General features: G+C 54.3%; 54 protein-coding genes and 5 tRNA genes (1 of these 59 only partly in view). 44 read left to right on the top strand and 15 right to left on the bottom strand.

The window, feature by feature from the left end:
* Positions 1-46 precede the first annotated feature (46 nt).
* From C6362_RS02785 to C6362_RS02765, 4 genes are all read right to left on the bottom strand, one after another.
* Complete coding sequence (locus C6362_RS02785; protein WP_014015242.1) at positions 47-412, bottom strand: P-II family nitrogen regulator; 366 nt, start codon at positions 410-412, stop codon at positions 47-49.
* A gap of 11 nt (positions 413-423) precedes the next feature.
* Positions 424-1833 carry an ammonium transporter gene (locus C6362_RS02780; protein ID WP_014015241.1) on the bottom strand — a complete coding sequence of 470 codons (1410 nt, stop codon included), beginning with the start codon at positions 1831-1833 and terminating at the stop codon, positions 424-426.
* 280 nt (positions 1834-2113) lie between these two features.
* Positions 2114-3088 carry an AEC family transporter gene (locus C6362_RS02770; protein WP_014015240.1) on the bottom strand — a complete coding sequence of 325 codons (975 nt, stop codon included), beginning with the start codon at positions 3086-3088 and terminating at the stop codon, positions 2114-2116.
* Between the two features lie 75 nt (positions 3089-3163).
* Entirely contained in the window at positions 3164-4354 is a 1191-nt protein-coding gene (locus C6362_RS02765; protein ID WP_014015239.1) for a M20 metallopeptidase family protein, read from the bottom strand.
* A 204-nt stretch (positions 4355-4558) separates the two neighbouring features.
* Here C6362_RS02765 and C6362_RS02760 point away from each other — a divergent pair, with 204 nt between their 5' ends.
* The 11 genes from C6362_RS02760 (at position 4559) to nifJ (ending at position 17927) form a co-directional block, all read left to right on the top strand.
* Entirely contained in the window at positions 4559-6133 is a 1575-nt protein-coding gene (locus tag C6362_RS02760) for a ClC family H(+)/Cl(-) exchange transporter (RefSeq protein WP_014015238.1), read from the top strand.
* Positions 6134-6380: 247 nt separating this feature from the next.
* Positions 6381-6947: a peptidoglycan-binding protein gene (locus C6362_RS02755; RefSeq protein ID WP_255411307.1), complete on the top strand. Its 567-nt coding sequence runs from the start codon at positions 6381-6383 to the stop codon at positions 6945-6947.
* 118 nt (positions 6948-7065) lie between these two features.
* A complete protein-coding gene (glmU, locus tag C6362_RS02750) occupies positions 7066-8439 on the top strand; it encodes a bifunctional UDP-N-acetylglucosamine diphosphorylase/glucosamine-1-phosphate N-acetyltransferase GlmU (protein ID WP_014015236.1) in 1374 nt (457 codons plus the stop codon).
* 32 nt (positions 8440-8471) lie between these two features.
* Positions 8472-9437: a ribose-phosphate diphosphokinase gene (locus C6362_RS02745; protein WP_014015235.1), complete on the top strand. Its 966-nt coding sequence runs from the start codon at positions 8472-8474 to the stop codon at positions 9435-9437.
* Between the two features lie 17 nt (positions 9438-9454).
* Positions 9455-10018 (top strand): aminoacyl-tRNA hydrolase, encoded by a 564-nt coding sequence (gene pth / locus C6362_RS02740; RefSeq protein WP_036220477.1) that lies wholly within the window; start codon positions 9455-9457, stop codon positions 10016-10018.
* A gap of 148 nt (positions 10019-10166) precedes the next feature.
* Entirely contained in the window at positions 10167-11153 is a 987-nt protein-coding gene (locus C6362_RS02735) for an MBL fold metallo-hydrolase (RefSeq protein ID WP_014015233.1), read from the top strand.
* 37 nt (positions 11154-11190) lie between these two features.
* Positions 11191-12345, top strand: coding sequence for an autotransporter outer membrane beta-barrel domain-containing protein (locus C6362_RS02730; RefSeq protein ID WP_014015232.1), 1155 nt, complete (start codon positions 11191-11193; stop codon positions 12343-12345).
* Between the two features lie 147 nt (positions 12346-12492).
* Entirely contained in the window at positions 12493-12945 is a 453-nt protein-coding gene (locus C6362_RS02725) for a desulfoferrodoxin family protein (protein ID WP_014015231.1), read from the top strand.
* 18 nt (positions 12946-12963) lie between these two features.
* Positions 12964-13515 carry a glutathione peroxidase gene (locus tag C6362_RS02720; RefSeq protein ID WP_014015230.1) on the top strand — a complete coding sequence of 184 codons (552 nt, stop codon included), beginning with the start codon at positions 12964-12966 and terminating at the stop codon, positions 13513-13515.
* Between the two features lie 110 nt (positions 13516-13625).
* Positions 13626-14057 carry a YbjN domain-containing protein gene (locus C6362_RS02715; protein WP_014015229.1) on the top strand — a complete coding sequence of 144 codons (432 nt, stop codon included), beginning with the start codon at positions 13626-13628 and terminating at the stop codon, positions 14055-14057.
* 357 nt (positions 14058-14414) lie between these two features.
* Positions 14415-17927, top strand: coding sequence for a pyruvate:ferredoxin (flavodoxin) oxidoreductase (gene nifJ, locus C6362_RS02710; protein ID WP_014015228.1), 3513 nt, complete (start codon positions 14415-14417; stop codon positions 17925-17927).
* A gap of 159 nt (positions 17928-18086) precedes the next feature.
* Here nifJ and C6362_RS02705 read toward each other — a convergent pair whose 3' ends face one another.
* Positions 18087-19016 (bottom strand): LysR family transcriptional regulator, encoded by a 930-nt coding sequence (locus C6362_RS02705; protein ID WP_014015227.1) that lies wholly within the window; start codon positions 19014-19016, stop codon positions 18087-18089.
* A 597-nt stretch (positions 19017-19613) separates the two neighbouring features.
* Between C6362_RS02705 and C6362_RS02700 the strand changes: the two genes are divergently transcribed.
* The 8 genes from C6362_RS02700 to trpA all read left to right on the top strand — a co-directional run bounded on the left by C6362_RS02700 (position 19614) and on the right by trpA (position 27865).
* Positions 19614-20909, top strand: coding sequence for an SLC5/6 family protein (locus C6362_RS02700; protein WP_014015226.1), 1296 nt, complete (start codon positions 19614-19616; stop codon positions 20907-20909).
* 509 nt (positions 20910-21418) lie between these two features.
* Positions 21419-22888: an anthranilate synthase component I gene (locus C6362_RS02695; RefSeq protein ID WP_014015225.1), complete on the top strand. Its 1470-nt coding sequence runs from the start codon at positions 21419-21421 to the stop codon at positions 22886-22888.
* Positions 22885-23451 carry an anthranilate synthase component II gene (locus C6362_RS02690; RefSeq protein WP_014015224.1) on the top strand — a complete coding sequence of 189 codons (567 nt, stop codon included), beginning with the start codon at positions 22885-22887 and terminating at the stop codon, positions 23449-23451. The genes C6362_RS02695 and C6362_RS02690 overlap by 4 nt, the downstream gene beginning before the upstream one ends.
* Positions 23452-23489: 38 nt before the next feature.
* A complete protein-coding gene (gene trpD, locus C6362_RS02685) occupies positions 23490-24512 on the top strand; it encodes an anthranilate phosphoribosyltransferase (protein WP_014015223.1) in 1023 nt (340 codons plus the stop codon).
* A gap of 11 nt (positions 24513-24523) precedes the next feature.
* Positions 24524-25312 (top strand): indole-3-glycerol phosphate synthase TrpC, encoded by a 789-nt coding sequence (gene trpC, locus C6362_RS02680; RefSeq protein WP_014015222.1) that lies wholly within the window; start codon positions 24524-24526, stop codon positions 25310-25312.
* Entirely contained in the window at positions 25305-25907 is a 603-nt protein-coding gene (locus tag C6362_RS02675; protein WP_014015221.1) for a phosphoribosylanthranilate isomerase, read from the top strand. The genes trpC and C6362_RS02675 overlap by 8 nt, the downstream gene beginning before the upstream one ends.
* A gap of 4 nt (positions 25908-25911) precedes the next feature.
* Positions 25912-27096 (top strand): tryptophan synthase subunit beta, encoded by a 1185-nt coding sequence (gene trpB / locus C6362_RS02670; RefSeq protein WP_014015220.1) that lies wholly within the window; start codon positions 25912-25914, stop codon positions 27094-27096.
* Complete coding sequence (trpA, locus tag C6362_RS02665) at positions 27089-27865, top strand: tryptophan synthase subunit alpha (RefSeq protein WP_014015219.1); 777 nt, start codon at positions 27089-27091, stop codon at positions 27863-27865. Before trpB ends, trpA begins: the two co-directional genes overlap by 8 nt.
* Positions 27866-28062: 197 nt before the next feature.
* Here the strand turns inward: trpA and C6362_RS02660 are convergent, their stop codons facing one another.
* The 6 genes from C6362_RS02660 to C6362_RS02635 form a co-directional block, all read right to left on the bottom strand.
* A complete protein-coding gene (locus C6362_RS02660) occupies positions 28063-29367 on the bottom strand; it encodes a dicarboxylate/amino acid:cation symporter (protein ID WP_014015218.1) in 1305 nt (434 codons plus the stop codon).
* Between the two features lie 375 nt (positions 29368-29742).
* The gene (locus C6362_RS02655; RefSeq protein WP_014015217.1) at positions 29743-30069 is read right to left on the bottom strand and encodes a cupin domain-containing protein; all 327 of its coding nucleotides are present in this window, start codon (positions 30067-30069) and stop codon (positions 29743-29745) included.
* A 433-nt stretch (positions 30070-30502) separates the two neighbouring features.
* Complete coding sequence (gene larAH10, locus C6362_RS02650) at positions 30503-31810, bottom strand: NPN-dependent 2-hydroxyacid racemase, LarAH10 family (protein ID WP_014015216.1); 1308 nt, start codon at positions 31808-31810, stop codon at positions 30503-30505.
* Between the two features lie 116 nt (positions 31811-31926).
* On the bottom strand, positions 31927-32778 hold the full coding sequence (gene amrS / locus C6362_RS02645; protein WP_014015215.1) for an AmmeMemoRadiSam system radical SAM enzyme: 852 nt from the start codon (positions 32776-32778) through the stop codon (positions 31927-31929).
* Positions 32779-32786: 8 nt separating this feature from the next.
* Positions 32787-34148: an AmmeMemoRadiSam system protein A gene (gene amrA / locus C6362_RS02640; protein WP_014015214.1), complete on the bottom strand. Its 1362-nt coding sequence runs from the start codon at positions 34146-34148 to the stop codon at positions 32787-32789.
* A gap of 162 nt (positions 34149-34310) precedes the next feature.
* The gene (locus tag C6362_RS02635; protein WP_014015213.1) at positions 34311-36131 is read right to left on the bottom strand and encodes a phosphoethanolamine transferase; all 1821 of its coding nucleotides are present in this window, start codon (positions 36129-36131) and stop codon (positions 34311-34313) included.
* A 206-nt stretch (positions 36132-36337) separates the two neighbouring features.
* Between C6362_RS02635 and C6362_RS02630 the strand changes: the two genes are divergently transcribed.
* From C6362_RS02630 to C6362_RS02580, 10 genes are all read left to right on the top strand, one after another.
* Positions 36338-36414: transfer RNA gene (locus C6362_RS02630), tRNA-Asp, on the top strand.
* A gap of 7 nt (positions 36415-36421) precedes the next feature.
* Positions 36422-36497: transfer RNA gene (locus C6362_RS02625), tRNA-Phe, on the top strand.
* An 18-nt stretch (positions 36498-36515) separates the two neighbouring features.
* Positions 36516-36601: transfer RNA gene (locus C6362_RS02620), tRNA-Leu, on the top strand.
* A 33-nt stretch (positions 36602-36634) separates the two neighbouring features.
* A tRNA-Asp gene (locus C6362_RS02615) sits at positions 36635-36711 on the top strand.
* Positions 36712-36736: 25 nt separating this feature from the next.
* Positions 36737-36822, top strand: a tRNA-Leu gene (locus tag C6362_RS02610).
* 322 nt (positions 36823-37144) lie between these two features.
* Positions 37145-38062 (top strand): metal-sensing transcriptional repressor, encoded by a 918-nt coding sequence (locus C6362_RS02605; RefSeq protein WP_014015212.1) that lies wholly within the window; start codon positions 37145-37147, stop codon positions 38060-38062.
* Between the two features lie 45 nt (positions 38063-38107).
* A complete protein-coding gene (locus C6362_RS02600) occupies positions 38108-38854 on the top strand; it encodes a macro domain-containing protein (RefSeq protein WP_014015211.1) in 747 nt (248 codons plus the stop codon).
* Positions 38855-38857: 3 nt separating this feature from the next.
* Positions 38858-39658, top strand: coding sequence for a CpXC domain-containing protein (locus tag C6362_RS02595; protein ID WP_014015210.1), 801 nt, complete (start codon positions 38858-38860; stop codon positions 39656-39658).
* 589 nt (positions 39659-40247) lie between these two features.
* Positions 40248-41090, top strand: coding sequence for a D-alanyl-D-alanine carboxypeptidase family protein (locus C6362_RS02585; RefSeq protein ID WP_014015209.1), 843 nt, complete (start codon positions 40248-40250; stop codon positions 41088-41090).
* Positions 41091-41122: 32 nt separating this feature from the next.
* Positions 41123-41830, top strand: a complete 708-nt coding sequence (locus tag C6362_RS02580) for a response regulator transcription factor (protein WP_014015208.1) — start codon at positions 41123-41125, stop codon at positions 41828-41830.
* A 170-nt stretch (positions 41831-42000) separates the two neighbouring features.
* On the opposite strand, the gene rbr is transcribed toward C6362_RS02580, so the two are convergent.
* From rbr to C6362_RS02560, 4 genes are all read right to left on the bottom strand, one after another.
* A complete protein-coding gene (gene rbr / locus C6362_RS02575; protein WP_014015207.1) occupies positions 42001-42540 on the bottom strand; it encodes a rubrerythrin in 540 nt (179 codons plus the stop codon).
* 127 nt (positions 42541-42667) lie between these two features.
* Positions 42668-43153, bottom strand: a complete 486-nt coding sequence (locus C6362_RS02570; RefSeq protein WP_014015206.1) for a hypothetical protein — start codon at positions 43151-43153, stop codon at positions 42668-42670.
* Complete coding sequence (locus tag C6362_RS02565; protein WP_071821834.1) at positions 43154-43870, bottom strand: HAAS domain-containing protein; 717 nt, start codon at positions 43868-43870, stop codon at positions 43154-43156.
* A complete protein-coding gene (locus tag C6362_RS02560; protein ID WP_014015204.1) occupies positions 43857-44165 on the bottom strand; it encodes a hypothetical protein in 309 nt (102 codons plus the stop codon). The genes C6362_RS02565 and C6362_RS02560 overlap by 14 nt, the downstream gene beginning before the upstream one ends.
* 147 nt (positions 44166-44312) lie before the next feature.
* Here C6362_RS02560 and C6362_RS02555 point away from each other — a divergent pair, with 147 nt between their 5' ends.
* The 15 genes from C6362_RS02555 to uraA all read left to right on the top strand — a co-directional run.
* Positions 44313-44528, top strand: a complete 216-nt coding sequence (locus tag C6362_RS02555) for a DUF951 domain-containing protein (RefSeq protein WP_014015203.1) — start codon at positions 44313-44315, stop codon at positions 44526-44528.
* Positions 44529-44637: 109 nt separating this feature from the next.
* A complete protein-coding gene (locus C6362_RS02550) occupies positions 44638-45855 on the top strand; it encodes an ATP phosphoribosyltransferase regulatory subunit (protein ID WP_014015202.1) in 1218 nt (405 codons plus the stop codon).
* A 1-nt stretch (position 45856) separates the two neighbouring features.
* Positions 45857-46492, top strand: a complete 636-nt coding sequence (gene hisG / locus C6362_RS02545) for an ATP phosphoribosyltransferase (RefSeq protein WP_014015201.1) — start codon at positions 45857-45859, stop codon at positions 46490-46492.
* Between the two features lie 16 nt (positions 46493-46508).
* Positions 46509-47798: a histidinol dehydrogenase gene (gene hisD, locus C6362_RS02540; RefSeq protein WP_014015200.1), complete on the top strand. Its 1290-nt coding sequence runs from the start codon at positions 46509-46511 to the stop codon at positions 47796-47798.
* Positions 47791-48867 (top strand): histidinol-phosphate transaminase, encoded by a 1077-nt coding sequence (gene hisC, locus C6362_RS02535; RefSeq protein WP_014015199.1) that lies wholly within the window; start codon positions 47791-47793, stop codon positions 48865-48867. Before hisD ends, hisC begins: the two co-directional genes overlap by 8 nt.
* Positions 48860-49444 (top strand): imidazoleglycerol-phosphate dehydratase HisB, encoded by a 585-nt coding sequence (hisB, locus tag C6362_RS02530; protein ID WP_014015198.1) that lies wholly within the window; start codon positions 48860-48862, stop codon positions 49442-49444. Before hisC ends, hisB begins: the two co-directional genes overlap by 8 nt.
* Positions 49441-50061 (top strand): imidazole glycerol phosphate synthase subunit HisH, encoded by a 621-nt coding sequence (gene hisH / locus C6362_RS02525; RefSeq protein WP_014015197.1) that lies wholly within the window; start codon positions 49441-49443, stop codon positions 50059-50061. Before hisB ends, hisH begins: the two co-directional genes overlap by 4 nt.
* A 4-nt stretch (positions 50062-50065) precedes the next feature.
* Complete coding sequence (gene hisA / locus C6362_RS02520) at positions 50066-50782, top strand: 1-(5-phosphoribosyl)-5-[(5-phosphoribosylamino)methylideneamino]imidazole-4-carboxamide isomerase (protein WP_014015196.1); 717 nt, start codon at positions 50066-50068, stop codon at positions 50780-50782.
* A 1-nt stretch (position 50783) separates the two neighbouring features.
* On the top strand, positions 50784-51548 hold the full coding sequence (hisF, locus tag C6362_RS02515) for an imidazole glycerol phosphate synthase subunit HisF (RefSeq protein WP_014015195.1): 765 nt from the start codon (positions 50784-50786) through the stop codon (positions 51546-51548).
* 15 nt (positions 51549-51563) lie between these two features.
* Positions 51564-52262, top strand: coding sequence for a bifunctional phosphoribosyl-AMP cyclohydrolase/phosphoribosyl-ATP diphosphatase HisIE (gene hisIE, locus C6362_RS02510; protein WP_014015194.1), 699 nt, complete (start codon positions 51564-51566; stop codon positions 52260-52262).
* Between the two features lie 18 nt (positions 52263-52280).
* Entirely contained in the window at positions 52281-53399 is a 1119-nt protein-coding gene (locus C6362_RS02505; RefSeq protein ID WP_014015193.1) for an HAD family hydrolase, read from the top strand.
* 8 nt (positions 53400-53407) lie between these two features.
* Positions 53408-54502 carry a mandelate racemase/muconate lactonizing enzyme family protein gene (locus tag C6362_RS02500; protein WP_014015192.1) on the top strand — a complete coding sequence of 365 codons (1095 nt, stop codon included), beginning with the start codon at positions 53408-53410 and terminating at the stop codon, positions 54500-54502.
* Positions 54503-54624: 122 nt separating this feature from the next.
* Complete coding sequence (gene trmB / locus C6362_RS02495; protein WP_014015191.1) at positions 54625-55329, top strand: tRNA (guanosine(46)-N7)-methyltransferase TrmB; 705 nt, start codon at positions 54625-54627, stop codon at positions 55327-55329.
* Positions 55283-56575, top strand: coding sequence for an FtsW/RodA/SpoVE family cell cycle protein (locus C6362_RS02490; RefSeq protein ID WP_014015190.1), 1293 nt, complete (start codon positions 55283-55285; stop codon positions 56573-56575). The genes trmB and C6362_RS02490 overlap by 47 nt, the downstream gene beginning before the upstream one ends.
* A 16-nt stretch (positions 56576-56591) precedes the next feature.
* On the top strand, positions 56592-57671 hold the 5' portion of the coding sequence (gene uraA, locus C6362_RS02485) for a uracil permease (RefSeq protein ID WP_014015189.1). It continues 186 nt past the right edge of the window; the window shows 1080 of its 1266 coding nt (coding positions 1-1080); the start codon lies at positions 56592-56594; its stop codon lies off the right edge, out of view.

The following is a 57671-nucleotide window of genomic DNA, read 5'->3' as shown; positions in this document are numbered from 1 at the left end:
ATTCGCATGAAACCTTATATCATCATGCGAATCCCCTTTTATACACTTACTTTTCGTCCATAATGGCCACAGGGCCACGGTCACCAGTACGGATGCGGACGGCATCGTCCAGGCGGTAGATGAAAATCTTGCCGTCGCCGGGTTTTCCTGTTTTGCAGATTTTTTCAGCGACTTCGACGACCTTGTCGACCGGGACTTCGCAGACGACCGTTTCGACTTTGATGCCCGGCAGGAGGTTGATGTTATACCGCTGGCCGCGGTAGACTTCGACGTAGCCTTTCTGGAGGCCGCAGCCGAAGACCTGGCTGACCGTCATGCCCATGACGCCGATGTTGTTCAGGGCTTCTTTGAGCTCTTCCAATTTACTGGGACGAGTGATGATTTCTACTTTTGTAATCGGATGTTCTTCCATTCGTATCACCTCTATAAGTTACGACCGTTAATGCCTGCGCTGTTGACGGCGGCATTGTCTAAAGCTGCATTGCCAAAGGGCGTCGTCGGCGTTTCTCCGAAGGGGCTGCCGGACATGATAGCATAATTATAACCCCGTTCGCCGTGTTCGCCAATATCGAGACCTGTGATTTCTTCGTTCTTATCGGTGCGGACAGTCATGAAGAAGCTGATGATCTTGAAGAGGATGAATGTGCCGACAATAGCCAAAGCATAAGCGACGACGGTCGAAATGATCTGAGCGACGAGCAGGTCGGAGCTGCCGTAGAATAAGCCGTCAGCACCGGCCGGGTTGACTTCTGTCGTAGCCCAGATGCCGGTAGCGATGGAACCCCAGGTACCGCCGATGCCGTGGATACCGAAGGCGTCGAGGGAATCGTCGTAACCGAGTTTGGCTTTGACGACAGCGACGGCGAAGTAGCAGATGACGCCGCCAATCGCGCCGATGATCAAGGCTGGAAGGGGAGCGACGAAGCCAGCTGCCGGTGTGATGGCAACTAATCCGGCGATGCAGCCCGAAGCGGCACCGAGGATGGTCGGTTTACCCTGGACAATCCATTCGACGGCAACCCAGGTGACGGTAGCTGCCGCAGCGGCAGCCTGCGAAGCGATGAAGGCGCTGGCAGCCAGAGCGTTGGCGCCGAGCGCACTGCCGGCATTGAAACCGAACCAGCCGAACCAGAGGAGAGCCGCACCGAGGACGGTCATGGGCAGGTTATGCGGAACCATGGGGATTTTCCCATAGCCATAGCGTTTGCCCAGGAGGACGCAGAGTGTCAGGCCAGAGACACCGGAGAGGATGTGGATGACCAGGCCGCCGGCAAAGTCCAGGGCGCCGAGTTTAGCCAGGAAGCCGCCGCCCCAGACCCAGTGTGCCATGGGGTTGTAAATGAAGATGGCCCAGAGCAGGATGAAGACGACGAAAGCGTGGAACTTCATGCGTTCCGCAAAGGCCCCTGTAATCAGGGCCGGAGTAATGACGGCGAACATGCACTGGAAAGCGACGAAAGCCATTTCCGGAATGGTCCCGTTTTCCAGAACGGACATGCCGACACCGGCCAGGCCGACTTTATCAAGAGAACCGATGAAACCATTAATATCTGTGCCGAATGTCATGGCGTAGCCGATGAGGATCCATTCTACGGAAATCATGGCGACGATGAAGAAACTCTGCATGATCGTCGTCAAGACGTTCTTATTGCGGACCATGCCGCCATAGAAGAAGCCCAGGCCCGGTGTCATGATGAATACCAGGGCGGCGCTGATGAGGACCCAGGCCGTATCGCCTGTATCGATCGTCCCCGGATCGGAAGCGAAGGCTGCCGGCGCTGCCATGAGCAGACACGGGAGCAGCACTCCTAAACGTGACCATAATTTTTTCATATTCCCAAACCTCCTGACAAAGAAAAAAGATGCCTTTCCTGATGGAAATCACCAGGAAAAAGACATCATTGTCTACTGTCATATTTTATTATCGCCAGAATATACGAAAAGCCCAGGAAGACAGGGGTACTGTCCTCTTGGGCTCCTTTGCCGTCATTATTCTGTTGATGGGAATATTATATAAGAAAAATCGCATTGTGTCAATAACTTTTTTTGTAATTCTTTCGATAAAAGTTAGAATATGTTGATTTTCTTAACGATTAGGTAAAAAGCATATCATCTAGACGAAAAGAATGTGTCCCAGGAAAATATAGAAGGTCAGGGATACGGCGCTGAGGGCCGTCGTATTCATGACGACCTGCGTGGCATAATCGGGATTGTTGTCGAATTCGATGGCGAACAAGGCTGTATTGACGGCTGTCGGGATGGCGCAGTAGATGAGGAAGACCGTAGCGCTGACGGCGGTGAACGTGCCGGGCCGGAAGGCGTTGGCGATATAGATCATGGCCAGGCCGATGAGGGGCAGGGCCGTCATCTTGAGGATGCTGACAATCCAGACATCCTTGTCGAGCCAATGGATCTTCGTCTGCGATAACTGGGCGCCGATGCTGACCATGGCCAGGGGCAGGAGGGCCTTGCTGGCCATTTCCATGATGGGCCATAAGAAGAAGTCCTTCGCATCCCAGCCGATGTAACGGGCAATCAGGGCGGCGGCTAGGACATAGAGCAGGGGCATGTGGAACATGACGGCCAGTGTATCCCGGGCCGTCAGGCGACCTCGGCCGGCCTGGTAAAGACCGAGTGTGTTAAGGGAAATGCTCTGGATCATGAAGATGATGATCTGGACGACCATGGCTTCGGCCAGATACGGCGTCTGGCCGTTGACGACGAAGGGGTCATGGGAAAAGACGAGGATGATCAAGGCGACGCCCAGATTGCCTGTGTTGTTGAACATGAAGGCGTTGCGGCACGATTCCAGCATGGCTGCGTCATAATGGCGGATACGGGCTACGATATTGGCGATGATGAAGCAGATGAACATGAAGATGGCAATGGCGGCGATGATATTGATACTTGTCGCCGGGAATTGCGTCGTATAGATGTTGGTGAAGATGAAACTGGGGATGACCAGGAAGAACATGAGCTTTGACAAGGTCTTGACGTCGAGATGAAATTTTTTATCGAGGAAATAGCCGAGGACGACGAGAAAGAAAATGGGAAGCATTGTGTGTTCGATAATGAACCAGAAAACCATGAGGGGTATCACTCCTTTTCGAGATGGATACCCCTCATTATACGCTCAATATGAAATTAGACAACTCGTGATTTATCAATAGCTTTCAAAGTAATAGACGATGTTGAGCATCGTTTCGCACATATACTTCAAGGCATTGCTGTCCCAATGGAATTCCGGCGAATGGCCAATGACCGGTGCGTCGCTGTAGACGCCGACGTAGTAGAATGAGCTGGGCACGGCGGCACTGAAGTAGGCAAAGTCTTCTGAACCAGAACCGCGTTTCAAAGGAATGAGGTCGACTCGATTGGCACAGTGGTCTTGTAAAATGTGGACGACCCGGTCGGTGACGCCATCGTCATTGACGCAGACTGGCGAGAAAGGTACGACGTTCAAATCGAAAGTGCCGCCATAAGTGGTGGTGACGTTTTTCAGAATAGCCTGGATGGCGTCGAGGATGCGTTTTCGTTTTTCTTCATTATACGTCCGCAAGGTCCCTTTCAGTTCGGCCGTTTCCGGGATGACGTTCGGGTTGTGGCCGGCCTGGAACTGGCCAAAGGTAAGGACGACGCCGTCGCCGTCAGCGTGGCAGTTGTAGACGAAGTTCTGAATGGACTGGATGATATCGATGCCCATCTGAATCGGGCTGATGCATAAGGACGGCTGGGATCCGTGGCCGCCGCGGCCGTGGAGGGTGATCGTGAAGTCGTCACAAGATGCCGAGATTTCACCGCGGCCGATGCCGACGTAGCCCTTTGGCAGACTGCCAGCGACGTGCAGGCCCAGGGCATAATCGACGCGGGGATTGTTGAGGATGCCGGCGTCAATCATGCGGGCTGCGCCGCCGTTGCCTTCTTCAGCCGGCTGAAAAGCCAGGCGGATCGTGCCGCGCAGGCAGTCCTTGTGCTTGTTAAGGATTTTGGCGACCCCCAGGAGATTGGCTGCATGGCCGTCATGGCCGCAGGCGTGCATGACGCCGTCGACGAGGGACGAATAGGGGCAGTCGAATTTTTCCGTCAGCGGCAAGGCGTCGATATCGGCCCGCAAGAGGATGACCGGACCGGGCAGGGCGCCGTGGATCAGGCCGGTGACGCCCGTACCGGCGATGATCTTGACGTCTTCAATGCCCATGAGGGACAGTTCCTGGAAAATTGTCTTGCACGTATCAAATTCCTTTTCGCTCAATTCCGGATGGGCATGGAAATACTCGCGCATTTCCATCATATACGGCAAGGTCTTGCGCACTGCTTCGTGAATATTAAATGTCGGTGTGTATCTATCGTTCATAGGACAGTCCCCCTTTATTGAGCCGGATGCATTTTCTATATATGTATATATTATTCTATAATAAAACAAAAAATCCTGCCACCGACAGCGGATTTTTTTCTATATTACTATAATAAGACCTGGGGAAGGCCTTCGAGGGCCTGCTAAAGCCGCAGTACTTGTGGTATAATTTTGGTCATACGAATAGAAAGGATTGTGAAAGATATGCATGTCGATACACAGTTAGAAGCGGCTCTGCGGGCTCTGGACCATTGGCCGCGGTTCCGGCTGCGCCTTTTTTTTGAAGGCATTTTAGTCGGAATATTATCGGGAACCGTTATCAGCTTTTTTCGCTGGGGCCTGGAAATGGGGACAGTTTGGCGCCAATGGATCTATGCCAATGTCCTGGCCAGCGGCGGCATACTCCTGAACCTGGGCTGGTTCGCTGTCTTACTGGCCGCGGCCCTGCTCTTATGGCGTCTGGGCGTGTATGAACCCAATGCCGGCGGCAGCGGCATCCCACAGGTAAAAGGCGTCATCTTAGGGGCCATCCGCATGCGCTGGCTGCGCATCCTCTGGGTCAAGCTCGTCGGCGGCATCGTCGGCATCGGCCTGGGCCTGTCCCTGGGCCGCGAAGGACCGTCCATCCAGATCGGTGCCGTCACCGCCCAGGGCTTGAGCCGGGCTTTCGGCCGGACGCGGATGGAAGAACGCTATCTCATCACGGCCGGTGCCAGCGCCGGCCTGGCGGCGGCTTTCAATGCGCCACTGGCAGGCGTCATGTTTGCCCTGGAGGAACTGCACCGCAATTTTTCCGGTGTCGTCCTGGCACCGTCCATGGCAGCGGCCCTATTGGCTACCATGGTCAGCCGTTACGTCTTTGGCCGGGCGCCGGTCTTCCATTTCGGCATGCTGCCGCCCTTTCCTCTCCGGTACATGTGGATTGTAGTTATTTTGGGAATTATTATCGGTTTTGCGGGCGTTATTTTCAATAAAGGCTTGCTGAATATTCATTATTTTTATGACTTACCCGTTTTTCGCAATCAATATATGCGCATTGCCTTTGCCTTATGCATGGCCGGCGTACTGGGCTATGTCTTCCCCGAAGTCCTTGGCGGCGGCAACGACCTGGTCAACAGTCTTTATACGCTGCCCTTGTCGCTGAAACTCTTTGCCGGCCTGCTCATCGGGAAGTTCCTCTTTACCCTGGTCAGCTATGGCTGCGGCGTTCCTGGCGGCTTCTTCCTGCCCATGCTGGTCCTGGGGGCTTTGACGGGCGGCATTACGGGCATCGTCTTCGTGCAGCTGGGCCTCATCTCTTCGTATTACTTATCTAACATCGTCGTCATCTCCATGGCTGCTTTTTTTGCGGCCTCGGTACAATCACCGGTTACGGGAACGATTCTCATCATGGAAATGACCAGCTCTTATGAACACCTGCTCGTCCTCTGTACGGCGTCACTGGTCGCTTTGGTCGTAGCCCAGCTCTGTCAGGGCGAACCGATTTACGAAGCCCTGCTGCAACGGAACTTGGCCAAGAATAAGCCTGTCTTATCGTCGGAAGAACGGCGGAATCTCTTGGAATTGACCGTATCCAGCGGCAGTCAGGCTGATGGGAAATATATCGGCCGTATCGCCTGGCCGGCTCATACGGTCATCGTCGATGTCAAGCGCGGCAGTGGTGACATCATCCCCGATGACGATACGTGTCTGCGCGCAGGGGACTACCTTTATGTCCTTACGGATTCTGTCGAAGGGGCCGAATCCATAAGAAATATTGTGGAGAAGACAAAGTCTTGAAATAGGTAAAAATGCATAATAATTATAAAAAACTAGCACCAGGTACTAAAAAATACAACTCAAAGTTGAGCATTAACGGCCATATACTGATTGGATAACGTGCAGAATAGGGTATAAAATCATCGAAAATGAATTATAATTATCAATTTTTTTGACTTATGGTGGGAAGTTTGCTATAATTCAGGACGTACTTGATATTGTGTTCGTTCAAAGAGGTGGTTTTTTGAGAAATCGTATACTGATATTAATGACAACAATCTGCATATTTGCGTTTACATCCCTGGCCTGTGCCAGCGTTCAAATGGGTATGAGTGGCTCTGTCGTACAGAGCGTTCAATATATGCTTCAGGACACGGGCTATCTGTCCGGCAGTGCTGATGGCGATTTTGGTCCTTCGACAGAAGCTGCTGTCGAACAGTTCCAGGCTGACCACGGCCTTACGGCAGACGGTGTCGTCGGCTCCCAGACCATGGAAGCTTTGTCGGAAGCCAGCGGCCGTCCGATTCCTGAAGAATCGTCTTCGACAGAAGGCTATCAGCGTCGTCTTGTCATGGAAGCTACGGCTTATACGGCTGCCGATGGCGGCGGTGATGGCTACACGGCAACGGGCCAGTACCTCCAGCGCGGCATGGTCGCTGTCGACCCCGATGTCATCCCTCTCGGCTCGCAGCTCTACATTGAAGGCTATGGCTATGCCGTAGCTGCCGATACGGGCGGAGCCATCGTTGGCGACCGCATCGACCTGGCCATGGATTCGACCAGCGAAGCCCTGGACTTCGGCCGTCGCGATGTCGTTGTCTATGTATTAGGTTAATACGAGCTATTGGATAAAAGAGGCGTCTTTATGGGACTGCCTCTTTTTTTTCGCCCCGTTTTGTGTTATCCTTAAAAGGACATTATATAGTTATGGAATTCAGGGAGGCTATAACTGGATGAAAAATACTATTGCACTTATCCTCGCTGCCGGCAAGGGGACGCGTATGAAGTCGAAGTTCCCCAAGGTTTTGCACAAAGTCGGCGGTGTCCCGATGGTCGAACAGGTACTGCGGGCTGTCAAAGCAGCCGGGACACAGCGCCAGGTCGTCGTCGTCGGTTTTGGCGGTGAAACGGTCCGGGATTACCTCGGTGACCAGGCCGAAACGGTCATGCAGAAAGAACAGCTCGGCACAGGCCACGCTGTCCTGCAGGCCGAACCGCTGCTCCAGGGTGAAGCTGGCACCCTCCTTGTCACCTGTGGCGATACGCCGCTGGTCACGAAGGAAACGTTTACAGCCCTTATCCACTGTCATGAACAGAGCGGCGCAGCTGCGACGGTCCTGACGGCGCACATGCCGGATCCGACGGGATACGGCCGCGTCATCCGTGATGAAAAAGGGCAGGTCGTCAAAATCGTCGAACAGAAAGACGGTACGCCGGAAGAACTGGCTGTAGACGAAGTAAACGCCGGCATTTACTGTTTTGATATGTCTCTCTTGTGGGATATGCTTCACAACGTCACCAATGACAATGCCCAAGGTGAATATTATCTGACCGATATCATCGGCATGCTCGTATCGGCAGGCAAGGTCGTCAGTGCCTTTGCTGCACCGTCCTATGCGGAAACGCTCGGTGTAAACTCGCGTCAGCAGATGGCCGAAGCCGAACGGGTCCTGCGCCAGCGTAAACTGGATGAACTCATGACCGATGGCGTCTCCATCATTGACCCCAATAATACCTATGTAGACACGACGGTTACCGTCGGCCGCGACACCGTCCTCTATCCGGGGACGATCCTCGAAGGCGATACAATCATCGGCGAAGGCTGCCAGGTCGGTCCGTATGTCCGCATGACTAACGTCAAGATGGGCGACGACGACCATGTCCAGTTCATGTATGCTCATGACTGCGAAATCAAGAACGGCTGCGAAATCGGCCCGTTCGTCCATTTCCGGCCCAATACGGTCATTGGTAATCAGGTCAAGGTCGGCAACTACATGGAAGTCAAGAACTCCATTGTCGGCGACGGCACGAAATTGCCGCATCTCAGCTACATCGGCGACAGCGATGTCGGCAGCGGTGTCAATATCGGCTGCGGCACGATCACTGTCAATTACGACGGCAAGATCAAGCACCGCACAACCATTGGCGACCATGCCTTCGTAGGCTGCAACAGCAACCTGGTCGCACCGGTCAAAGTCGGCGATTACGCCTATGTCGGCGCCGGCTCGACCATTACCAAAGATATTCCGGCCAAAGCCTTATCCGTTGCCCGGGCACGGCAGCGCAACATTGAAGGCTGGGTCAAGGAAGATACATATAAAAAATAATATTAATCACTACTTACACAGGGAGGCTCACTATGAGTTACGAAGACGGGAAAAAGCTGAAGATTTTTACGGGGAATGCCAATCCGGAATTGGCTAAGGAAATTGCCGATTACCTCGGTTTGGAACTGGGCAAAGCCTTTGTTGGCAAATTCAACAACGGCGAAATCCAGGTCATGATCGACGAAAGTGTCCGCGGTAAGGACGTATTCGTCATCCAGCCGACATGCCAGCCGGCCAACGATACCCTCATGGAACTGCTCATCATGGCAGATGCCCTCAAACGCGCTTCGGCTAAACACATTACCGCCGTTGTTCCGTATTATGGTTATGCACGTCAGGACCGCAAGACCCGCGGCCGTGAACCGATTACATCCAAACTGGTTGCTGATTTGATGACGACCTCCGGCATCACCCGCGTCGTTACCATGGACTTGCATGCCGGCCAGATCCAGGGTTTCTTCGACATCCCTGTCGATCACCTCGGCTCGGCTTCCATCATTGCCAAATACATCAATCAGAAGAAAGAAGAAACGGATATGGGCGACATCGTCGTCGTATCTCCTGACCTCGGTGGCGTAACGCGTGCCCGCGATCTGGCTGACCGCGTCAATGCACCGATCGCCATCATTGAAAAACGCCGTCCCCGTCCGGGCGTTGCTGAAGTCATGAACATCATTGGCGACATCAAAGGCAAGACCTGCATCCTCGTCGACGACATCGTCGATACGGCTGGTTCCTTGTGCGGTGGCGCCAAAGCCCTGAAAGAAATGGGCGCTTCCCGTGTCTTTGCTGCCTGCGCTCATGCCGTCCTCACCGATCCGGCTGTCGAACGCATCCAGAAATCGGTCATTTCCGAACTGATCATCACCAACACCATCCCCTTGCCGCCGGAAAAACAGATCGATAAGATCAAAGTCCTTTCGGTTGCGCCGCTCCTCGGTGAAGCTATCATGCGCATCTTCCACGACGTTTCCGTAAGCCGTCTCTTCGACAAATAAGGAAATCCATCGTGCATATGATCGTTGGCCTGGGCAATCCGGGCCGTCAATATGAAGAATCGAAACACAACACGGGTTTCCGTGTCGTCGATGAATTAGCCAAGCGCTGGAATGTGACCTTGTGGCAGGATAAGATGGACGCCCTCGTAGCCCAGACTACCGTGAACGGTGAAAAAATCATCCTGGTCAAGCCGCAGACTTACATGAATGAAAGCGGCCGCGCCGTCGGCCCGCTTATGCGCTGGTATAAGATCGACCAGCCTGATGTCTACGTCGCGTATGACGATATGGACCTGGCCGTCGGCCGCCTGCGGATCCGCAAGAACGGCAGCGATGGCGGACATAACGGTATCAAGAGCCTTTTCGCCAACGGCTGTACAGATTTTACCCGTTTCCGCGTCGGCATTGGCCGGCCCTTGCCGCACCATGACGTCGTCGACCATGTCCTGACTCCTTTCCCGGAAGAACTCCGCGAAGCCTACCAGCAGGGCATCGAAGACGCGGCCACAGCCATCGAAGGCTGCCTGAGCCTCGGCGTCGACAAAGGCATGAATCGCTATAACCCAAAGAAGAAGAAATAAGAAAAGGGCTTGTCGCATGTGCGACAAGCCCTTTTAAGTGGTTAGCAGCTAGTGGTTAGCGGTTAGCAAATGGTTTTAAATTTAAAGGCCTTTATCCGTAGGGGCCGTCCCAGAGGGCGGCCCGCCTGATTCCTTAAAAGGAGGTCCTATGATTCAGCAAGTCTATTCTCATCCCGATATTTACCGTATCCGCGTCGATCTGCCCGACAACCCCTTGCAATATCTCAATGCTTATGTCATCAAAGGGCCGTCTGGCAATCTGGTCATCGACACGGGTTTCAACCGCCCTGAATGTAAACGGGCCTTGGGCCGGGGTTTACAAGAATTGGGTATCCGTTTACAATCCGATACGGCCCTGTTCATCACCCATCTCCACGCCGACCACAGCGGCCTTGTCGGCCTTTTTGCCGCTGCCGGCTGCCCTGTTTACATGCATCCCGTCGATTACCAGTATCTCGTCGATTCTGAGGACGGCTCGACATGGAAGGCGGCTGAAGACAATTTCATGCGCGAAGGCATGCCACCGGAAGAAATCAGGACCCAGTTCTCCAACCAGGCCCGGACCTTTTCGCCGGACCCTCATTTCCCGGTGACGACCGTCCAGGACGGAGACCACCTTCATCTGGCCGGCTGCGATTTACAGGTCATTCACGCGCCGGGCCATACGCCGGGGCTGTGCTGCCTGTACCTGGCGAAAGAGCAGGTTTTCTTTACGAGTGACCACATCCTCTTCGACATTACGCCGAACATCCAGGTCTGGTATCACATGAAACACGCGTTGCAGCGTTATCTCGAAAGTTTACAGAAGGTCCGCGACCTGCCCATCCGGCTGGCCCTGCCGGGGCATCGCGAAGGCGATACGTCTATTGTCGGCCGCATTGATGAAATCATGGCCCATCACGACCGCCGCCTGGCCGAAATATGCCATCTGGTAAAGTGCTATCCGCACAGCACGGCTTACGAAATCGCCCCGCATATGACCTGGTCCATGCGCGGCAAGAAGTGGAAGGATTTCCCGCCGACGCAGAAGTGGTTCGCCCTGGGCGAAACGCTGGCCCATATCGAATACCTCGTCGATCACGGTACCTTGCGCTGCTGTGAAGAACAGGGCTGCCGCCGCTATGATTTGATTTAACGAGAAAGAAACTATAAATCCTCTCGGGAGGTTTGTCATGAAATTCAGTCTGCCCAGGTTGCGTAACTGTATAATCGTCTTTATGGCCCTGACTTATCTGGCGGGAGCAGATGCCGTACAGGGCGCGGACTGGCAGTCTGCCGGCCGGTCCCTGGCGGCGACACAGGCCGGGACGGCGACGTTTTATCAGATGGCGTCGGATCTTCTCTGGCGCCGGTCTGATGACAACCGTTTCACGGCCTACAAGGACCTGCTGGAACCATCTGATGACACGGGCTGGTGGGTCAAGACCGATTACCGCAGCTATACCTTCCCGGATTATGGCAGCCTGTCTTACAGCCAGGACTATAGTGCGACCCTCATCGGCTACGAATCGCCGCACAACATGGCCCGCTGGGGCGGGATCCTCCACCAGGGGGCTTTTTATACGATGAGCACGTCCAATGTCTATACCGACGGGAAAAACGGCAGCCAGCCCTATGGCAGCGGGTCGGACTCGATGAAAGAATATGGCGGCGGCTTTGCCGTGGAATGGGGCGATAAACGCGACCGCCATGGCGATGCCGTCATCCGCCTGTCGCAGCTGCAGCATACCGTGTCCTACAGCGATACTGACGGGAACAGCGACTTGGTCAACTATCGGACCTGGCTGTTAGGCGCGGGCATCCGTTATTATGAAACACGGCTCCTGCCCAAGCAGTTCTTCTGGGAACCCCAGGCCGGCCTGTCCCTGGGCTATGTCTTTCCTTATACGATCAGCGGCGATGCCGTGACTTACCGATCCGGGAATAAGCCCTATGTAAGCGGCCGCCTGGGCATCATGGCCGGGAAAGCCTATTCGGTCAACGGCCATGCCGGCCTGCTCTACGGTCGCTTCGGCGTCCAGCGGGCTCTGGACGGCACGACGACAGGGACCCTGGACCAGGGAAATACAGCATCTATTTCTGGCGATGTCGGGTCCAAGACGTATACCTGGTACGATATGACTTTCGGCTCTTCTTTGTCGCTGGGACAGGGAAATTCTGTCTGGGGCGAATTGACGCGGCGGTCCGGCTCCAATATGACGCCGACATGGAGCGTCAACGGCGGCCTGGTCCTCAAGTGGGGCGGTGCCAGCCGGACGACGAGGGAACGGATGAAAGCCCTGAAAAAAGACCCGCACAGCCTCGATTTGGATATTAAGAAAAAATAATAAAAAATAATCGTTCTCCGTTATTGACAAGTGTACCGATTTAGTCTATAATGAGCACATAAAGAAAAACAATTATTAATTAAGAAATAACTTCTCATATATAGATTGTACCTTAGTTAGGGGCCAGGCCCCAAAGGAGGAACCCATATGAAACACGTAGAATTTTACCGTAACGATAAAGATGGCAGCGTTTTAGTATCTGTAGGCACGCAAGTACCGGAAAAACTCATCTATGCCGGCCAGGAATTGACTCATCTCGTCGCCGACACTGTCGACGCAGCTAAAGAAAAACACGTACCGGCTATCCAGAAAATCGATGGCCACTTGGAAGTCCATGTCGGTTCGGTGACACACCCGATGGAAGAAAAGCATTACATCGAATGGATTGCCCTCGTCGATGACAACGGCGTCGACATCCGCTACCTGAAACCCGGTGAAGAACCGAAGGCTGAATTTGAAACGGGCGATGCCGGTGAAGTCTATGCATATTGCAATCTCCACGGCCTGTGGAAAGAATCATTCGCCGTCAAAGAAGCTCCGTCCCTCGATGGCGCTACTTGCTCGCCAGAATTTGGCGGCTGCGTCATCCACGAATTATAAGTCCGAAGGAGGCCCGTCATGAACGTATACGATTTCACGGTCAAAGATATCCAGGGACACGATGTATCCCTGAGCCAGTATAAAGATAAGGTCCTGCTCATCGTCAATACAGCCAGCAAATGTGGCTTCACGCCGCAATACGACGGCCTGGAAGCCTTATATCAGAAATATAAGGATAAAGGCCTGGTCATCCTCGGCTTCCCGTGCAACCAGTTCCTGGAACAGGATCCGGAAGACAACCAGCACATCGAACAGTTCTGCCGCCTCAACCACGGCGTCACCTTCCCGCTCTTCGCCAAGATCGACGTCCGCGGTGACCAGGCAGCACCTTTGTACCAATACCTTACAGAAGCCGCACCCTTCAAAGGCTACGAAACGGATAAAGAAAGCGGCCAGCTCATCCAGAAGGTCGTTTCCGAACACTATCCGGACAATGCCCAGGGCAACGGCATCAAATGGAATTTCACTAAATTCCTCATCAACCGGGACGGCAGTCAGGTCCAGCGCTTTGAACCCAGCACGACACCGGAAGAATTAGACCCGATCCTCGAAAAACTACTCCTCTCCTAATAAGAAAAAGGCTTGCTGCATAGCGGCGAGCCTTTTTCTTATGACAAACGTTATAAAAATGGGGTATAATAAAATCGAAGCGTTATTTGTAAAAAAAGGAGTGTTTTCCAATGAACAAGAAAGCTGAAAACTTTAAAAAATATCTCGACGAAAAAGAAATCAAAGCCTTTACGGTCGATGAAATCAAAGATGACCAGTTCCAGACGGTCGTCTTCCGGTCGGCTGCTGACATCAACGGCAACCGCCTGCCCCTCATCGTCATCCTCGATACCAGCATTTACGGCATGATCCGCGTCCTGGTAGCACCGAAGGTCCTGCACGATGACAATGAAGCGGCTGTCCTCAAGCTGCTCAACACGTACAATAAGCAGTACAAATCCTTTAAATACTACATCGACGATGAAGGCAACCTCATCCTCGACACGTGCGTCCTCCTTAAAGACGATGAAGTCGATGGTGATTTGATTTACGCCATGTTCGACGTCATCATCCGCCACCTCGGCGAATCGTACAAAGAGCTCATGAAATCCATCTGGGCGTAAGGGCTCGATGTTTGAAGCGACGATTTTTAAATTTAAAAACGGATTACATCAAACATCAAACTTTTAACTTCAAACTTAAAAAGGCGTTGTCTCTTGCAGACAGCGCCTTTTTTTATGACTCTTTTTCATGAATATTCACGCTTTTAGACAAAATCGGCATAAGATGAACGTTTTACTAGAAAGGCCTTGCATAAATTTTTTCGAAATAGTACAATGAAGATAACAAATAGTCATCTAGAAAATACCTTAGTCACATAGTGGAAAATGATGATTTTATCTGCGCAATCTATCAGATGACTCCTAAGTGTACACGGATTCTTTCATTTATCAGGTTTTACAGAAAGGGGAACAAGTACTATGGCAAAGAAAATTTTCAAGACAATGGACGGCAACGAAGCTGCGGCTTATATTGCCTACGCCTTTACCGAACTGGCTTCCATCTTCCCGATAACGCCGTCGTCGCCGATGGCGGAACACGTCGATGAATGGGCCGCCCATGGCCGTAAGAACTTATTCGGTACGACTGTCCAGGTTCAGGAAATGCAGTCTGAAAAAGGGGCTGCCGGTGCCATGCACGGTGCTTTGAACACTGGCGCCTTGACGACGACCTTTACATCTTCCCAGGGCATGATGATCATGCTCAGCAACATGTTCAAGATTTCTAGTGAACTCCTGCCCGGCGTCTTCCATGTCGCCTCCCGTACGGTCGCTACCAACGGCTATACGATTTTTGCCGGTCATGACGATGCCATGGCTATGCGCGGCACGGGCATCAGCATGATGTGTGAATCGAGTGTCCAGGAAATTATGGACTTGGCAGCTGTCGTCCATGCAACGGCTATTTCCTGTCGTATCCCGATCATCAACTTCTTCGATGGCTTCCGCACATCTCACGAAATCCAGAAAATCGAAGTCCTGCCGTATGAAAAACTCCGTCCTCTCCTCGATATGGACGCCGTCCGGGCCTTCCGCAAACGCGGCATGAACCCGGATAATCCGGAAGCCATTTCTTTCTGCGAACCAGCTGAAACGTTTATGCAGCACCGCGAAGCCCTCAATAAATTCTATGACCGCGTCCCCGATGTCGCCGAAGGTTACATGCAGAAAATCAGCGAAATCACGGGCCGTGAATACCATCTGTTCAATTATACCGGCGCACCGGATGCCGAATTTGTCCTCGTTTCCATGGGTTCTGGTTCCCAGACCATCGAAGAAACGGTCAAGATGCTCGTCGCCAAAGGCGAAAAGGTCGGCTGCATCAACGTCCACATGTTCCGTCCGTGGTCGGAAAAACATTTCCTGGCTGCTCTGCCGAATACGGTCAAGAAAATCGCCGTCCTGGACCGCACGAAAGAAACCGGTGCCAACGGCGAACCGCTCTATCACAGCGTAGCCGCTACTTTTGCCGTAGCTGACAATGCACCGAAGGTCTACCACGGCCGTTATGGTATCGCATCGAAAGAATTCTTGCCGGGCGACGTCGTCGCTGCCTTTGAAAACCTCAAGGCCTTTGAACCGAAGAACGACTTCACCTTGAGCATCGTCGATGATGTTACCTATAAATCCCTGCCGCGCGTCAAAGGCATCACGACAGGCGGCAAAGGCCTGAAAGCCTGCAAGTTCTGGGGCTTCGGTTCCGATGGTACGGTCGGTGCCAACAAGAGTGCCATCAAGATCATCGGCGATAACACTGACATGTATGCCCAGGCATATTTCGCTTATGACTCCAAGAAATCCGGCGGCGTCACCGTATCGCACCTGCGCTTTGGTGATACGCCGATCCAGATGCCGTACCTCATCAATAATGCCGACTTCATCGCCTGCCACCGCCAGTCCTATGTCCATGGCTTCGACCTCCTGCGGGGCATCAAAAAGGGTGGTACGTTCCTGCTCAACACGGTCTGGAAACCGGAAGAACTGGACGAAAAACTGCCGGCTAAATTAAAACGTGCCATTGCCCGCAACGACGTCCAGTTCTATATCATCGACGCCGTCGGCATTGCTCAGAAAATCGGCCTCGGCGGCCGCATCAACATGATCATGCAGTCGGCCTTCTTCAAACTGGCAGATGTCATCCCCTTGGACCTGGCTATCTCTAAATTGAAAGAATCCGTCGTCGCATCGTATGGCAAGAAAGGCCAGAACATCGTCGACATGAACAATGAAGCCATTGATCAGGGCCTGTCGGCTATCGTCAAAGTCGATGTACCGGCCGCCTGGGCTGATGCTGTCGATGAACCGGTTGATATGTCGAAACATACGAAATTCTTCCGCGAATTTTCCATCCCTGTCAATGCCCTTGAAGGCGATGACCTGCCGGTCAGCGCTTATGACGGCATCGAAGACGGCCGCTGGCCGACGGGGACCTGCGCCGAAGAAAAACGCGGCGTCGCTATGTTCGTACCGAGCTGGGATGCTGAAAAATGTATCGGCTGTAACCAGTGTTCCTTCGTCTGCCCTCATGCCGCTATCCGTCCCTTCCTGATGACGCCCGATGAAGCTGCTAAGGCTCCGAAAGGCTACCAGGATAAAGAAATCAAAGTGGCTCCGGGGTACAAATACAATATCGTCGTTTCCGTCATGGACTGCCTGGGCTGCGGCAGCTGTACCCATGTCTGCCCGAAACAGGCCTTGACCATGAAACCTTTCGACGACGAAGAATACAAAGCCGCTCTTTGGGATTATGTCATCGATTTGCCGGCGAAAGCCAACCCGATGGACAAGAATACTGTCATCGGCAGCCAGTTCGAACAGCCGCTCCTCGAATTCACCGGCGCTTGCGCAGGCTGTGCTGAAACGCCGTATTGTAAAGTCGTCACCCAGCTCTTCGGCGACCGCATGATGATTGCCAACGCTCACGGCTGCTCCAGCGTCTGGGGCGGCAGTGCACCGGACTGCGGCTATACCAAGAACGCTCAGGGCCATGGCCCGGCTTGGTCGACGTCCCTCTTTGAAGACAACGCAGAATATGGCTTCGGCATGATGCTGGCTGAAAAGACGGAACGGAAATTGCTGGAACAGTACATCGATGCCGCTATGGATGTGGCCAGCCCGGAACTGCAGGCAGCCTTTACGGAATGGAAAGAACACAAGGCTGAAAGCGAAGGGACCCGCGAACGCTCGGATAAAGTCATCGCCCTCTTGGAAGCTGAAAAAGACGGCAAACCGGCACTGGAACAGGTCTATGATATGAAACAGTTCCTGGTCAAACGCAGCCAGTGGATCTTCGGCGGCGACGGCTGGGCTTACGATATCGGTTATGGCGGCCTGGACCACGTCCTGGCTCAGGGCGAAGACGTCAACGTCCTGGTCTTCGATACGGAAGTCTACTCCAATACGGGCGGCCAGGCATCTAAAGCTACACCGACGGCCGCTGTGGCTCAGTTCGCTGCGTCCGGCAAGAAGACGCGTAAGAAAGACTTGGGCATGATGGAAGCCCAGTACGGTTATATCTACGTCGCTCAAGTCGCTATGGGTGCCGACAAGAACCAGTTCATGAAGGCCCTCAAAGAAGCAGAAGCCTATAACGGCCCGTCCCTGATCATCGGCTATGCACCGTGCATCAACCACGGCCTGAAAGTCGGCCAGGGTCAGAGCCAGCTCGAAGAAAAACGGGCGGTCGAAGCCGGTTACTGGCATCTGTGGCGCTATAATCCGGAATTGAAGAAACAGGGTAAGAACCCCTTCATCCTTGATTCCAAGCCGCCGACAGCTAACTTCCGCGACTTCCTCATGGGCGAAACACGCTTCTCGTCCTTGCAGCGCACCTTCCCGGATACGGCAGAAGCTCTCTTCGAAAAGACCGAAGAAGATGCCAAAGACCGTTACGAAGGCTATGTCCGCCTGACAAAAGCATATGATGAAAAATAAATAGTTCGTTATAAATGAAAAAAGGCGCTGTCGCATCGCGACAGCGCCTTTTTGTTTGCAAGTAATTAAGCGGGCCGCCCTTTGGGACGGCCCCTACGGATTACGAGCCACGAGCCACGAGCCACGAGCCACGAACCACGAGCCACGAACCACGAACCACTATTCCTTATTCTCCCGTCCTCTCAACAAGTCCGTCAGGATGGTGATGTAGTGGGAAGCTTCTTCGGACAGGGGTTCTCCTGCCATCTTGATCCAGCCTACGGTCATCGTGTCCAGGGGATTTTCGATGGGGATGACTGCGAGGTGGCGGCCGATGATGGATGGGGCTGCGTGACCCGTACCGATGGTGTAGGCGTCGGTGGCCCGGATGATGCTGAACAGCGTCGACCGATCGGTGACGTAGATGCACTGGCGGCTGGCCCGGTTGGGCAGGAGCAGTTCTTCGGAAAACTGCGATTTGTCGTGACCTTGTTCGAAGCGGACGCAAGGATAGCTGCTGAATTGGCCGGGAACGACGTGAGAAAATTCTGCCAGGGGATGGCCGCTGCGGACATAGAGACAGGGCGTGAAGGCGCAGAGAGGCGTAAATTCCAGCTTATTCTTGTGGAACAAGTCCTTCAGGAAACGGGCGTTCATGTGGGATAAGAAGAGGATGCCCAGCTGGCTTTCGCGGGTGACGACGTCATGGATGACTTGCGACGTCCGGCCTTCGCGCAGGGTGAACGTGCAGGCCGCGTTCGGCGGGACGTGCTGCAGAGCATGGATGAAGGCTTCATCGGCGAAAGGATAGTGTTGGGATGAAATGGACAGGACCTGAGGCAGGTCCTGTTTTTTTTCTGCCTGGAAATGGTCGTGCATGGCTTCGGCATGGGACAGGATATGGCCGGCGTAATGGAGAAATTCCAGTCCTGCTGGCGTGAAGGTGATGCCGTGGCGGTTCCGTTCGACCAGGGTCAGGGAAAACTCTTTTTCCAAATCTTTGATAGCCGTGCTCAGGCTGGGCTGGGAGATGTTCAGGGCATGGGCTGCAGCCGAAATGGAATTGTGCCTTGATAACTCTAGGATATAACGAAGTTGCTGTAAAGTCATAATGAAACACCTCGAATATCAACGGTACCTATAGAATCGTTTCTGCTCCCTTTATTGTATCAAAATAAAAAAATAGGGAAAAGTTATGACTTTTTGATACAATAAAGGAATATTTAAAATGAAAATACAGAATAGATAATAGCAAAAAAGTGAAAAGAAGCTCTCTGATGTGACATAAAAAATATAAAGAAAATCTATCTAAATTTGACTTTTTGGAAAGGACAGTTATTTATGGCTATGCTGGAAAAGTGAGAATAAGTTATTCTCAATATGATGGAAAAGCGCAAAGAGATAGAAAAAAATTAAAGGAAATATCTTATTGTTATAGGAAATTCCTATGAAAGTAAATTGCACAATGAATATTTTACAGGTTACACCTTCCATGTTATACTTTAAGTATGAAATAGAACGTTTTAGTAAAAGGTGAAACGCCGGACTATACATTAAATTTTATGGTTTTAAATAAAACCCACTTATAAACCATAGCAGAAATGTATATGAAAAGAAATTGAGAAAGAGAACGGCGACAGGGGAGAAAAATGTAGTATCAGAGGGGACATCATCGTTTGGTTGTATTTGCCACAGGAGGTAATTCATATGAACTCATCAGCAGCATTGGCCCGGCAGGCGGGCATGACAGATGCACAATGGAAAGAAGCCGTTAAGTTCGACAGTACGGACTGGGGCTGGATTATTATGAGTATCGGCATGGCCATCGGCGCCGGCATCGTCTTTTTACCTGTCCAGGTCGGTTTGGTCGGCGTGTGGGTCTATTTATTCTCGGCCATCATCGCCTATCCGGCTATTTATCTCTTACAACGGTTGTTTATCAACACCCTGGCCGATTCGCCGCGGTGTGAAGATTATCCCAGCGTCATCAGCGGATATTTAGGGAAGAACTGGGGCTTCCTCCTGGGGATCCTTTACTTCCTGAGCATTCTCATCTGCGTATTCATGTATTCGACAGCTTTGACCAATGACAGCGCGTCCTTCTTATTTTCCTTCGGCGTCACCGATACGCTCCTGTCGGATAACCCCTTATATGGTCTGGCCATCATCTGTGTCATGGTCCTCATCGCTTCCCGGGGCGAACAGCTCTTGTTCCGCGTATCGACGCTCATGGTCCTGACGAAATTGTTAGTCGTCATCTGCTTGGGCGGCATCATGATCCAGCACTGGAACCTGGCCAATATCGGTGTCTTCCCGGACCTGGGCTACCTGGTCAAGAATACGATTGCCATGTTGCCGGTCACGCTGACCTCGATTCTCTTCATTCCCAGCATCAGCCCGATGGTCATTTCCTATCGCTCTCATAATAAATCGATCCACGTCGCCCGTTATAAAGCTATGCGGGCTATGAAAATCGCTTTCTCCGTCTTGTTCATCACGATTTTCTCGTATGCCATGTCCTTCAACCTGGCTCTCGGCCATGACCAGGCCGTCATCGCTTACTCCCAGAACATTTCGGCTCTGGCTATCGTCGCCAGAGGTTTCGATGGCAGCGCCGTCAAGATTTTCAGCCTTATCCTCAACATCTTCGCCGTTATGACAGCCTTCTTCAGTGTCTTCCTTGGCTTCCGTGAAGCCTGCCAGGGTATTGCCATGAATATCCTGCGCCGTTTCATCCCGGAAGAAAAAATCAGCAAGACTGTTGTCCGCCACGGTATCCTCATCTTTGCCGTAGCCGTAGCCTGGGGTGCCATCGTCCTCAATGCACCGGTCCTCAAGCTCCTGACCCTGCTGGGCCCGATTTTCGGCATCATTGCCTGCCTCATCCCGGCCTACCTGGTCTATAAGGTCAATGCCCTGCACAAGTATAAAGGCATTTCCTTAGTCCTCATCGTCTTCGCCGGTATCCTGCTCATCATCTCGCCGGTCATCGCGATGATGTAGTTTTCTAGCAGTTAGCCGCTAGGGATTAGCAGTTGGTGGCTCATGGTTCGTAACGCCATGTGAGCCACTAACCCCTAGCCACTAGCCACTAGCCACTAAAAAGCTTGTCGTGTACGCGACAAGCTTTTTTTTTCAGTAAAACGATTGTCTTTAAATGGTGGACAAAAATGGCCTTGACAGGTTACATAATGCGGTGTATCATACAACCATCAACCGAACATCGTCCATGAAACCATTGAGGCGGAAGTAAAAACGATGACGTGCACGTACAGAGAGCCGGGATGCTGAGAGCCGGCCGACGCAGCTCGTTAAATGGACCGCTGAGGGCGCAGTCAAAAGCCGGAAGGCCGAGTATTCTGCGACGTGTTGGCATACGTCAGTTGCCGGGAATATGTTGGTATTCCGTCGAGAGTAGGGTTCAACCCCTAAAACAAGGTGGCACCGCGGAACTTAATCCGTCCTTGACAAGTAACATTGTCGTGGACGGATTCTTTTTTTAGGAGGTTCATATGGAAACGCTCAGTCTGGAACAGGTAAAAGCATATCAAGGTGAATACAAGGTCGTGCCCATCTGCCGCAGCATGTATGCCGACGTCCGCACGCCTATCGAAGTATTGCGCATCGTCAAGAACATCAGCTCTCACTGCTATTTGCTGGAAAGCATGGAAGATTCCCAGCGCTGGGGCCGCTATACCTTTATCGGCTATGATCCGCAGATGGGTCTGTACTGCAAGGACGGTACGGTCCACATCAAGACCGGCGCTGAAGTCCAGATCCATACGGACCATCCGGAACAGCTTATTTCCCAGATACTGGCCGACAATAAGGCGCCGCGCCTTTCGGACCTGCCTCCCTTTACAGGCGGACTGGTCGGGTATTTTGCCTACGATTTCATCAAATACGCCGAACCGTCGCTGAAACTCAATGCCGTCGATGATGATGGCTTCAACGATTTCGACCTCATGCTCTTCGATAAGGTCATCGTCTTCGATAACCTGAAACAGCAGATTTACCTTATCGTCAACGTCCGCCTCGACTCGGCCGAGGAAAATTATAACCGGGCTCTCCTGGAAATGGAACGCATGGAAAGCCTTATCCGGGAAGGCAAGAAGGCCCCGGACATCCCGTTGAAGCTCAAAAGTGATTTCAAGCCTTTGTTCAATAAAGAAGAATATTGCCAGATGGTCGAAAAGGGCAAGACCTACATCCGCGAAGGCGATATTTTCCAGGTCGTCCTGGCCAACCGCCTGAGCGCTGAAGCCGAGGGGAGCCTCCTCGATACGTACCGCGTCCTGCGGACCCTCAATCCATCGCCGTATATGTTCTTCTTCTCCGGCGATGATATCGAGCTCGCCGGCTCTTCACCGGAAACGCTGACCCGCCTGGAAAACGGCGACCTGTTCACATTCCCCCTGGCGGGATCGCGGCCGCGGGGCAAGACGCCGGAAGAAGACCAGGCCTTGGAAGATGAACTCCTGCACAATACGAAGGAACTGGCCGAACACAACATGCTCGTCGACTTGGGCCGCAACGATTTGGGCCGCATCAGTGAATTTGGCAGCGTTCACGTCGAACGCTATCTCGACGTCCTGCGTTTCTCTCATATCATGCATATCGGTTCGACTGTTCACAGCACGATCCGCAAGGATAAGACGGCTATCGACGCCATTGCATCGGTCCTGCCGGCCGGCACCCTGTCAGGGGCACCGAAGATCCGGGCCTGCGAAATCATCGACGAACTGGAAGGCCATAAACGCGGCGTCTATGGCGGCGCCATCGGATACATCGACTTTACGGGTAATATGGACTGCTGCATCGGCATCCGCCTGGCCTATAAGAAAGGAAATCACGTCTACGCCTGCTCCGGCGCGGGCATCGTCGCCGACAGTATCCCCGAACAGGAACATCAGGAATGTCTGAACAAGGCCAAAGCTGTCGTCATTGCATTGCAGCAGGCTAATGGAGGGATCGACAAATGATAGTGCTCATTGATAATTACGATAGTTTTTCTTATAATCTCTACCAGCTCCTCGGTCAGTTCGACCCGGATATCACGGTCATCCGCAACGATGAAAAGACCGTCGAAGCCATCGAAGCCATGCGTCCGGATCACCTCATCATTTCTCCCGGACCGGGCCGTCCGGCCGATGCCGGTGTCTGCGAACAGGCCATCAGCTACTTCGCCGGCAAGGTCCCCATCCTGGGCGTCTGCTTAGGTCATCAGGCCATCTGCGAAGTCTACGGCGGTACCATTACCTATGCCAAGCAGCTCATGCACGGCAAACAATCCGTCGCCACGCTGAAGACGGACAGCCCCTTGTTCAAGGGACTGCCGGAACAGGTCGACGTCGGCCGCTATCATTCCCTGGCCCTCGACCCGGATACCTTGCCGGATGAACTGGAAGTCCTGGCCCATACGGAAGATGGTGAAATCATGGCCGTCGGCCATAAGCAGTATCCCGTCTACGGCCTGCAGTTCCATCCCGAATCGATTTTGACGCCTCAAGGGCCGATGATGGTAGAAAATTTCCTTGCATTATAAGTGATATAGATGAGTCTAACATAGGGGAGGTACTTACAATGATTAAAGAAGCGATTATCAAGATTGTAAATAAAGGTGATTTGACCTATGACGAAGCCCATCAGGTCATGATGGAAATCATGAAGGGCGAAACGACGCCGACGCAAAATGCGGCGTTCCTGGCAGCCCTTTCGACGAAGAGCACCAAAGCTGAAACGATCGATGAAATTTCCGGCTGTGCCGAAGCCATGCGCTCCCTGGCTACACCCGTTCCCCATCCGGGTATGGATGTCCTGGAAATCGTCGGCACCGGCGGCGACGGCGCTCATTCCTTCAATATTTCCACGACGTCGGCCATGGTCCTGGCCGCAGGCGGTGTCAAAGTCGCCAAGCACGGCAACCGGGCTGCGTCGTCCCTGTGCGGCACGGCAGACTGCCTGGAAGCGCTGGGCATCAATATCCAGCAGGACCCGCAGCTGGCCCTGAAGATGCTCGAAGAAACGAATTTCTGCTTCCTCTTCGCTCAGAAATACCACGCCGCCATGAAGTACGTCGGCCCCATCCGCAAGGAACTGGGATTCCGGACGGTCTTCAACATCCTCGGGCCCTTGACCAATCCGGCCAAGCCGGAAATGTTCCTCCTCGGCGTCTATGACGGCTATCTCGTCGAACCGCTGGCCAAGGTCCTGGCTTCCCTCGGCGTCAAACGGGGCCTCGTCGCTTACGGGCAGGAAAAACTCGACGAAATTTCGCCGAACGGGCCGACGACGATTTGTGAACTCCGCGACGGTTATTACCGGACGGCCGTCATCAAGCCGGAAGACTTCGGCCTGACGCCGGGTAAAAAAGAAGACCTCGTCGGCGGTACGCCCGAAGTCAATGCCCAGATTACGCGCGACGTCCTGTCCGGGAAAATCCAGGGGACGAAACGCAATGCCGTCCTCATGAACAGCGGTGCCGCCCTCTTCGTCGCCGGCAAAGCCGATTCCATCGCCGACGGCATCCAGCTCGCCGCCAGCCTCATCGACAGAGGTAAGGCGACGGCAGCCCTGGAAAAATGCATTGCCGTCAGCAACGAGTAAGAAGGTGCCCTATGATATTAGATGATCTTACGGCGGCCGTCGCCAAGCGGCTGGTTACGGATAAACAGCAGGTGCCCCTGGAAGTCATGAAGGCGCGGGCCCTGGCGGCGCCGAAAAAGGAAGGCTTCCCTTTTGAAAAGAATTTGGGAAAACCGGGGCTGTCCTTCATCTGTGAAGTCAAGAAGGCTTCGCCGTCGAAGGGCCTCATCGCTCCCGACTTTCCCTATGTAGCCATTGCCAAAGAATATGAACAGGCCGGCGCTGCGGCCATTTCCGTCCTGACGGAACGGGATTATTTCCTCGGCAGCCCGCAGTACTTGCAGGAAATTGCCGCAGCCGTCACGACACCGGTCCTGCGCAAGGATTTCGTCATCGACGAATACCAGATCTACGAAGCCCGCGCCCTGGGCGCGTCAGCAGTGCTCCTCATCTGTGCTATCCTCGATGATGAAAGGTTGCGGCATTTCTTCCAGCTGGCTGACTCCCTGGGATTATCGGCCCTGGTCGAAGCCCACGATGAAGACGAAGTGCGCCGGGCCATCGCCAGCGGCGCCCGCGTCATCGGCGTCAATAACCGCAACCTCAAGGACTTCACGGTCTCCCTCGATACGAGCTGCCGCCTGCGGCCGCTGGTGCCGAAGGATATTCTCTTCGTTGCCGAAAGCGGCATCAAGACGGCCGACCACACAAAGGTCCTGCGCGACCACGGCGTCGATGCCGTCCTCATCGGCGAGACCTTTATGAGAAGCCCTGATAAGAAAGCCATGCTCGATGAGCTGGCCGGAGGCTCTCGTGGTTAAGGTCAAGTTCTGCGGCCTCAAGCGCCCTTGTGATATCGCCTGGGCTAATGAACTCCGTCCCGATTACGCCGGCTTCGTCTTTGCCGGCAAGAAGCGCCGCGTCAGCGATGACCAGGCGGCGGCCTTGCGCAAGGACCTGGACCCGGGCATCCCTGCCGTCGGCGTCTTCGTCGACGACAGCCTGGAACATATGGGAAAGCTGGTCGCAGCGGGTACGATCCAAATCGTCCAGCTCCATGGGCAGGAGGACGACACTATGATTGATGCCGTCCGGCAATCGCTGCAAGTCCCGGTCATCAAGGCTTTTTCCATTGCCAGCCAGGATGATGTCCGCAAGGCAGAGCAAAGCCGGGCCGACTACATCCTGCTCGACCACGGTGCCGGCGGGACCGGCGATTGCTTCGACTGGGCCCTGCTGGGCCAGTTAAACAGACCGTATTTTCTGGCCGGCGGCCTCAATCCCGACAATGCTGTCCAGGCAGCGGCGTTCCATCCCTATGCCCTCGATGTGAGCAGTGGCATTGAGACAGACGGCGTGAAAGATAAAGAAAAGATGAAATTATTCATGGCACGTGTACGTGCTTACAGGAGGTAACTACATGAGTACAGGAAGATTTGGCCCCTTCGGCGGTCAATATATACCGGAAACATTGATGAATGAAATCCAGCGCTTGGAAAAAGCCTACAGCCATTATAAAAATGATCCCGATTTTCAGGCAGAATTGAAGGATTTGCTCGATAATTATGCCAACCGTCCGTCCCTGCTCTACTATGCCGAACGCATGACCAAGGACCTGGGCGGCGCGAAAGTTTATTTGAAGCGCGAAGATTTGAACCATACAGGCGCCCATAAGATCAACAACGCCCTGGGTCAGTGCCTGTTGGCCAAGAAGATGGGCAAGACACGGGTCATCGCTGAAACCGGTGCCGGCCAGCACGGCGTCGCTACGGCGACAGCAGCGGCTTTCTTAGGCCTTGAATGTGAAGTCTTCATGGGCGAAGAAGATACAATCCGCCAGGCATTGAACGTCTACCGCATGGAACTCTTAGGGGCTAAAGTCCACGCTGTCACATCGGGTTCGCGAGTCCTCAAAGATGCTGTCAATGAAGCCATGCGCGAATGGGTCAGCCGTGTCGACGATACACACTACGTCATCGGTTCGACTATGGGTCCTCATCCGTTCCCGATGATGGTCCGCGACTTCCAGTCCGTTATCAGCAAGGAAGCGCGTCAGCAGATTCTCGAACGGGAAGGGAAATTGCCTTCCGCTGTCCTGGCCTGCGTTGGTGGCGGCAGCAATGCCATGGGCATGTTCTACCATTTCATCGGCGATAAGGACGTCAAACTCATCGGTTGTGAAGCGGCCGGCAAGGGCATCGACACCAAGCTCCATGCAGCGACTATCGCCAAAGGGGAAGTCGGTATCTTCCATGGCATGAAATCCATTTTCTGCCAGAATGAAGACGGCCAGATCGACGAAGTCTATTCCATTTCGGCCGGCCTCGACTATCCGGGCATCGGGCCGGAACACGCTTATCTCCACCAGACGGGACGCGCCCAGTATGTACCGGTCAAGGACGACGAAGCCGTCGAAGCTTTTGAATACCTGGCCCGCACGGAAGGCATCATCTGCGCCATCGAAAGCGCCCATGCCGTCTATGAAGCCATGCAGATAGCGCCGAAGATGAGCAAAGACGACAGCATCATCGTCTGCTTGTCCGGCCGCGGTGATAAAGACGTCGCCGCCATTGCAAGATATAAAGGGAGGGACTTACATGAGTAAGATTGGCAACGCCTTTAAGAACGGCAAAGCATTTATCGGATTCTTGACAGCTGGCGACCCGTCGCTGGACAAGACGTATGAATATATCATGACTATGGAAAAAGCCGGAGCCGACCTCATCGAAATCGGTATTCCTTTTTCCGACCCCATCGCCGAAGGCATCGTCATCCAGGAAGCGGACCTGCGGGCCTTGAAAGCCGGGACGCGCATTGACGACGTCTTTGCCCTGGTCGAACGGGTCCGTAAGGAAACGCAGATTCCCCTGGTTTTCTTGACCTACCTCAATCCTGTCTTCCATTACGGCGCTGAAAAATTCTTTGCCCGCTGCCAGGAAACGGGCATGGATGGCATTATCATCCCTGATATGCCCTTTGAAGAACGTGACGAATGTGCGGCAGCTGCCAAAGCCCATGGCATCGACATCATCTCCATGATTGCGCCGACGTCGAAAGACCGTATCCAGAAAATCGCTAAAGTCGGCGAAGGTTTCTTGTACATCGTGTCCTCCCTGGGGGTCACCGGGACGCGGACGGAAATCAAGACGGACCTCAAAGAAATCGTCGATACGGCCAAAGAAGTCACAGACGTACCGTGTGCCGTCGGATTCGGCATCAATACGACCGAACAGGCTGAAAAAATCGGCCGCGTCGCTGACGGCGTCATCGTAGGCAGTGCCATCGTCAAGATCATCGCCCAATACGGTGACGATGCCGCCCCCCACATCTATGACTACGTCAAAGCCATGAAGGAAGCTACGATTCGGGGATAATAAAAAGGGCTTGTCGCATGACGACAAGCCCTTTTTGAGTTTGAAGTTTGAAGTTGAAAGTTTGATGTGGAGGGGACAAAATTTAAAAGCCATCGCCTCAAACATCATACATCATACATCAAACCTCAAACATTTAAGAAAAAGGGCCCTCGCATGATGGCAGAAGCCTTCGTGCGACAACCCCTTTTTTTATGCCTTTAATGCTGAGCCGGTGCGGGTTGGGCATCGAGTTCAGATGCTAAGTCGTGGTCGGTCATGGCGCAGACGGCCGAGTCGGACCAGACGTTTTCAGCGGTTTCAATCATGTCGATGATGGTGTAGATCGGCAGGATGATACCCATGATGCCGATGGGGGCACCGATGCCGGACATGAGCGACAAGGTCAGGAAGTAGCAGCCCATGGGGACGCCGGCATTACCGATGGCAGCCAGGACGGCGACGAAGAGCCAGGCAATCATGGTGCCGATAGAGAGGTCAAAGCCGCCGTTCTGCATGAGGAACAGGGACGTGACCAGGATGAAAGCAGCACAGCCGTTCATGTTGATGGTCGTGCAGATCGGCAGGACGAAACGCGATACCTGAGGATGGACGTTGAGGCGCTGTTCTGCCGAAGCCAGGGTGACCGGCAAGGTGCCGGCAGAGCTCTTGGTGAACAAGGCGACGGCAATGGCCGGAGCCATCTTGCGGAAGACGTAAATCGGATTGAGTCCACGGAGGACGAGGAAAATCGGCAGGACGATGAAGAACTGGATGAGGTTGCCGCCGAGGATGACCAGGGTGTATTTCCCCAGGGCACCGACGATGACGCCAGCTTCAATCTGTGCCGACAGCTGTGCCGAGAAAGCCAGGATGCCAACCGGCAAGATCCAGAGCAGGGCCCGGATGAGGGTGAACAGGACTTCCTGCAGACCCAGGAGGCCTTTCAAGAGGACAGCGCGGTTTTCTGTCTTAGGCATGAATGCCAGAGCCAGACCGACGGCAGCCGCGATGAGCATGACCGAAAGGACATTGCCCGACAAGAACGGCTGGAGCATGTTGTTCGGGATGACCGACAGGAAGTGGTCGTAATAGGTGACTTTTTCCAATTTCTGCGGGACGTTGGAAACGCCGGAATTGATGAGGTCTACCGGCAGGTTGCCCGGTGCGATCCAGAGATAGAGGACCAGGCCGATGGCAGCGGCACAGATCGTCGTCAAAAGCGTGTAGGTGACGGCGTGGGCGAAGATACGGCCCGTTTCTTTCTTGGCTCCCAGAGCCGATAATGTCGTGATGACAGCTAATGCGATGGTCGGTACGGCGATGAACTGGAATAAGCGCGTGAAAACAGTTGCAATGAAATCGAATAATTGGTTCAATGCCGGAATACCGAGCCAACCTAAAATGGCGCCGATGATCAAGGCGCCCATCCACAAGGCGAACTGACGGCCGCGATGCTGGCCCTGGCTGCCGCGGATGGCTTCCCGGGCCTGTTCTTGGACCCGGTCTTGAGATTCGTTGGACATGATTGTCTCCCCCTTTGATAAATCTAAACGAATTCTATAGAATACCGTTTCAGTATATTATAGAAGAGGGGACGGTTTCTGTCAATGGAGAAGGGAGAAGTCAAGGCAAAAAAGACACGTAAAAGGACCGATACACACGCGACATATGTCTACCGGTCCTCTACGTTATAGGATTCATATTCATCTCGTTTTTGGTTCTGGTTACTTTAACCTCGTACAAAAATGTGAAACAATAATCGTTCGTTGCGCTTGGATTTACTAGACTAACCTATTTGAAAAACATCACACCCATTCGAAAAGTTCGAAGCACTTCAATCAAGATAAGTTAATTCGTAATGTTCATCGACGAACGCTTGCTGATCCTATGGACATTATTTAGTTGTTAATGATCAACGCAATGAAAACTAAATCGTTCTGACTTTTGTTTTCCAAGCTGTGACCCTTACCATCTGATGTGTAAGTAACGTCTCCTGGTTTAACGGTCCGGATTTCTCCGTTGTCGTCATATTCTCCCTCTCCGGAAAGGATATAATATGCTTCTGCGTTGTCACTGTGAACGTGATAGCCTAAGGAACATCCAGGTTTCAATGTGATTTCGGCGAACATACCTACTTTATCCTTCAGCTCGGTGGCGCTCAGAAGTTTTTTCTTCAAGATGTACCCCTTACCGCCGGAGGCATGTTCTACTTTCTCTATTTCCACTGGACTCACCCCTTTCTAATGCGCTTACAAAGGAAGGGGAACTTGCTTGCCATTCCTTTCGCATCTCTTGGCTATATTATAGCATAGGATTTTACGTTTGTCATGAGATATACGAAAATATATTATGTCACTTATGCATCAAGGAATGGATAAGTATAGCCTTTGGGAATAATAAAAAAGGCGCTGTCGCATGAAGACAGCGCCTTCTTTTACAAACTCCGTACTACAAACTTTCGAGAGAAAGGGGCCTTTCATGATGGTAAAAGCCTTCGTGCGACAGCCCCCTGCGGGATTATGGAATCAAGCGGGTCGCCCTTTGGGCGACCCCTACGGGATTATGGAATCAGGCGGGACGCCCTCTGGGCGTCCCCTACGGGATTGTGGAATCAGGCGGGACGCCCTCTGGGCGTCCCCTACGGGAAAAATAACTTCGTTATTTTTCCTGCAAAATCGGCATGACTTTGGTGGCATGGGGCATGATGTTGATGGTGTAATCTTTATCTTTGCCCTGTTCTTTCAGTTTTTGCTGAGCCAGGTCCCAAGCTTCCTGGACGGTGGCGACCGGAATCTGGCCGGTGCGGCGGATGTCGTCGAAGTTGCGCGGCAGCGTGACCAGGATGACCGTGTCTTTATGGGTCAGGCAGAAGAGGTTGAAGGCGACGAAGAAGGGGATGGTGAAGTGTGCCCGCAGGGCCGTTTCCATTTCTTCCATCGTATCGTATTTGAAGCTGTCCATGTAGATAGCCGGTTCTTTGATGTCACGGGCTTCCATGATGGCGATGATGACTCCGCCGTCTTTGACAGCCATTTCAGCCGGGTCATAGCATTTGCAGCCCTGGTAGAGGCTGACGTCGCTGGGATAGCCGCCGGCGCAGGCGATGACGACGTCTGCTTTTTCTTTCATCGGGACGCGCTGGATGTCGAGGACGGCTTCGGTGCCAGCCCGCCATGCGTCGTACCAGTCACCGCCGACCATGCGGCAGATTTCGCCGTCGCCGTTGATGACGGAGTGGACGAGGAAGCACGGATTGATCTTGCTGCAGGCTTCGACCATGTCGTCGTTGAGCGGGTTGTCGTCAATCTTGAGGGCCCGCGTCTTGGGGTTGATGCCGTGACCAAATTCGTCAGCCAGAGCGTGGCAGTGGTTGCGCTGGATCGTTTCGAAACCGGAAACGCCGGGCAGGATGAGTTTGCGGCCGCCGCCGTAACCGGCGAAGAGATGGGTCGTAATGCCATCGACGATGATGACTTTGTCGGCGTCGACAACGTGTTTGTTGAGTTTCAACGGCGTGCCGAGCTTGGTCGTGCCGCAGTCGACGAGGGTAGGGTCCATGCAGTCATGCTGATAGGTTTTGATGCGGCGGATGACTTCTTCACCGCAGACGCGGACGTCTTCTTCCGGCGTCTGGGCGCGGTGCGAACCCTGAGCGAAGACAATGCAGATGTCGTCATCAGGGATGCCGGCCAGGTTCAATTCGTCGATGATGTAGATGAGGAATTGATTTGAATGGTTCCACGTACGGGTGACGTCAGCGACGACGAGGCAGACTTTATCGCCCTTCTGGACTTTTTCCTGCAACGGGGCGCTGCCGATCGGATGACGCATGCAGTCGATCGTCGCCTGTTTGACATCGACAGCCGGGACGTGTTTGCCTTCCATGACGCCGACGATGTGTTCTTCCGGGAGCATGACGGACTGTGTATTTTCACCAATATTGAACGTAAATTCTTTTAATGCCATTTTGTACCACCACTTCTTTTTAAAAATAAAAAAACAAATTGTACCTTATTATATCATGCCATGGCCAGTATACAAGTTTAAAGTTGACAATAATCGTTTAACGTATGGCGACCAGCCTATACATTGCCCAAATGGACACAATGGAGATGCTGGCGGGCTATTGATTGCAGCTGTTCCATCGTCTGTAACGGTGTCATCGGTGCGGACCAGTGGTACTGCGGGAAATAGCGGGTCAGGTGCAGCGGGATGTCCGGCGAGAGGGCGGCCAGCCAGCGGGCTTCGGCGTCCATCTGGGCCGGGTCGTCATTTTCGCCGGGGATGATCAGCGTCGTCACTTCGACGTGGCTCACGGTGGCAGCAGCGGCAATCGTATTCAGGACGGGCTGGAGCGATGCGCCGCAGAGGGAATGGTAGAAGGCCTGGGAGAACCCTTTGAGGTCGATGTTCCAGGCATCGATATAAGGCAGCAGGGCCTGGAGCGGTTCCTTTTCGATATAGCCGTTGCTGACCATGACGTTGACCAGTCCCGCTTCGTGGATAAGGCGGGCTGTCCTGGCGATAAATTCATAACTGAGCGACGGTTCGTTGTAGGTATAAGCCAGGCCGATGTTGCCGTTGTCCGTGCAGCTTTTGGCCAGGGCCAGGGCCTGTTCCGGCGTCAGATCCCGGTACGGTGCTTCTTGCTGGGAAATCTGCCAGTTCTGACAGAAGGGACAGGTGAAATTGCAGCCCCATGAACCGAGGGACAAGATGCGCGAGCCGGGATGGAAATAGGCCAGTGGCTTCTTTTCAATCGGATCCAGAGCCAGGGCCGTGCATTGGCCGTAATTCAGGGCCTGGAGGGTATGGCCGTCATAATAGCGGGTCTGGCAGCGGCCGCGATGGCCCGGCGCGATGGAGCAGTGATGAGGGCAAAGGCGGCAGGCTGCCCGGCCGTCTTTGGCGATATCGTAATAAGCGGCTTCCATGATGTCACCTACTTATAGCGCGTGACCGTGAAGCGGTAGAGGTCCGGCCGGATTTGCGGCGGGATGCCGGCCTTTTCCTTGGCGATGGCAATCTGCTGCTGGACCGTGTCGACGCCTTCCAGGTCGGGGAGGAGCAGGCCTGTCTGGGCATGGCTCATGACGATGACCCCGTATTTCTTGGGGTCCAGGTCAGCTGGCGAAGCGACGGCTTCGGGCTGGCCCAGGACGTCGACGGAAATATCGATGTCTTTCAGCTCGTCCAGGCTGACCGGATAGAACCGCGGGTCCCTGGTGGCAGCGGATACGGCATTGTGGATGATTTCGCTGGCAATGTTCATCTGCATGGGCAGGAAGGTGCCGATGCAGCCGCGCAGGCGGCTCCCCTTGTGGAGGGATACGAAGGCGCCGGCCTTGTCCTGCAAGTCTTCGGGCAGGTCCTTGGGGACGGTCATCAGGCTGTGATGCTTCAAGTAGTAGGCGATGCTTTCCCGGGCCAGGCGGACGCGGATGTCGGCGACAGCCGGTTCTTCAGCCCGTTTTTCCTGGCCTTCCGGCAGGTATAAGGCGACGCCATAGCCGACGCCGAAGGGGCCTTCATAGGAATAGACCGGCATGACCGGACGGAAATGGCGCAGGGCGCCGAAGAGAAAGTACACCGACGGCAGGCCGCACATGCCGGCTTCGTCGATGAGGTTGCGGCTCAGGGTCTTGAGGATGGCCGGGTCCTGTTTCTGCAGGGCTTCCATGACGGTCTTGTCGAAGACGGCCCCTTTTGGCGTATAGCCGTTGGGCGAACCGGGCAGGAGGCGGTGCGACAAGTCACCGGACGCGACGATGGCGATACGCCGGCCCAGGCGGGCAGCGGCCTGGACGACGAGGTCCCCTAACAGGCTCATGCTGTCGTAGTCATCGAAGCGCGGCGCCATGAGTACGACTTGGCCCGTGAAGCCGGCCTGGCGCAGGTAGTATAAGGGGACGAATGTACCCTGGTCGACGTAGAGGGGATGGCCGAAACGGTCGCTCCAGGCCGCGTCGAGGCGGTAGATATCGGTTTTCGGGGCGGCGATTTCAAAGATTTCTTCGGCCAGATCCATGTCGGTGCGGACATCCATGGCCAGTTCCGGATAGCCAAAGGCATCGAGGTTGCCATACAGGCGGGGCGCCTCCAAGAGCGTCGCCCCGTCGGGGAAGACGTAGTTATGAGGCGACATGATGACCAGTGTTTCCGGTTTCTGGCTGACAATCAATCGGGCCGCTGCCTGGACAGCCCGTACCGTAGATGCTATCTTTTGCAGCTCATCGCCGCCGATTTCCGGCAGCATAATCGGCGGATGGGGAAATAACCCGGCTGCGACACAAGCATGTTCCATAGAAATACCTCCTTTGGGAAAATGTGGTGTTAGTTCTATTATACTCCAAATAAAAAGAGCTTGTCGCGTAGCGATAAGCTCTTTTCGTGATTCGTTTGGCGTGGTTCGTTTGGCGAAGACGACTTACGGTCCACGGTTCACGACCCACGGAGCCGCAGGCTCCTAATATTCTGTGTCCTCCATGAGGCTGGTCTTGCCGAAGCGGGTCTTCAGGTCTTTCCGTTCCATGCTCCATTTCGACGAGGCGATGGACATGGCCGGGTCGTAGTTCGGCGACTGCATGTTTAGGACGCCGCAGATAAATTCGTATTCCAGGTCGTTCGTGAAGTACTTGTCTTTATTGGCCTTGATGGCTTTGACGACATCGGGATTGCGCTTCTGGTAGGCGTCGGACAGGTAGCAGAACATGGGGATGCGCAGGACCTTGAAGCTGGCGCTGTCGGGCTGGCGGGCGACGTCGGGATCGCTGCCGTGGTCCGAGAAGTAAACCATGGCGTCGAGATGGAGGTTGTCCCGGGCGTAGTCGTAAATCTGCGACAGGACCCAGTCCGTATAGAGGACGGTATTGTCGAAATCGGCTTCCTGGTTGATCTTGCCGTCATTGAATTTCTGAAATTCCTTGGGGTAGCGGTTGCGGTATTCGATATGGCTGCCCATGATGTGGAGGACGACGAAGTTCTTTTCCTTGGGATCGACGCGCTTGAGGAACTGCAGGAGGGCGCCGTCCAGCGTCGATTCCTTCAGGTCCCGGTCGACCCATTCGGAGACATCTGCCGTATTGGCCACCAAGGTGATAGGCGTATCGGCGACGCCGACAGAACCCTGGTTGCTGAACCAGTACGTCTTATAGCCGGCTTTCTTGGCCATGTCGATGATGGAAATGGATTCGTTGAAGGGCTTGTCGTTGTAGAAATTCGATTCCGTCAGGGCGTGTTCCAGGACGGGGACGGTGTACCAGACGCAGCTGTAGGCGTTGGTGAACAGTGTGAAGTCCGGGTTGGATTTCATCGCCGTCAGCCACGGCGTATTGGGCACGTGGTCCGGATTATAGGCGTTCATGAGGGTCCGCGTTTCCGATTCGCCGATGACGACGATGACCGTGTTGGGGTAGTCGGCCGGATGGAGCTGGACGGCCTGGAGGGCGGTGTATTTGTCGTCATGGTTTTCGGCGTACATAGCCGACCGCTTCATATAGTCGTGTGTGTCGATGAAGGTCCGGATCGGAAAGGCTTCCGGGAAGATTTCTTCGCTCAAGGCGCCGACGGACGGGGCGATGATGAGCAGCAGCGAGACGATAGGGAGGACCTTGCGGTAGACGTGGGTCCTGGGCAGGACGCGCTGGCGATAGTTCAAGAGGAACAGTCCTGCCAAAATCAGGGCCAGGACGATGACGATGGCGGCTACCTTGAACAGCCCCAGGGAATGGAAGTATTCCAGGGTCTCAGCCGGGCCCGTCTGGAAGATGAGCAAGGCGCCGGATGTCGTGATCGACGAGTTGTAAAGGAAATAGTAGACCCACTGGAGCAGGATGACGAAGAAGGCCGCGAACTGGACGATCGTCATGAAGACCGCTCCGGTTTTGTGGGGGATGTACTGCCGGACAATCATGTTCAGGCAGAAAAAGATAGCAAAAAAGTATAGTCCTACGTATATATCATATATATTGTTCAAGTAAATCGTGTTGGTATTGATCAGGGAAATGTAACTCAAATAAGGTCCCGTGATAATCCAGCCCAGGCCGATGAGGGCCGGCGGGATGATGGCGCCTGGGGACAAGTGTTTCCAATACAGGGCCAGGGACAGGACGACAGCGCCGACGCCGGGCAGCAAGCCGAAGGTCATGTCTTCGATATTGTCGGGCCCCATGCCCAGGGAAATGAGAAACTGCCATTCAAAGCAGCAGCCATAAACTACGGCAAAGATGATACACAGCGGCAAGAGTCTGTGCCGCCATTTGCTGAAGGTCTTCATTGCATGAACCATGTGTTTGTTCTATCCTCTCTGTAAAACTCTTTGTAAAAACGATGTAAACAAAGCATACCGGCTATATTATACATCAAACGGGGCCGATAACATAGAGGGAATTTTTGAATTACCGGAAAAAAAGATAAAAAAAGACTTGCCAAAAACGACAGGTCATGGTAGAATAGTTTTCGTTGAGGCACTCCGTGCTGAAACAATGGTGAAACGGCCCCGTGGTGTAGCGGTTTAACATGTCGCCCTGTCACGGCGAAGATCGTCAGTTCAAATCTGATCGGGGTCGCCACTTTTTTGCTCAGGTAGCTCAGTCGGTAGAGCAGGGGACTGAAAATCCCCGTGTCGGCGGTTCAATTCCGTCCCTGAGCACCAACATCAATTACCTATCATGCGGTTGTGGCGGAATGGCAGACGCGCTACTTTGAGGGGGTAGTGAGCGAAAGCTCATGGGGGTTCAAGTCCCCCCAACCGCACCATAGCTTCTCAAAAGAGGAGCGCTGAATAGAAACGGCCCCGTGGTGTAGCGGTTTAACATGTCGCCCTGTCACGGCGAAGATCGTCAGTTCAAATCTGATCGGGGTCGCCATATTCTTTTTTTTACAATTTTATATGCGGTTGTGGCGGAATGGCAGACGCGCTACTTTGAGGGGGTAGTGAACGAAAGTTCATGGGGGTTCAAGTCCCCCCAACCGCACCATGTAAAAAGGGCTTGTCGTATGACGACAAGCCCTTTTAAGTGATTAGTGGCTAACCACTAACTCCGAACTACAAAGAGATAGGGACCACGCATGATAGCAATAGCTTTTGTGCGACAGTCCCTTTTTTAGCAGTTAGTGTTTCGTAGGGGCCGTCCTGTCAAGGCGGCCCGCCGTGAACAGTCAGCCATACCATTGGTCAGCCTGAGGGAATGTTTTTTACGGCCTCCCTTTGGGACGGCCCCTACAAACCGTGGGGTACAAGTCACGAGCCACGAACCATGAACCACTGCTTACTATAAACTCGAAAAAAGGGGAATCCCTATGGATAAGGAACATGTCTTTTTTGAAAATTATGCGAAAAATTGGGACCGCGACCGCAAGGCGGACGACCGGGTCTTATCGTCTTTCATGGAGCTGGCGGCCATCCGGCCCGGTTCAGCCATCCTCGATGCGGGCTGTGGGACGGGCGTGCTCTTGCCTTACTTATCCGCAGCGGCTGGAGATGAAGGCAGTGTGGAAGGCTTCGACTATTCCCAGCAGATGATCGACGTGGCCAAGGATAAATTTTCTCACCTGGCCAATGTCACCTTTACGACGGGCAATGTCCTGAAATATGCTTTTCCTAGGAAACATTATGATGTCGTCTGCTGTCTCAATTTCTATCCCCACATTGCGGAACACAGCCGCGATGTCATCCGCCGCCTCTATGAGGCCCTGGTGCCCGGCGGGATGCTACTCATCATGCACGACCTGCCCCGCCAGGCCGTCAACGCCATCCATGGCGGCGCGCCCGTGCTGCCGCCGGTGGATATTTTGGAAGAGAAGCTGATCAGCGCCGGCTTTTCCATCGTCATGGCCATGGATACGGACCGGTTCTATTTCATCAAGGTCGTCAAGGCCGCCGACGAAGCCGATTTCGTCTATGACGATGAAGAAGAACAGCCTGCTCAGGCACACGCCGGTACCCATCATGACCATCACCATACGGAAACGAAACGCGTCCTCAACCGGCTGTCGCGCATTACGGGCCACGTCGAAGCCATCAAGCGCATGATCGAAGACGGCCGCGACTGCAGCGACGTCCTGGTCCAGCTGGCGGCCGTCCACTCGGCCATTGCCGGCGTGAGCCGGGTCATCCTCAAGGACCACATCGACCACTGCATCGTCGATGCCATCCATGAAGGAGACGCAGAAGCCGTAGAAAATCTCAAGAAAGCTATTAATACCTTTGTCAAGTAATGGTATAATAGGATAGAGTAACCATTTTGAAAGGGTGTGACTACGATGCAGTTTCGTGTATTACTAGGTGATTTATCCGAGTGGAAGGCTGACGGCCTCGTCTATTCCGCCAGCTCGACTCTCTTGCCAACGAATAGCGTCAGCAGTAAGATTCATCAGAAAGGCGGCCTGTCTTTTTCCGCTTCATGCCGTACCCTCGGCATGTGCCACGTCGGCAGTGCTGTCATGACCAAGGGTTATAAATTAAAGGCTTCCTTCATTATCCATGCTGTCGGCCCCTACTGGGTCGGCGGCAAGCGTGGCGAAGAAGGGGAATTGTTGTCGGCTTATAAGAAAGCCCTTCATCTGGCCGATGAAAAACATTTGAAGCACCTTGCATTTGCCTCGCTGAGTACGGAAGAAAAGCGTTATCCCCTGCAGCGGGCTGCGGCCGCTGCTGTCCCCCTGCTCTTGACCGAAGGGGCCGGTTTCGATCGCATCGACATGGTCTGCACGAGCCCGGAAGAACAGGAAGCCTATACAAAAGCCGCTGTCTTTTTCTGGCTCCGCCATCTGGGAGAAGCTGCCGGCAACGAACAGGCAGCCATGATGGAAGAAGCCGGTCCGGCCCTGGCCTTGCTGCAGAGCTGCGACGATGCACCGGACCCCATTGCCTTGTCTGAAGAAGTCAAGAAAATCGAAGCCATTGTCCATCCTTTCTTGAAATTGAGGAAGCGCAGCCTCGTCGACATCGAACAGGCCGCCTCGAAAATCATGGCTTTATATCCGGCAAGTCGTACGGAAGGAGTGTAACTTATGGCAAAGAAAAACGGAACCCATGACCTGGACGTTACTATCCAGTGCCCGGCCTGCCACGAATACGGCGTTTTCCATACGTGGGACGTCATCGATACGGCTGATGCGAAATTGAGCGAACGCGTTCATTTCGACGAAAACTTATTCTTCTATACGTGCCCTCATTGTCACGCCAAGATCCATATGGAAAGCAAGTGCCTTTATATCGACCGCGACAAGAAGCTCCTGGTCTGGCACATCCCGGACCCGAAGGAACGGGTCACGTCGAAGGAAGTCCAGGATGCCCTGGGTTCGCCGTCCTTCACGACCTACACCTGCCGGGCCGCCCTGACTTGGGGCGAATGGCGGGAAAAGATCATCGAACTGGAAAGTTCCTATGACGACCGCCTGTACGAAATCATCAAGTACGGCGCCTATCAGCTCCTCAGTCAGGAAGATAAGGACCGCCTGCCTCTGGAAGCTTATCACATCGACTATGCCGATGACAGCCATGATCCGGATAAGCTGGCCCTGGTCTTCATGCAGAAAGATGCCAAGGGCATGGCCTATGTCTATCCCATTACGGAACACTTGAAAGAAGTGACGAAAGATATTTTCCTGCCCATCATCGAACAGATCGCCGATGCCAACCGCAAGGCACAGTTCGACCGTTTCGGCTATTCCTGGGCCCGCCAGTTCACGACGTACATCATCAAGGCCGCCGAAGAAGATAAGAACCGTGAAACCTACGGCAACCTCATCGGTTTCTGGGTCAAGACCATCGGTGACGAAATCTTCCGGGCCGAAGTGAAGCCGGAATAATTTGTAGGGCGCCCACGTGGGGCGCCTGCCGGTCGCGGTTCGCAGGCCGCAGGTCGTAAACAAAACATGCTATCAGGCTGGCTAGGTATGAACTGCTAAAGAGGCTGTCTAATGCGACAGCCTCTTTTTATCTTTTCCCGCCAAAAGACTCCCACCTCTTAGGTGGTGGATGAATGGCGAGCTTGTGGTATAATATTAATAGCAGTTAGAACTTCTGCGAGAACAAAAAAGTATTTTCAATCAACGGTCTTTGAGCCGTTTTCGGAGGAGCACTCCCCCTTGCCGCAGCACGACGCCATAGGCGAATCGCGACGGGTAGAAAAGAAGTGCAAAATGTGTATCTACTCAAGTAAGCAGAACTTCGATTTCGAGGGACTGTGTAAGGGGCTTTTGGACAGCCCTTTGAGAATAAGGATATTCTGACAGCTAGCTCCTTTGGAATAGGCTGTCAGGCGGTAGTCCATGTATCAAACTTCTCAAGAATCTCGCACTTCTATAAGTGGGAGAGGTTCAATGACAGATGTTTTGATTGTAGAATTTGTATTCCCTGGCAATTCATAATTTTGTTAGATGAGGAAGGAGACCTTGGATGTTTTCTATTTTAAAGCGCATTATGCTGACGACGGTCATTGCTGTCGGTTTTATAATTAGCTCCATGACGGTGACGGCTCAGGCCGATATGCCGCCGACGATTGCCGAATCGGCTTGCATGATCGATGTCGATACAGGTAAGGTATTATATCAGGTCTATCCGACCAAATGGGTCCACCCGGCGAGCACGACGAAGATCGTCACCCTCATTACGGCCCTGGACCAGTATAAAGATAAATTGGACCAGCCTTTACAGATTTCCTGGGAAGCAGCCAATACGGAACCTTCCTGTCTGGGGATTTCGCCGGGCGATCCGATTTCCATCCGCGAAGCCCTGCGGGGCATGATGGTCGTTTCCGGCAATGATGCCGCCGTCGCCGTGGCCCAGACTTTGGGCGGTTCTGTCGCCGGTTATGCCGAAAAGATGAATCAGGAAGCGGTCAAAATGGGAGCGACTCATACGAATTTCGTCAATCCGAACGGCTTGACGGCAGCCCACCATCACACGACGGCCATCGATATGGCCAAGATGGCTGCCTACGGTATGAAGAACTTCCCTGAATTTCGTTATATTGTAGGACTCAAGTCCTATGATGTAAAATATTTGGACGGTCGGGAACCGAAACACGTCACGACGACGAACCATTTCCTGACGAGCGGTTATCCCGGTGCGAACGGTATCAAGACCGGCTTCACCAATGCTGCTGGCGAATGTCTCGTTGCTTCGGCGACGCGCAACGGCCATACGCTGGTCTTAGTCCTGTTCAATGACGACAACCGCTGGACCGACGCACCGACCATTTTAGATTACGGCTTCCGAAGATTACAGACGGGGAAATAGCCTGACCGGAAGCACAACGAGGGGGTATAGTTATGGCGCACGTTTTGATTATTGAAGATGACAGCATGATTGCTGCCATCGAACGGGACTTTCTCGAGGCCAATGGCTTCGAAGTATCCGTAGCCATGACGGGGAAGGAAGGCATGAAGATCTTTGACAGCGGAACTATCGAAGCGGTCTTGCTGGATATCGGCCTGCCGGACACGGATGGCTTCATGTTATGCCGCAAACTGCGGGATATCAGCAACGTCCCCATTCTCTTCATCACCGCTCGGGGGAGCGACGACGATAAGATTAAGGGCTTGGGGCTCGGGGCAGACGACTACATCGTCAAGCCTTTCAATCCATCGGAAATGATGGCCCGCCTCAAAGCTCATCTGGAAATCCATCAGAGACTGTTAGGGGTACGTCTCCAGGATGCCGATGACAACAAGCCGGATATCCAAGTCGGCGACTTGCGTATTTTCATCAAGCGCCACCAGGTATTCCGGGGAAAAACAGAAATCAATCTGACTGGCAAAGAATTTAACCTGCTCTTGTTCCTGGCCCGCCATCCCAATCAGGTCTTCTCCAAGAAGTACCTCTTTGAAATGATCTGGCATCTCGATGCCCTGGGCGAACTGGCGACGGTGACGGTCCACGTCAACCGCCTGCGGGACAAGCTCAACGAAGTCCAGCCGGAATTTACGGCTATCGAAACCGTTTGGGGAAACGGTTATCGTTTCCGCGTAGAAGAATAGCAAAAAGAGGCTGTCGCCTTGGCGACAGCCTCTTTTTGCGTTTGAAGTTGAAAGTTTGATGTTTGATGGGGATGTTTTTAAATTTAAAGCAATCGCCTCAAACATCATACATCAAACCTCGTTAGCCATGCCCTTGGCAGGGGCCATTTTTACGAGCCACGAACAACTGCTTAGTAATTGACGTTGCGGAGTTCGAAGAAGGACTGGGGATGTGCACAGACCGGGCAGACTTTCGGAGCTTCGACAGCTTCTACGATGAAGCCACAGTTGCGGCAGATCCAGGTCTTCTTGTCGGATTTCTTGAAGACTTCCTGTTTTTCGACGTTAGCCAGGAGAGCGAGGTAGCGTTCTTCGTGGTGTTTTTCGATTTCAGCGACTTTTTCAAATAAGAAGGCGATTTTGTCGAAGCCTTCTTCGCGAGCTTCTTTTGCGAAGGTCGGGTACATTTCCGTCCATTCGTAATGTTCGCCGGCAGCAGCGTCTTTCAGTGCATTGATGTCGTTGGGCATTTCACCGCCGTTGAGGAGTTTGAACCAGATCTTAGCGTGTTCTTTTTCGTTGTTGGCCGTTTCTTCGAAGAAAGCTTTGATTTGTTCGTAGCCGGCTTTCTTAGCTACGCTGGCATAGTAGGTGTACTTGTTACGGGCCTGGGATTCACCAGCAAAAGCAGCCTGTAAGTTTTTTTCTGTTTTCGAACCTTTTAATTCCATAATTCATTTCCTCCTTGACAAAAAGTTATATTTTAATTTAGTTTTTAGCACCTCTTTGGGTTGATTTCATTGTAGCACTTTTCAACCTTGGTGTCAACGGATAATTGTTATTTGTTAGTAGAAAAGTTTAACGGCTTGTATGGTTGTCGTGGCTATCGGTCCGATGGCTGCGTTCATTGTCAGAGGTGTTGTCCAGATGGCTGTTCTGGCTGCTGCGGCTGCTCTGAATCTGGCTGCTTCGGGGAGAGGACGGCTGGCTGCTGCGGCTCTGGGATTGGGACGACTTACGGCTGGAGCTGTCGTCACGGGTATAAGCATCCCACTTGGATTTTACCGTGTCGCCGGCATCTTCGGCCGAGTCCTTGAGGCTGCCGTATTTGGCCTTGAACTGGGCTTCAATCTGGTCGGCCTTTTCCGGGTACATGGCCTTCAGTTTGGCCAGGAGTTCGGCCTTGCTGGCATTGCCCTTGTCCAGGGCTCCCTGGATTTCCTTATATTCTTTATAGTAGGCCATCCAGTGTTTCAACGGGCCGTAGTCGTTGCTCATGAAGGACATATAACTGCCGAAGGCGCAGGCCAGGGTCAGGATGAGGCAGATGAGGACGCGCTTCATTTACTGCGCCCCCTTTCCGCGGGCTGCGGCGTGGCAGGCCTGGCTGGCCGAGCTGGCCGTCATCGCGGCGAAGAGGACCGTCAGGACGGCCAGAACCCGGGTCACCAGGGACAGGGTCGGCAGGGGCAGGAGGTCCGTATAGGCATAGGCCGGGATGAAGGAAATGCCGACGGCTGCCAGGATGACGATGGCCAGGGCCAGGTAGAGGAAGCCGCTGAGGATGCCGAATAAGGTGCCGAGGATGTCCATGAAGGGGCTGGCGACGGCTTTGGCCGCTTGGCCCATCTGGCTGCTGCCGTCGTTCCAGTTGAAATCCTTTCCGGTCTTAGCGGCTTCTGCGGCATAGCGCTGGCGCATGACCTGTTCCCGGTCGTAGCGGCGCTGCTGCTGGGCCAGCTGCTGCTGCCGGTAGTAGTCGTCGCTGCGATCCTGGTCGTAGAAAACGCGGTCCTCCACGCCGGGACCGAAATCGCCGTAGCCGCCGTATTCGTCGCCGGGCATGCGCGGGTTGTCTTCGGGCACGATGGGTTCGCCGATGTAATAGCGGTAAATATTCTTGGGATGCCCCAGTTTGCAGCAGATCTCTTCTTCCGATTTGCCTTCTTTGGCACCGAGGCGGAACTGTTCTTCGCAGTCTTCGATGATGCCTTTCAAGTCATTTTTATCGCTCTTGCGGAAATAATAGCGCAAGAGATCCATAAATTCATTCTTTCTCATTCTTTACGCTGTCAGGCCCTTCCTTTCCGATGAGTGCTTCATAACGCTGGTGGAACGTGGCACCATGCTGCCAGGCCGCGACGCTGAGGGCGGCGATGGCGATGATGACGATGAAGATAGCGAATACCGGCATGTCCGGCAAAAAGGCGACCGACGCCAGGGGTTCCTTTTCCAGGGCGATACAGATGGCGACCCAGCCCAGGAGGGCGACGGCGAAAATCGTACAGAGCGTGCCGATGATGTAACAGATGAGATAGGACCGGCGCAGGCTCTGCCGGCTCATCGATGATTTCAAAGCAATTCCTCCTCTTTCATTCATTCCTTGTTATCTTATCACAGGCACTATGGCAGGTCAATCGCGGCGGCCCATTCCCTTGCAGACCGGGCTTTTGGGCTATATAATGATATATAATTCTATTTGTCTTTTGAAGGAGGAGTTTTGATGGCTGAGTTTGTCCGTTATTATGTAGGTGACATCGTCCAGATGAAGAAGGCCCATCCCTGCGGCTGCAATGAATGGGAGGTGCTGCGTATCGGCGTCGATTTCGTCATCCGCTGCACTGGCTGCGGCCACCGGGTCATGATTCCCCGGCCTAAATTTGAAAAGTCCGTAAAGAAACGATTAAAATGTGCTGGTGATGAAAGTGAAAAAGCGTAAAAAGTTAGAAAAAGGTATTTTTATTTTTAGGACTTTGTGGTACAATATTCAACAGCTGATATTTTAATACTTTACTGAGATAAAGAACTAAAGAAAGGGAGGTCATAGGATGAACAACAATACCTTGGATGGAGTGAAGATGCTCCACCATGATGAAATGCGCAATTATGACCGGATCCAGGGAAAAATAATTTCCGTTATTATGAACCACGGCTGTAAGATTATTGAAACGCCGAGTTTTGAAGATTACGATGTGTACCAGCACTTCTTTCCGCAGCTCCGCCAGCAGATGGTCAAGACCATCGATACGGACGGACGGGTCCTGGTCCTGCGGCCCGATGTGACCCTGCCCATCGTCGAAACAGCGGCCCGGGAATTTCCGCGGTCGAACCAGCTGCTCAAGTTCGGCTACGTCAGCACGGTCTTCCGCGAATATTACGGCCGCTCGACGTATGGCAAGGATTTCCTGCAGGGGGGGATCGAAATCCTGGGCGACTCCAGCCCCGAATGTGACGGCGAAGTCATCGTCACGGCAGCAGAGATCCTCAAAGCCGTCGGCGTCGAAAACATCCGCATCGACATCGGTACGGCCGCTTATACGCAGGCCTTGTTCGATGGCCTTCCCCTTTCGGAAGAGCAGAAGGCAACCCTCAAGGGGTATATGGCCGAACGCAACCTCGTGGCCTGCAAGTCCTATATCGCGTCCCTGCCGATTTCGTCCGATGCCCGCAAGGCCCTGGAAGCCCTGCCGGTCCTCTTCGGGCCCTATGCCCAGACCTTGAGCAAGGCCCGGGACTATTCCATCAACAGCGGCATGCTCAACGCCTTGTCGCGGCTGGAACGGGTCTATGACTACATCCTCTATGCCGGCTATGCCGATAAGGTCCAGCTCGACTTCGGCTTTGCCAGCCGGCTGGGTTATTATACGGATACGGTCTTTAAAGTCTACGTCGACGGCGCCCTGTACGACATCATCGACGGCGGCCGCTACGACCAGTTGTCATCGCGCTTCGGCGTCGACCGTCCGGCCTGCGGCTTCGGCATGAACATCAATTTATTGTATGAATACATGAGCGATGCCGGCCTCCTGGAAGATACGGAACCGTCCTTCCAGATGGCCGTATCCTACACCCAGGGCGACCAGACCCTGGTACGGGACCTCATGAACTGGCGCGACCGCGGCTTCCGCGTCGCCGCCTATCCCGATTCGTCCTTCATCGACAGCGGCGATTACAGTATCCATGCTATCTATCGCAACGGCTCGTACTATAAGGACGGTAAGGCCATGACGGCCGAAGAATTGGAAGCACTCATGGGGAGGTTGTAACATGGCGATTCATATTGCACTGGCCAAGGGCCGTATTCATAAAGTAGTCATGAAGTATTTAGCCGAAAGCGGCTATGATTTCCCGACGTATTCCGAAGAAAGCCGCAAGCTCATCTTTGAGGACGCCAAGGGCCAGCTTAAAGTGACCTTGGTCAAGTCGCCCGACGTCGCTGTCTACGTCGAACGCGGCGCTGCTGACGTCGGTATCGTCGGCAAGGACGTCCTCATCGAAGAGGCGCCGGGCGCTGACGTCTACGAAGTCATGGACCTGGGCATCGGCCGCTGCCGCATGGCCGTCGCCGGCATTGCCGGCAAGAAGGTCGACATGACCAAGCGCATCACTATCGGCACGAAATACCCGCGCATTGCCCGCGCCTATTTCGAAGCCAATCACCACAGCGTCGACATCATCAAGCTCAACGGGTCCGTCGAACTGGCACCGATCGTCGGCTTGTCCGATGTCATCGTCGATATTGTTGAAACGGGCAACACCTTGAAGGCCAACGGCCTGGAAGTCCTGAAATATTTCATGGATTTCAGTGCCCGCATGATTTGCAATCCCGTTTCTTTTAAGATGAAATATGACGAAATCCAGCAGCTCATGGAAGTCATCCGTGAACACAGCATGAAGGCATAACTAAGGGGGAGTTAGAGTGGAATGGATAGATGTACCCAGTAAAGGGTTGACCTTACGCGACATTCGCCGCATTACCAAACGCGATCAGGCAGAAAGTGAAGACATCCGCAAAGCCGTCGAAGCCATCCTGGCCGATATCGAACAGCGCGGCGACGCAGCTGTCCGGGAATATACGAAGCGCTTCGATGGCGTGGATTTGGACAGTTTCCTCGTTTCGCCGGAAGAAATCGACACCGCCGTCGACATCGTCGGTCCCGATTTCATGGCCATCCTCGAAGAAGCGGCCGCCAACATCCGGGCTTATCATGAACGGCAGGTCGAACAGACCTGGATCGATACCTTCCGTCCCGGCGTCCGCCTGGGGGCCAAGTTCACGCCAATCCAGCGCGTCGGCGTCTACGTTCCCGGCGGCACGGCTGCCTACCCGTCGACGGTCCTCATGGACACCATCCCGGCCCACGTCGCCGGCGTCCCGTCCATCGCCGTCTTCACGCCGCCTGCCAAAGACGGTTCGGTCAATCCCTACATCCTGGCTGCGGCCCATGTCGCCGGCGCTACGGAAATCTATAAAGTCGGCGGTGCCCAGGGCATTGCCGCGGCTGCTTACGGTACAGAAAGCATTCCGCCAGTCTTTAAGATCGTCGGTCCCGGCAATGCTTACGTGGCCATGGCTAAGCGCCTGGTCTTCGGCACCGTCGGCATTGACATGATTGCCGGTCCCAGTGAAGTCGGCGTCCTGGCCGACCACGATGCCAACCCGGTATGGGTCGCTGCGGACCTCCTGGCCCAGGCCGAACACGACCGCCGGGCTGCAGTCTTCCTGGTCACGCCCAGCGCCGCCTTTGCCAGCGAAGTCGAAGCCGAAGTCCGGCGCCAGCTGGAAGAACTGCCGCGCAAGGACATCGCTGCCGAATCCATTGAAAAGCACGCTAAGTTCTTCATTGTCAAGGATAAGGACCAGGCCGTGGATATTATGAACCTCATCGCACCGGAACATTTGGAAATCGCCTTCAGCGACGCTGAAGCTTGGGCTCAAAAAATCGTCAATGCCGGCGCCATCTTCATGGGTCCCTATACGACAGAACCCTTGGGCGACTACTTCGCCGGACCGAACCATACCCTGCCGACCATGGGCACGGCGGCTTTCTCGTCGCCCCTCGGTGTCTATGATTTCGTCAAGCGCAGCAGCCTCCTGGAATACGATAAGGACGCCTTCGGTGCCGTCGCCGACAAGGTCATGCGTTTCGCCAATGTCGAAGGATTGCAGGCACACGGCCTGGCAGTAAGGAGGAGAATCGATGAATAATAACTGGCTCCGCAATACAATCCGTTCCTTTGAACCTTATGTCGTCCCGGAAATCAAAGAGCATATCGTCATCAATGCCAATGAAAGCCCTTATAACATCTTTGATTTCCCCCAGGTCAAGGCCGATTTTCTGGAACGCCTGGCCAAGACGCCGTCGTACCACTATCCCGACCCCTTTGCCGAAGAACTGCGGGCAGCCCTGGCCAAATACGTCGGATGCCAGCCTCAGGAAGTGCTCGTCAGTAATGGCGGTGATGAAATCATCAGCCTCATCATGAATACCTTCCTCAATCCCGGCGATACCCTCCTGACCCATACGCCGACCTTCGATATCTACGGCATCGACGCCGAAGTCCTCGGCGCCCAGGTCGTCACCGTATCCGACCTCGACGGCTACCGCCGCGACCGCGACGGACTCCTGACCAAAGTCAAGGAAGTCCAGCCGAAAGTGACGGTCCTCTGCAATCCGAACAACCCGACAGGGGAACTGCTGCCCCTGGATTACGTCGAAAGCCTGGTCCAGGCTGCCGACAATATCGTCGTCATCGACGAAGCCTACCTGGAATTTGCCGGTGCGCCGAGCATCATCACCAAGCTCTCCCAGTACGATAACCTCATCGTCATCCGCACCCTGTCCAAGGCCTTCGGCCTGGCCGGCTGCCGCGTCGGTTACGGCGTGGCCCAGAAAGAGCTCATCGACGCCCTGGGCCTGACCAAGCTCGTCTACAACTTGAACATCCTCTCGCAGAATGCCGCCCTGGCCGCCATGGACTATGCCGATGACATCCTGGCCCACAACATTCCTCCGACGTTGGCAGCCCGTCAGTATTTCATGGACGCCCTGAAGGACGTTCCCGGCCTTACGGTCTATCCCAGCTCGACGAACTTCGTCCTGGTCCGCGTCCCCGACGGCCCGGCCATGGTCAAGGCCCTGCACGACGCCGACATCTGCGTCCGTTCCTATAAGGCAGCAAACCTCAAGAACTGCCTGCGCATCACCATTACCACTGACGAAGTCGTCCGCAAGGTCGTCGCCGTCATGACCGAGGAGGCGAAGAAAAATGCGTAGTGCCCAGATCGAACGGGAAACGGCAGAAACGCAGATCGCCGTCTCCCTCAACATCGATGGCTCCGGTACCTTCGGCGGTACGACGGGCATCGGCTTCTTCGACCACATGATGAACCTCCTGGCCTGCCACAGCGGCATGGATATTACCCTCCACGTCCACGGCGACCTCGACGTCGACACGCATCACACCATCGAGGACCTGGCCATCGTCTTCGGCGATGCCCTGACCAAGGCCCTGGGCAACAAGAAGGGCATCAACCGCTATGGCATGTTCTACTGCCCCATGGACGAAGCCCTGACGCGGATTGTCATCGACCTCAGCGGCCGGCCGTACTTAGTGTATGACGTGAAGCTCGCTGTCGAACGCATCGGGACCTTTGAAACGGAAATGCTCAAGGAATTTCTCTATGCCCTGGCCGACCACGGACGCATGAACCTGCACGTCACCAATCTCTATGGCGAAAATGCCCACCACATCGTCGAATCGGTGTTCAAAGGGCTGGGCCATGCCTTGAAAGAAGCCGTCCGCATCGAAGGCGATGAAACGAGTGTCTTGTCGACAAAAGGGGTGTTATGATGAAGATTGCGATTATCGATTATGAAGTTGGCAACCTGGCCAACGTATACAATGCCTGGAAGCGCCTGGGCATCGAAGCGGTCATTACCCGCGACCCGGCTGTCATCCGCGACGCCGACATGGTCGAACTGCCCGGCGTCGGTGCCATCCGCGATGCCATGGGGAATTTACAGAAATTCGACCTCATCCCGCTCCTTCAGGAACAGGTCCAAAGCGGCAAATTCTTCATGGGCGTCTGCCTGGGCATGCAGGCCCTGTTTGAAAAGAGCTATGAAGGCGGTACCTATGACTGCCTGGGCTTCCTGCCCGGCGACATCGTGCCTTTCCACACGAAACTGAAAGTGCCCCACATGGGCTGGAATGAATTGGAATTTCGTCAGGGACACTGGCTCCAGAAAGGCCTGCCGGCCCATCCGTACGTCTATTTCGTCCATTCCTACCATAAATCGCCTGTCGATACGCCCGACGTCATCGCTACGGCCGACTACGGCCAGCCCGTCCCGGCTATCTGCGGCAAAGACAATGTCCTGGGCTTCCAGTTCCATCCGGAAAAGAGCGGCCGCGTCGGCGAACAGCTTCTCCGGAACGTCGTCGATTACGTCATGAAGAAAGGGTGAGACTATGATCGTATTTCCTGCTATTGATATCCAGAACGGCCATGCTGTCCGCCTGCGCCAAGGCGTCAAAGACGACAGCACGACGTATTTCGAGAACCCTGTCGACGCCGCTGTCAAGTGGTGTGACGAAGGGGCCATGTTCCTCCACGTCGTCGATTTGGACGGCGCCTTTTCAGGGACCTTGACCAACGCCTCAATCATCGGCGACATCTGTGAAGCCGTCGACATCCCCGTCGAAGTGGGCGGCGGCATCCGCAGTGAAGAAGCCATCGAAACGTATTTGGAAGCCGGCGTCAATCGCGTCATCATCGGCTCGAAAGCCGTCGAAGACCCGGAATTTATCACGGCCATGGCCAAGAAATACGGCTCGTCCCTGGCCGTGTCCATCGATGCCAAGGGCGACGTCGTCGCAACCCGCGGCTGGGTCGACGGCAGCGACAAGAAGGTCCTGCCCTTTGCCCAGTCCATGCTCGACATCGGCATCAATACCCTGGTCTATACGGACATCAGCCGCGACGGCATGCTGACCGGACCGAACTTTGAAATGCTCAGCCAGCTCCAGCAGCTGCCCTTTATCCGCCTCATTGCGTCCGGCGGCATGAGCAGCATCGACGATCTGAAGAAATTACAGGCCATGGGCGTCTACGGGGCCATTACCGGCAAGGCGCTCTACGAGGGAAAAATCACCATGGCCGAAATCCGTGCCTTAGGGGGAATGTAAGATGTTGGCAAAACGTATTGTACCGTGCCTGGACGTCCGCGATGGCCGCGTCGTCAAAGGCAAGCAGTTTAAACACATCCAGGACGTCGACGACCCTGTCAAACTGGGGAAATTCTATTCCGACCAGCTCGCCGACGAACTCGTCTTCTACGATATTACGGCGACCCATGAAAAACGCCATATCTTCATCGACGTCGTCCGCGCCGTAGCCGAAGCCATTACCATTCCCTTTACCATTGGCGGCGGCATCAGCAGCATCGACGACTTCCACCAGGTCCTGCGGGCCGGTGCTGACAAGGTATCGGTCAACTCGGCCGCTGTCCGCCGTCCCGAACTGATCCGCGAAGCGGCCCAGCGTTTCGGCAGCCAGTGCGTCGTCCTGTCCATCGACGCCAAGCGCGACAACCACGGCAGCTGGCAGGTCTACGTCGAAGGGGGCCGCAAGAATACGGGCATCGACGCCATCGCCTGGGCTAAACAGGGCGTCGCCCTCGGTGCCGGTGAAATCTGCATGAACTCCATGGATGCCGACGGCGAAAAGGCCGGCTTCGACCTGGAACTGAACCGCCGCCTGGCGACGGAACTGCCTGTGCCCATCATCGCTTCCGGCGGTGCCGGCACGATGCAGGATTTCAAAGATGTCTTCGACGTCGGCGTCGACGCCGCCCTGGCCGCTTCGGTCTTCCACTTCGGCCAGATTGACATCCCCGATTTGAAGACTTATTTACAGGGACAGGGGATTCCCATGAGAGGGGCAGAAGAATAAATGGAAAGTGTATCGATGAAAGATATCAAATTTGATGAAAAAGGCCTGGTGCCGGCTGTCGTCCAGGAAGGATGCAGCGGCAAGGTCCTCATGGTGGCTTATATGAACGCTGAATCGCTGAAGCGCACCGTCGAAAGCGGTGACGCCTGGTATTACAGCCGCAGCCGTCAGGAATTATGGCATAAAGGCGAAACGTCGGGCCATTTCCAGCACGTCCGCTCCATTGCCGTCGACTGCGATGCCGACACGATCCTCTTGACGGTCGACCAGATCGGCGCCGCCTGCCATACAGGCCATAAATCGTGTTTCTTCCGGTCCATGACGGAATGGGAAAAGACTTACACCGGCAATCTCTCCATGCTGTCGGACCTGCGCGAAGAAATCAGTGAAAAGCGCGTCCATCCGACGGAAAAATCCTATACGGCCTACCTCTTGCAGACGGGCATCGACAAGATCTGCAAGAAAATCGGCGAAGAATCGTCGGAAGTCATCATTGCCGCCAAGAACGCCGACCCTGTCGTGAAAGACACGTCGGCCGAAGCAGACAACCTGCGCCTGGAAGTCTGCAAGGAATCGGCGGACCTCCTGTATCACCTGTCCGTCCTCTGGGAAGACACGGGCGTCACCGTCAACGACGTCATGAAGGTCCTGGAAGAACGGTCCCACGTCAAGGGCAACAAGAAGACCGTCGGCCATTTAGATAAGACTTTTTAGGGAAGAAGGGGAAGGCGCATGAAGAAAGTGATTTTTGACGTCGATGGCGTCTTGCTCAGTGAAAAGCGCTATTTCGACGTATCGGCCCTGGTCGTCTGGGAATGGTATTACAGTCCGCGCTATATGCACCTCAAACCGGAACGGATCACGGCCGACCTCGACGACGAGACCATCGCCGCCTTGCGGGCCCGTTTCTGGAGAAATGACGACATCTTATTGTGGCTCAAGAAACACGGCGTCAACAGCAACTGGGACATGGTCCACGCCCACATCGTCGTCACGCTGTGGCTCATGCTGGAACAGTACGTAGCCGACCACGGCTGCCTGGACGGCTGCCTGAAGAAAGTCGACGACGTCCAGTACCTGGGTTCCCTCCTGCGGGGCTATCCCGTGCCGACGGCAGACGACGTATACCGCCGCCTGGACAATGTCATTCCCGAACGGGCCGGCAAGGACGAGGTCTTTACTTATTTGACCGATGCCGTCCAGTCGTCCCTGGGGCCGAGCTCCCGCCAGTGGACGCCCCTCAATTCGCCCTTGTGGCAGATGGAATTTGAAGCTTTCCAGGACTGGTACTTCGGCGACGACCTCTACGAAAAGACCTACGGCAAGAAGCCGTATGCGCCGGGGAAGCCGGGCTTTTTGACGCGGGAAGAACCGCTGGGAACGGTCGACGGCATCCGCAATATGTTCAAGACCTTGAAGAAGCGGGGCTATCAGATCGCCATCGCCACGGGGCGGTCGAAGATGGAAATGGAGATTCCCTTCCAGACCTACGGCTGGCTCGATGAATTTGATGAACACTACGTAGCGACGTACAGCGACGTGGAAGAAGCCGAAGCCATGCTGCACATGTCCCTGGACAAGCCCAATCCCTTTGCCTATTACCTGGGGGCCTTCGGCAAGAACAAGAAACGTTATCTCGACTACGTCAGCCATCCCGATGACTTCAAGAAGGGCCTTTACTACGTCGTCGGTGACTCTCTGGCCGATGTCTGGTGTGCCCGGGCCATGGGGGCTACCATGATTGGGACCCTGACCGGCATCGACGGTCCGGCGGCCAAGCCCATGTTCCAGAAGGAACATGTCCGCTATATCGTCGACTCGGTCGAAGAGATTTTAGATATTTTACCATAGGAACTATCATGAAGATTACAGCTATTGAAATCGGGAAGATTGCCATTCCCTTGAAGACGCCGTTTATTACGGCCCTGCGCCGCGTCGACGTCGCCGAAGACCTGGTCGTCAAGGTCCATACCGACGACGGCCATACGGGCTACGGCAACGCGCCGGCGACGGTCGTCATCACCGGTGACAGCCACGAATCAGTCGCCGCTGCTATTCGATATACCATCGGGCCGAAACTCATCGGCCGGGATATCGACGACCGCGAAGATATCCTCGACACGATCCACCAATCCATGGTCCACAATACGTCGGCCAAAGCCGCTCTGGACATGGCCGTCCACGACCTCTTCGGCCAGCGCTACGGCCTGCCCCTGTATCGTTTCTTCGGCGGCCGCAAGACGCGCATCGCATCGGACCTTACGATCAGCATCAATGACCCGGCTGGGATGGCGGCCGATGCGTGCCAGGCCGTCGCTCTGGGCTACCGTCACTTGAAGTTGAAAGTCGGCATCGACCCGGCCATTGATTTCCAGCGCGTCGCCGCCATCCGCCAGGCCGTCGGGCCGGATATCACCATCCGCCTCGATGCCAACCAGGGCTGGAAGCCGAAAGAAGCCATCCGCCTCATCGGCCGCATGGAAGACGCCGGCCTCGACATCGAACTGGTCGAACAACCCGTGGCCGCCGCCGACTTTGAAGGCCTGAAACAGGTCACGGATCACGTGGCGACGGACATCATGGCCGACGAATCGGCCTTCAGTGCGAAAGACGTCTTCCGCCTCCTGGCCATGCGGGCCTGCGACCTCATCAACATCAAACTCATGAAGGCCGGCGGTCTGGGACCGGCCGCCCAGATCGCCGCCATGGCCGATGCCGCCGGCGTCGGCTGCATGATGGGCTGCATGCTGGAAAGCAAAGTCGGCATCACCGCCGCGGCCGCCCTGTCTGCCGGCAAGGCCGTCATCACCAAGAACGACCTCGATGCGGCCGACCTCATGGCTGCCGACCCCGTCCGGGGCGGCATCACCTATGACAAAGACCACCTCGTCGTCCCCGACGCGCCGGGCCTGGGCATTACGGCCATTGAAGGTTGGCAGCCATTAAAAGATTGACACCGGCGCCGACATTTTTTATAATAAAATAAGTCTGAAAAAGTTAGTTATGGAACCCTTCGGCTTGTACAGCAGGTCTGAAGGGTTCTTGTGCGATGAATCATTTTTTATAAGGAGGCAACATGCGTTTACGAAGAAAACCGTGGATTGACGAGGCTATCAAGGATTACAGTGATTTTCTCCATCTGGAAAGCTGCGAAAGCTATAAGGGGAAATGGCGGACCCTGTTCAAGGACCCTGATGCACCGCTGTGGGTCGAACTGGGGACGGGGAAGGGGAACTTCATTTCCCAGATGGCCCAGATCCATAAGGATGTCAATTTCATCGGCATCGAAATCCAGGTCGGTGTCCTCTACTATGCCGGCAAGAAGTGTGCCGCTGCCGAAGTGGATAACGTCCAGCTCCTGCGCTTCGACGTGGCCCGGCTGGAAGATATTTTTGCGCCCGGCGAAGTAGACCGCTTCTTCATCAATTTCTGCGACCCCTGGCCCAAGAAGCGCCATGCCAAGCGGCGCCTGACGTATCGCGGTTTCCTCGACCGCTACGCACGGCTCCTCCGTGAGGGTGGCCAAATTTACTTTAAGTCCGATAATGCGGGCCTCTTCGATTTCACACTGGAAGAATTTCGGGAATGTGGCTGGCCCTTGTCAGAAGTGACGTACGATTTGCATAACAGCTCCATTTTGAATGAAGCCATGACGGAATATGAAGCGAAGTTCAGCGCTAAGGGACAGCCTATTTTCCATTGCGTCGCTACGCGTCCCAAGGAAGTGATTGCTCATGTTAAAACCCAGATTGACCGTCAAGACCCGGCACCGGAGGACTAACGTTCTCTGGCTGGTAGGGATATTTTCCCTTCTCATCGTCATCGGCATGGAAAATATCCTCAGCTCGACCTTTGTCCTAGACGGCGGCAGCACGGTCTACGGCTATCTTCTGAAGCAGCTGGTCTTCCTGGTCATAGGCCTGCTGACAGCCCGGGGAATCTGGCATCTGGGCTATCAGTGGCTGCGCCATTGGTGCAGGCTCTTTTTCCTGGCCAGCGTTCTCTTGCTCTTCGCCGTCAAAGCCTTTGGCATCACTGTCAACGGGGCCCAGCGCTGGCTGGGCTATGACATCGTATCGTTCCAGCCATCGGAATTTGCTAAGCTGGCAGCCATCGTCTGCATGGCAGCGGCTTTGACCTTCTTTTGGGACTGCCACGGCGAGAAGGCAGCCGTCATCGGCAGATTTGTCAAAAATTGGCATGTCGAAGAGTGGGAGCCCTTTTTATTGAAGAAAGACAGGCTTTTCAAAAGTTATGGTCTGCTCTGTCTCATCCCACCGCTGATCCTGTCCGCCATTATCCTGCTCCAGCCGGATGCCGGCACGGCTATCATCCTTTTTGTACCGCCGGTGTTGATGCTCATTTGCAGCGGCATCCCCTTCTATGACCGTCATTGGCCGTGGTGGAAGGTACTCGTGTTTGTCATTGTGACCTTGGCCATCATCGGTCTGTCCTTTTATTTCTTTGCCCATGATTATCAGAAAGACCGCATCCGGGCCTGGTGGAATCCTGATCCCTATAAGAAGACAATCGGCTATCAGATATATCAGAGCCTCGTCGCCATCGGTTCCGGCGGCGTCTGGGGACAGGGGATGGGGACGGGCATCAGCAAGTTCAGTTATCTGCCCGAAGCCCATACGGACTTTGCCTATGCCATCATCTGCCAGGAATGGGGCTTCCTGGGGGCTATCCTGGTCCTGGTCGTGTTCCTGGCCTTGATTTATTTCGGCGTCCAGGCGGCCGGTTCCTGTCAGGACCGGTTCGGCATGTTCCTGGCCATGGGCATCACTTTTTCCCTCGGCGGCCAGGGCCTGGTCAACATGGCCATGGTCACGGACTGTTTTCCCGTCGTCGGCGTCCCGCTGCCTTTCATCAGTTATGGCGGGTCGTCCCTCATTTTGAACCTCATTTCCGCGGCCTTGCTGCTGCGCATCAGTTATGACAATTACATCGACGCCGCCCGGGCGCAGGACATGACGGACCATCAGGCCTGGCAGGCTTTGCGGCCGCCCTTTATTCGGCATTAGAATTTAGGAGGATTTTATGGAACAACGAAGAATTATACATGTAGAAGAACGGCTTCCCATCTTGCCGACGATTCCTTTAAGTTTACAGCATCTTTTTGCTATGTTCGGATCGACGGTCCTGGTACCGTTCCTGCTCCACGTCGACCCGGCGACGGCCCTGTTCATGAACGGCGTCGGTACGCTCCTTTACCTGACTATTTGTAAATGGCGCCTGCCGGCATACCTCGGTTCGAGTTTCGCCTTCATCTCGCCGGTCCTGGCCGTCTGCTCGACGTCGGGCATGTCTTATGGCGACGCCCAGGGGGGCTTCATCGTCTTCGGCCTGTCCTTCATGGTCCTGGCGGCCATTGTCGACAAAGTCGGCACCAAGTGGATCGACGTCCTCTTTCCGCCGGCTGCCATGGGTTCTATCGTAGCCATCATCGGCCTGGAACTGGCACCGCTGGCCATGAATATGTCCGGCTATATGGGCGAAGTCCAGGGCATGTCCAATGAAACGGCCATGATCATCTCGACGTTTACCCTGGTCGTCACCATCCTGGCTACCGTTCTCGGCCGGGGCTTCATCGGCATCATTCCCATCCTCATCGGCGTCATCGCTGGGTATATCCTGTCCTTCTTCATGGGCGTCGTCGACTGGACCCATGTCCAGGAAATGCCTTGGTTTGCCATCCCGACCTTCTACAAACCAGAATTTAATCTCAGTGCCATCATGATGATCATGCCGGCCCTGTTCGTCGTCCTGGCAGAACACCTGGGCCACCTCTTCGTCACCAGCGATATCGTCGGCCGCGACCTCATCAAGGACCCGGGCCTGCACCGGTCCCTCTTTGCCGACGGCTTGTCCAACGTCCTGTCCGGCCTGGTCGGTTCGACGCCGAATACGACATATGGTGAAAACATGGGCGTCATGGCCATTACCGGCGTATACAGCACGTGGGTCATCGGCGGCGCTGCCGTCTTTGCCATCCTCTTTTCCTTCATCGGCAAGATCGCAGCCCTCATCCACGCCATCCCGACACCGGTCATGGGCGGCGTCTGCATCCTCTTATTCGGCTTCATCGCCGCTTCGGGCCTGCGCATGCTCGTAGAAAAG

Origin of the sequence: Megasphaera elsdenii DSM 20460, assembly GCF_003010495.1 — a bacterium.
GTDB classification, from domain to species: domain Bacteria; phylum Bacillota; class Negativicutes; order Veillonellales; family Megasphaeraceae; genus Megasphaera; species Megasphaera elsdenii.
The sequence above is the reverse complement of the archived record's forward strand: the minus strand, read 5'-3'. Positions and strand labels throughout refer to the sequence as shown.

What these genes read in the sequence shown, in the direction of transcription:
- C6362_RS02785 (WP_014015242.1), bottom strand. Translation starts at nt 412, where the DNA reads ATGGAAGAACATCCGATTACAAAAGTAGAAATCATCACTCGTCCCAGT.
- C6362_RS02780 (WP_014015241.1), bottom strand. Translation starts at nt 1,833, where the DNA reads ATGAAAAAATTATGGTCACGTTTAGGAGTGCTGCTCCCGTGTCTGCTC.
- C6362_RS02770 (WP_014015240.1), bottom strand. Translation starts at nt 3,088, where the DNA reads ATGGTTTTCTGGTTCATTATCGAACACACAATGCTTCCCATTTTCTTT.
- C6362_RS02765 (WP_014015239.1), bottom strand. Translation starts at nt 4,354, where the DNA reads ATGAACGATAGATACACACCGACATTTAATATTCACGAAGCAGTGCGC.
- C6362_RS02760 (WP_014015238.1), top strand. Translation starts at nt 4,559, where the DNA reads ATGCATGTCGATACACAGTTAGAAGCGGCTCTGCGGGCTCTGGACCAT.
- C6362_RS02755 (WP_255411307.1), top strand. Translation starts at nt 6,381, where the DNA reads ATGACAACAATCTGCATATTTGCGTTTACATCCCTGGCCTGTGCCAGC.
- glmU (WP_014015236.1), top strand. Translation starts at nt 7,066, where the DNA reads ATGAAAAATACTATTGCACTTATCCTCGCTGCCGGCAAGGGGACGCGT.
- C6362_RS02745 (WP_014015235.1), top strand. Translation starts at nt 8,472, where the DNA reads ATGAGTTACGAAGACGGGAAAAAGCTGAAGATTTTTACGGGGAATGCC.
- pth (WP_036220477.1), top strand. Translation starts at nt 9,455, where the DNA reads ATGATCGTTGGCCTGGGCAATCCGGGCCGTCAATATGAAGAATCGAAA.
- C6362_RS02735 (WP_014015233.1), top strand. Translation starts at nt 10,167, where the DNA reads ATGATTCAGCAAGTCTATTCTCATCCCGATATTTACCGTATCCGCGTC.
- C6362_RS02730 (WP_014015232.1), top strand. Translation starts at nt 11,191, where the DNA reads ATGAAATTCAGTCTGCCCAGGTTGCGTAACTGTATAATCGTCTTTATG.
- C6362_RS02725 (WP_014015231.1), top strand. Translation starts at nt 12,493, where the DNA reads ATGAAACACGTAGAATTTTACCGTAACGATAAAGATGGCAGCGTTTTA.
- C6362_RS02720 (WP_014015230.1), top strand. Translation starts at nt 12,964, where the DNA reads ATGAACGTATACGATTTCACGGTCAAAGATATCCAGGGACACGATGTA.
- C6362_RS02715 (WP_014015229.1), top strand. Translation starts at nt 13,626, where the DNA reads ATGAACAAGAAAGCTGAAAACTTTAAAAAATATCTCGACGAAAAAGAA.
- nifJ (WP_014015228.1), top strand. Translation starts at nt 14,415, where the DNA reads ATGGCAAAGAAAATTTTCAAGACAATGGACGGCAACGAAGCTGCGGCT.
- C6362_RS02705 (WP_014015227.1), bottom strand. Translation starts at nt 19,016, where the DNA reads ATGACTTTACAGCAACTTCGTTATATCCTAGAGTTATCAAGGCACAAT.
- C6362_RS02700 (WP_014015226.1), top strand. Translation starts at nt 19,614, where the DNA reads ATGAACTCATCAGCAGCATTGGCCCGGCAGGCGGGCATGACAGATGCA.
- C6362_RS02695 (WP_014015225.1), top strand. Translation starts at nt 21,419, where the DNA reads ATGGAAACGCTCAGTCTGGAACAGGTAAAAGCATATCAAGGTGAATAC.
- C6362_RS02690 (WP_014015224.1), top strand. Translation starts at nt 22,885, where the DNA reads ATGATAGTGCTCATTGATAATTACGATAGTTTTTCTTATAATCTCTAC.
- trpD (WP_014015223.1), top strand. Translation starts at nt 23,490, where the DNA reads ATGATTAAAGAAGCGATTATCAAGATTGTAAATAAAGGTGATTTGACC.
- trpC (WP_014015222.1), top strand. Translation starts at nt 24,524, where the DNA reads ATGATATTAGATGATCTTACGGCGGCCGTCGCCAAGCGGCTGGTTACG.
- trpB (WP_014015220.1), top strand. Translation starts at nt 25,912, where the DNA reads ATGAGTACAGGAAGATTTGGCCCCTTCGGCGGTCAATATATACCGGAA.
- trpA (WP_014015219.1), top strand. Translation starts at nt 27,089, where the DNA reads ATGAGTAAGATTGGCAACGCCTTTAAGAACGGCAAAGCATTTATCGGA.
- C6362_RS02660 (WP_014015218.1), bottom strand. Translation starts at nt 29,367, where the DNA reads ATGTCCAACGAATCTCAAGACCGGGTCCAAGAACAGGCCCGGGAAGCC.
- larAH10 (WP_014015216.1), bottom strand. Translation starts at nt 31,810, where the DNA reads ATGGCATTAAAAGAATTTACGTTCAATATTGGTGAAAATACACAGTCC.
- amrS (WP_014015215.1), bottom strand. Translation starts at nt 32,778, where the DNA reads ATGGAAGCCGCTTATTACGATATCGCCAAAGACGGCCGGGCAGCCTGC.
- amrA (WP_014015214.1), bottom strand. Translation starts at nt 34,148, where the DNA reads ATGGAACATGCTTGTGTCGCAGCCGGGTTATTTCCCCATCCGCCGATT.
- C6362_RS02635 (WP_014015213.1), bottom strand. Translation starts at nt 36,131, where the DNA reads ATGGTTCATGCAATGAAGACCTTCAGCAAATGGCGGCACAGACTCTTG.
- C6362_RS02605 (WP_014015212.1), top strand. Translation starts at nt 37,145, where the DNA reads ATGGATAAGGAACATGTCTTTTTTGAAAATTATGCGAAAAATTGGGAC.
- C6362_RS02600 (WP_014015211.1), top strand. Translation starts at nt 38,108, where the DNA reads ATGCAGTTTCGTGTATTACTAGGTGATTTATCCGAGTGGAAGGCTGAC.
- C6362_RS02595 (WP_014015210.1), top strand. Translation starts at nt 38,858, where the DNA reads ATGGCAAAGAAAAACGGAACCCATGACCTGGACGTTACTATCCAGTGC.
- C6362_RS02585 (WP_014015209.1), top strand. Translation starts at nt 40,248, where the DNA reads ATGTTTTCTATTTTAAAGCGCATTATGCTGACGACGGTCATTGCTGTC.
- C6362_RS02580 (WP_014015208.1), top strand. Translation starts at nt 41,123, where the DNA reads ATGGCGCACGTTTTGATTATTGAAGATGACAGCATGATTGCTGCCATC.
- rbr (WP_014015207.1), bottom strand. Translation starts at nt 42,540, where the DNA reads ATGGAATTAAAAGGTTCGAAAACAGAAAAAAACTTACAGGCTGCTTTT.
- C6362_RS02570 (WP_014015206.1), bottom strand. Translation starts at nt 43,153, where the DNA reads ATGAAGCGCGTCCTCATCTGCCTCATCCTGACCCTGGCCTGCGCCTTC.
- C6362_RS02565 (WP_071821834.1), bottom strand. Translation starts at nt 43,870, where the DNA reads ATGAGAAAGAATGAATTTATGGATCTCTTGCGCTATTATTTCCGCAAG.
- C6362_RS02555 (WP_014015203.1), top strand. Translation starts at nt 44,313, where the DNA reads ATGGCTGAGTTTGTCCGTTATTATGTAGGTGACATCGTCCAGATGAAG.
- C6362_RS02550 (WP_014015202.1), top strand. Translation starts at nt 44,638, where the DNA reads ATGAACAACAATACCTTGGATGGAGTGAAGATGCTCCACCATGATGAA.
- hisG (WP_014015201.1), top strand. Translation starts at nt 45,857, where the DNA reads ATGGCGATTCATATTGCACTGGCCAAGGGCCGTATTCATAAAGTAGTC.
- hisC (WP_014015199.1), top strand. Translation starts at nt 47,791, where the DNA reads ATGAATAATAACTGGCTCCGCAATACAATCCGTTCCTTTGAACCTTAT.
- hisB (WP_014015198.1), top strand. Translation starts at nt 48,860, where the DNA reads ATGCGTAGTGCCCAGATCGAACGGGAAACGGCAGAAACGCAGATCGCC.
- hisH (WP_014015197.1), top strand. Translation starts at nt 49,441, where the DNA reads ATGATGAAGATTGCGATTATCGATTATGAAGTTGGCAACCTGGCCAAC.
- hisA (WP_014015196.1), top strand. Translation starts at nt 50,066, where the DNA reads ATGATCGTATTTCCTGCTATTGATATCCAGAACGGCCATGCTGTCCGC.
- hisF (WP_014015195.1), top strand. Translation starts at nt 50,784, where the DNA reads ATGTTGGCAAAACGTATTGTACCGTGCCTGGACGTCCGCGATGGCCGC.
- hisIE (WP_014015194.1), top strand. Translation starts at nt 51,564, where the DNA reads ATGAAAGATATCAAATTTGATGAAAAAGGCCTGGTGCCGGCTGTCGTC.
- C6362_RS02505 (WP_014015193.1), top strand. Translation starts at nt 52,281, where the DNA reads ATGAAGAAAGTGATTTTTGACGTCGATGGCGTCTTGCTCAGTGAAAAG.
- C6362_RS02500 (WP_014015192.1), top strand. Translation starts at nt 53,408, where the DNA reads ATGAAGATTACAGCTATTGAAATCGGGAAGATTGCCATTCCCTTGAAG.
- trmB (WP_014015191.1), top strand. Translation starts at nt 54,625, where the DNA reads ATGCGTTTACGAAGAAAACCGTGGATTGACGAGGCTATCAAGGATTAC.
- C6362_RS02490 (WP_014015190.1), top strand. Translation starts at nt 55,283, where the DNA reads ATGTTAAAACCCAGATTGACCGTCAAGACCCGGCACCGGAGGACTAAC.